The 48,984-nt window shown below is 50.8% G+C and carries 45 protein-coding genes and 1 pseudogene; 43 read left to right on the forward strand and 3 right to left on the reverse strand.

The genetic code is table 11. From position 1 onward, the window contains the following. Positions 1 to 186: 186 nt before the first annotated feature. From Q9M42_RS12815 to Q9M42_RS12860, 10 genes are all read left to right on the forward strand, one after another. Entirely contained in the window at positions 187 to 450 is a 264-nt protein-coding gene (locus Q9M42_RS12815; protein ID WP_322526862.1) for a hypothetical protein, read from the forward strand. A 420-nt stretch (positions 451 to 870) separates the two neighbouring features. Continuing rightward, the gene (locus tag Q9M42_RS12820) at positions 871 to 1,923 is read left to right on the forward strand and encodes an iron-siderophore ABC transporter substrate-binding protein (protein WP_322526863.1); all 1,053 of its coding nucleotides are present in this window, start codon (positions 871 to 873) and stop codon (positions 1,921 to 1,923) included. 1 nt (position 1,924) lies between these two features. Next, complete coding sequence (locus tag Q9M42_RS12825) at positions 1,925 to 2,953, forward strand: FecCD family ABC transporter permease (RefSeq protein ID WP_322526864.1); 1,029 nt, start codon at positions 1,925 to 1,927, stop codon at positions 2,951 to 2,953. After that, positions 2,950 to 3,978: a FecCD family ABC transporter permease gene (locus Q9M42_RS12830; RefSeq protein WP_322526865.1), complete on the forward strand. Its 1,029-nt coding sequence runs from the start codon at positions 2,950 to 2,952 to the stop codon at positions 3,976 to 3,978. Before Q9M42_RS12825 ends, Q9M42_RS12830 begins: the two co-directional genes overlap by 4 nt. Further along, a complete protein-coding gene (locus tag Q9M42_RS12835; RefSeq protein WP_322526866.1) occupies positions 3,978 to 4,787 on the forward strand; it encodes an ABC transporter ATP-binding protein in 810 nt (269 codons plus the stop codon). The genes Q9M42_RS12830 and Q9M42_RS12835 overlap by 1 nt, the downstream gene beginning before the upstream one ends. A 421-nt stretch (positions 4,788 to 5,208) precedes the next feature. Continuing rightward, complete coding sequence (locus Q9M42_RS12840; protein WP_322526867.1) at positions 5,209 to 6,306, forward strand: sensor domain-containing diguanylate cyclase; 1,098 nt, start codon at positions 5,209 to 5,211, stop codon at positions 6,304 to 6,306. A gap of 33 nt (positions 6,307 to 6,339) precedes the next feature. Next, positions 6,340 to 6,591 carry a hypothetical protein gene (locus tag Q9M42_RS12845; protein ID WP_322526868.1) on the forward strand — a complete coding sequence of 84 codons (252 nt, stop codon included), beginning with the start codon at positions 6,340 to 6,342 and terminating at the stop codon, positions 6,589 to 6,591. Positions 6,592 to 6,614: 23 nt separating this feature from the next. Beyond that, positions 6,615 to 7,463, forward strand: coding sequence for a GNAT family N-acetyltransferase (locus tag Q9M42_RS12850; protein WP_322526869.1), 849 nt, complete (start codon positions 6,615 to 6,617; stop codon positions 7,461 to 7,463). A gap of 155 nt (positions 7,464 to 7,618) precedes the next feature. After that, on the forward strand, positions 7,619 to 7,897 hold the full coding sequence (locus Q9M42_RS12855; RefSeq protein WP_322526870.1) for a hypothetical protein: 279 nt from the start codon (positions 7,619 to 7,621) through the stop codon (positions 7,895 to 7,897). 47 nt (positions 7,898 to 7,944) lie between these two features. Beyond that, positions 7,945 to 8,604: an SOS response-associated peptidase gene (locus Q9M42_RS12860; protein ID WP_322526902.1), complete on the forward strand. Its 660-nt coding sequence runs from the start codon at positions 7,945 to 7,947 to the stop codon at positions 8,602 to 8,604. A 433-nt stretch (positions 8,605 to 9,037) separates the two neighbouring features. Here the strand turns inward: Q9M42_RS12860 and Q9M42_RS12865 are convergent, their stop codons facing one another. Next, positions 9,038 to 9,892, reverse strand: a complete 855-nt coding sequence (locus Q9M42_RS12865) for a MurR/RpiR family transcriptional regulator (RefSeq protein WP_322526871.1) — start codon at positions 9,890 to 9,892, stop codon at positions 9,038 to 9,040. 186 nt (positions 9,893 to 10,078) lie between these two features. Between Q9M42_RS12865 and Q9M42_RS12870 the strand changes: the two genes are divergently transcribed. From Q9M42_RS12870 to Q9M42_RS12900, 7 genes and pseudogenes are all read left to right on the forward strand, one after another. Further along, positions 10,079 to 11,656, forward strand: a complete 1,578-nt coding sequence (locus Q9M42_RS12870; protein WP_322526872.1) for a gluconokinase — start codon at positions 10,079 to 10,081, stop codon at positions 11,654 to 11,656. Further along, positions 11,653 to 13,005, forward strand: a complete 1,353-nt coding sequence (locus Q9M42_RS12875) for a GntP family permease (RefSeq protein WP_322526873.1) — start codon at positions 11,653 to 11,655, stop codon at positions 13,003 to 13,005. The genes Q9M42_RS12870 and Q9M42_RS12875 overlap by 4 nt, the downstream gene beginning before the upstream one ends. A 22-nt stretch (positions 13,006 to 13,027) precedes the next feature. Then, positions 13,028 to 13,927 (forward strand): phosphogluconate dehydrogenase (NAD(+)-dependent, decarboxylating), encoded by a 900-nt coding sequence (gnd, locus tag Q9M42_RS12880; protein ID WP_322526874.1) that lies wholly within the window; start codon positions 13,028 to 13,030, stop codon positions 13,925 to 13,927. Between the two features lie 136 nt (positions 13,928 to 14,063). Continuing rightward, a complete protein-coding gene (fliD, locus tag Q9M42_RS12885) occupies positions 14,064 to 16,082 on the forward strand; it encodes a flagellar filament capping protein FliD (RefSeq protein ID WP_322526875.1) in 2,019 nt (672 codons plus the stop codon). 173 nt (positions 16,083 to 16,255) lie between these two features. Then, positions 16,256 to 16,630: pseudogene (gene fliS / locus Q9M42_RS12890) on the forward strand (flagellar export chaperone FliS); the annotation flags it as partial. After that, positions 16,630 to 16,986 carry a hypothetical protein gene (locus Q9M42_RS12895; protein WP_322526876.1) on the forward strand — a complete coding sequence of 119 codons (357 nt, stop codon included), beginning with the start codon at positions 16,630 to 16,632 and terminating at the stop codon, positions 16,984 to 16,986. The pseudogene fliS and the gene Q9M42_RS12895, both read left to right, overlap by 1 nt. A 96-nt stretch (positions 16,987 to 17,082) precedes the next feature. Next, on the forward strand, positions 17,083 to 17,466 hold the full coding sequence (locus Q9M42_RS12900) for a hypothetical protein (protein ID WP_322526877.1): 384 nt from the start codon (positions 17,083 to 17,085) through the stop codon (positions 17,464 to 17,466). Positions 17,467 to 17,498: 32 nt separating this feature from the next. On the opposite strand, the gene Q9M42_RS12905 is transcribed toward Q9M42_RS12900, so the two are convergent. Beyond that, positions 17,499 to 18,521 carry a DUF6612 family protein gene (locus Q9M42_RS12905; RefSeq protein WP_322526878.1) on the reverse strand — a complete coding sequence of 341 codons (1,023 nt, stop codon included), beginning with the start codon at positions 18,519 to 18,521 and terminating at the stop codon, positions 17,499 to 17,501. Between the two features lie 524 nt (positions 18,522 to 19,045). Between Q9M42_RS12905 and Q9M42_RS12910 the strand changes: the two genes are divergently transcribed. The 13 genes from Q9M42_RS12910 to Q9M42_RS12970 all read left to right on the forward strand — a co-directional run bounded on the left by Q9M42_RS12910 (position 19,046) and on the right by Q9M42_RS12970 (position 36,225). After that, the gene (locus tag Q9M42_RS12910) at positions 19,046 to 20,473 is read left to right on the forward strand and encodes an NAD-dependent succinate-semialdehyde dehydrogenase (RefSeq protein WP_322526903.1); all 1,428 of its coding nucleotides are present in this window, start codon (positions 19,046 to 19,048) and stop codon (positions 20,471 to 20,473) included. 226 nt (positions 20,474 to 20,699) lie between these two features. After that, positions 20,700 to 21,296, forward strand: a complete 597-nt coding sequence (hpf, locus tag Q9M42_RS12915) for a ribosome hibernation-promoting factor, HPF/YfiA family (protein WP_322526879.1) — start codon at positions 20,700 to 20,702, stop codon at positions 21,294 to 21,296. Between the two features lie 253 nt (positions 21,297 to 21,549). Then, positions 21,550 to 24,042, forward strand: a complete 2,493-nt coding sequence (gene secA, locus Q9M42_RS12920; RefSeq protein ID WP_322526880.1) for a preprotein translocase subunit SecA — start codon at positions 21,550 to 21,552, stop codon at positions 24,040 to 24,042. An 89-nt stretch (positions 24,043 to 24,131) separates the two neighbouring features. Further along, positions 24,132 to 25,236 (forward strand): peptide chain release factor 2 gene (gene prfB, locus Q9M42_RS12925; protein WP_322526881.1). Its coding sequence is split into 2 segments (ribosomal slippage): positions 24,132 to 24,203 and positions 24,205 to 25,236, totalling 1,104 coding nucleotides; the frame shifts between segments, so codons are not numbered across the junction. Between the two features lie 69 nt (positions 25,237 to 25,305). Next, positions 25,306 to 26,184: a YitT family protein gene (locus tag Q9M42_RS12930; protein WP_322526882.1), complete on the forward strand. Its 879-nt coding sequence runs from the start codon at positions 25,306 to 25,308 to the stop codon at positions 26,182 to 26,184. Positions 26,185 to 26,406: 222 nt separating this feature from the next. Continuing rightward, entirely contained in the window at positions 26,407 to 26,619 is a 213-nt protein-coding gene (locus Q9M42_RS12935) for a hypothetical protein (protein ID WP_322526883.1), read from the forward strand. Continuing rightward, a complete protein-coding gene (locus tag Q9M42_RS12940; RefSeq protein ID WP_322526884.1) occupies positions 26,620 to 28,080 on the forward strand; it encodes a S41 family peptidase in 1,461 nt (486 codons plus the stop codon). Positions 28,081 to 28,143: 63 nt separating this feature from the next. Next, entirely contained in the window at positions 28,144 to 29,337 is a 1,194-nt protein-coding gene (locus tag Q9M42_RS12945) for a PDZ domain-containing protein (protein ID WP_322526885.1), read from the forward strand. 194 nt (positions 29,338 to 29,531) lie between these two features. Further along, entirely contained in the window at positions 29,532 to 31,508 is a 1,977-nt protein-coding gene (gene uvrB / locus Q9M42_RS12950; RefSeq protein WP_322526886.1) for an excinuclease ABC subunit UvrB, read from the forward strand. Positions 31,509 to 31,515: 7 nt separating this feature from the next. Further along, positions 31,516 to 34,401, forward strand: coding sequence for an excinuclease ABC subunit UvrA (gene uvrA / locus Q9M42_RS12955; protein ID WP_322526887.1), 2,886 nt, complete (start codon positions 31,516 to 31,518; stop codon positions 34,399 to 34,401). A gap of 106 nt (positions 34,402 to 34,507) precedes the next feature. Continuing rightward, positions 34,508 to 35,635: a DUF4097 family beta strand repeat-containing protein gene (locus Q9M42_RS12960; RefSeq protein ID WP_322526888.1), complete on the forward strand. Its 1,128-nt coding sequence runs from the start codon at positions 34,508 to 34,510 to the stop codon at positions 35,633 to 35,635. 21 nt (positions 35,636 to 35,656) lie between these two features. Further along, positions 35,657 to 35,863 (forward strand): PspC domain-containing protein, encoded by a 207-nt coding sequence (locus Q9M42_RS12965; RefSeq protein WP_091613446.1) that lies wholly within the window; start codon positions 35,657 to 35,659, stop codon positions 35,861 to 35,863. After that, on the forward strand, positions 35,863 to 36,225 hold the full coding sequence (locus tag Q9M42_RS12970) for a phage holin family protein (RefSeq protein WP_091613443.1): 363 nt from the start codon (positions 35,863 to 35,865) through the stop codon (positions 36,223 to 36,225). Before Q9M42_RS12965 ends, Q9M42_RS12970 begins: the two co-directional genes overlap by 1 nt. A 65-nt stretch (positions 36,226 to 36,290) precedes the next feature. Here Q9M42_RS12970 and Q9M42_RS12975 read toward each other — a convergent pair whose 3' ends face one another. Continuing rightward, entirely contained in the window at positions 36,291 to 37,724 is a 1,434-nt protein-coding gene (locus Q9M42_RS12975) for an IS1182 family transposase (protein ID WP_322525156.1), read from the reverse strand. A 256-nt stretch (positions 37,725 to 37,980) separates the two neighbouring features. Between Q9M42_RS12975 and hprK the strand changes: the two genes are divergently transcribed. The 13 genes from hprK (at position 37,981) to Q9M42_RS13040 (ending at position 48,827) form a co-directional block, all read left to right on the forward strand. Next, complete coding sequence (hprK, locus tag Q9M42_RS12980; protein ID WP_322526889.1) at positions 37,981 to 38,916, forward strand: HPr(Ser) kinase/phosphatase; 936 nt, start codon at positions 37,981 to 37,983, stop codon at positions 38,914 to 38,916. 36 nt (positions 38,917 to 38,952) lie between these two features. Then, entirely contained in the window at positions 38,953 to 39,783 is an 831-nt protein-coding gene (gene lgt, locus Q9M42_RS12985; RefSeq protein ID WP_440972326.1) for a prolipoprotein diacylglyceryl transferase, read from the forward strand. 25 nt (positions 39,784 to 39,808) lie between these two features. After that, a complete protein-coding gene (gene ppaX, locus Q9M42_RS12990; RefSeq protein ID WP_322526890.1) occupies positions 39,809 to 40,465 on the forward strand; it encodes a pyrophosphatase PpaX in 657 nt (218 codons plus the stop codon). Beyond that, a complete protein-coding gene (locus Q9M42_RS12995; protein WP_322526891.1) occupies positions 40,462 to 40,941 on the forward strand; it encodes an acyltransferase in 480 nt (159 codons plus the stop codon). The genes ppaX and Q9M42_RS12995 overlap by 4 nt, the downstream gene beginning before the upstream one ends. 199 nt (positions 40,942 to 41,140) lie before the next feature. Further along, complete coding sequence (locus Q9M42_RS13000; protein WP_322526892.1) at positions 41,141 to 42,328, forward strand: ATP phosphoribosyltransferase regulatory subunit; 1,188 nt, start codon at positions 41,141 to 41,143, stop codon at positions 42,326 to 42,328. After that, positions 42,321 to 42,962, forward strand: a complete 642-nt coding sequence (gene hisG / locus Q9M42_RS13005) for an ATP phosphoribosyltransferase (protein WP_322526893.1) — start codon at positions 42,321 to 42,323, stop codon at positions 42,960 to 42,962. Before Q9M42_RS13000 ends, hisG begins: the two co-directional genes overlap by 8 nt. Further along, a complete protein-coding gene (gene hisD, locus Q9M42_RS13010) occupies positions 42,962 to 44,233 on the forward strand; it encodes a histidinol dehydrogenase (protein WP_322526905.1) in 1,272 nt (423 codons plus the stop codon). The genes hisG and hisD overlap by 1 nt, the downstream gene beginning before the upstream one ends. Position 44,234: 1 nt before the next feature. Beyond that, the gene (hisB, locus tag Q9M42_RS13015) at positions 44,235 to 44,825 is read left to right on the forward strand and encodes an imidazoleglycerol-phosphate dehydratase HisB (protein ID WP_322526894.1); all 591 of its coding nucleotides are present in this window, start codon (positions 44,235 to 44,237) and stop codon (positions 44,823 to 44,825) included. A 20-nt stretch (positions 44,826 to 44,845) separates the two neighbouring features. Beyond that, on the forward strand, positions 44,846 to 45,490 hold the full coding sequence (hisH, locus tag Q9M42_RS13020; RefSeq protein ID WP_322526895.1) for an imidazole glycerol phosphate synthase subunit HisH: 645 nt from the start codon (positions 44,846 to 44,848) through the stop codon (positions 45,488 to 45,490). Further along, entirely contained in the window at positions 45,483 to 46,214 is a 732-nt protein-coding gene (gene hisA, locus Q9M42_RS13025; RefSeq protein ID WP_322526896.1) for a 1-(5-phosphoribosyl)-5-[(5-phosphoribosylamino)methylideneamino]imidazole-4-carboxamide isomerase, read from the forward strand. The genes hisH and hisA overlap by 8 nt, the downstream gene beginning before the upstream one ends. Further along, on the forward strand, positions 46,214 to 46,972 hold the full coding sequence (gene hisF, locus Q9M42_RS13030; protein ID WP_322526897.1) for an imidazole glycerol phosphate synthase subunit HisF: 759 nt from the start codon (positions 46,214 to 46,216) through the stop codon (positions 46,970 to 46,972). Before hisA ends, hisF begins: the two co-directional genes overlap by 1 nt. Next, positions 46,969 to 47,598, forward strand: coding sequence for a bifunctional phosphoribosyl-AMP cyclohydrolase/phosphoribosyl-ATP diphosphatase HisIE (hisIE, locus tag Q9M42_RS13035; protein ID WP_322526898.1), 630 nt, complete (start codon positions 46,969 to 46,971; stop codon positions 47,596 to 47,598). Before hisF ends, hisIE begins: the two co-directional genes overlap by 4 nt. 197 nt (positions 47,599 to 47,795) lie before the next feature. After that, entirely contained in the window at positions 47,796 to 48,827 is a 1,032-nt protein-coding gene (locus Q9M42_RS13040) for a tetratricopeptide repeat protein (protein WP_322526899.1), read from the forward strand. Positions 48,828 to 48,984 lie beyond the last annotated feature (157 nt).

Below are 48,984 nucleotides of genomic sequence, written 5' to 3' on the forward strand. Positions count from 1 at the left end.
ATATCTCTGTGGTTTTTTATGTTTATACGTCCTAAAGACCGACCAGTCCGATTGCCAGCATAGAACATAATACACCGGCAGTAGTTGAAAAGAAGAACGCTTTTCCTCGCAGCCAGTACTAAGAAAGCTTCTTAGTACTGGCTTTTTATATGTCGGGTCCAATTTTACAGAAAAGAGGCTAAAAAAATGACCGCTTCTGCATTTATTTACTGCTACAGCTCAAAAGAACGCGAAGTAATTGTCGGCCGGCGCCAGGATATGAATGTGGATGGATGGAAGCAGAAAGGATATACGATCGTGGAATGCAGCGATGAAGAAGAATTGTTCGAAGGTGTAAAAGAGTTTCAGGCAAATGAATGGATTGTCACGATCATGTCGAACCTTTCGCTGTTTGAAAAATTTCTGCGTGAATCGTCCGCCGTAACAGAAAGCAGACAGAAAAACAGGTAATGATTTTATCGATAAAGACGTAAGGGGCTGCCCTCGCCACTAGGTAGCTTCTTAATGTTGGGTGGGATAATGGACAAGTGAAAAAGCGGATGCTATAGTTTGTTTAATTAAAGATAATGAGAATCTTTAATATCTTTTTTATTTTGGCTGATCAGAAAGGGGTAGAAGGATGACACATCATCACCATCACTCATTAAGATGGAGAGGATGGTCATCGAGGCCGGGATACTTGTAACCGGACGGTCTTTTCCGGCAGCAGGTTTTTATACAGTAATAGCAGAAAAAGACGTCTAGAAAATAAATTCAAGAAAGACTATATACTCGTTTGACATTTTCACAAATTTCCTCTATATTTATCGATATTGATAATCATTATCACTGTTGATAAGTAATTACATAAGCGTATATGGGGGAGAAAACATGGGGATCGTTCGAAATCAAAAACGTGTACTGGGCATTACTGCTGCTTCTGTAGGATTAATAGGAGCACTTACCGGCTGTTCCGGCCAAAATGATTCCGGCGGGGCTGAAACGTCCGGATCGGGGGAAAATAATGAGGAAGAGGAAATTGTGATCGATCACGCCTTTGGGGAAACGGTCATTGAAGGGGAACCGGAGCGGGTGGCGACGGTGCAGTGGGGGAACCAGGACACGGTGCTTGCCCTCGACGAGGTGCCTGTCGGTTTTTCGGCGGCCAATTTCGGTGTTACTAATGATGAAGGCATTCTGCCATGGACGGAGGAAAAGCTGGATGAACTTGGGGCCGAAGATCCCAACGTGTACCAGGATACGGACGGCCTCGACTTTGAAGCTGTTTCTGACAGCAATCCCGATGTCATTCTTGCCGCTTACTCCGGTATTACCCAGGAGGATTATGATTTGTTGAGCGAAATTGCCCCGGTGGTTGCCTATCCGGAATCACCGTGGACCACCTCGTGGCGTGACCAGATTCGGTTAAATTCGAAGGGCATGGCCATGGAAGACGAGGGCGAAGAGCTTATTACAGAAACGGAAAACCTGATTGAAGAAAAAGCCTCCGAGTATCCCGAGATCGAGGGCAAAACCGTCGCATGGGTAAACTTTTCCGCCAATGATCTGTCCGAGCTGCATTTTTACACGCCGGCTGATCCGCGTGTCTCCTTTTTAAATGAATTAGGGTTCGAAAATCCCGAAAGCGTAACAGAATTAGTCGAAGATGAGTCGGAGTTTTCGGTAACGATGAGTGCTGAAAATGCGGATGCGCTTAATGACGTCGATCTGATCATGGGCTACGGGGATGAGGATTTGTATGAAGCCGTCCGTGCCGATCCTCAACTCGGACAGATCTCTGCTGTTGAAGAAGGAAATGTAGCATTTGTAGAGGATGGCTCTGAACTGGGAGCATCGGGCACACCAACCGCTCTGTCGATTCCTTACACGATCGATGACTACCTGGAATTGATTGGAGAAGCGCTCGACGAATCCGATGAGTAGTATGGTGAAAAAAAGAACCGCTGCCAATGTATATGTACCGAAGCACCTGACGAAAGTGCTTGTTTTCTTCTCTGCCGCTCTAGTTGTCTGTGTGCTCGCTTCCCTTATTTTCGGGGCACGGACGCTCACGTGGGAGGAAATTACAACCGGATTATCCTACTCCGGCACAGAGTCATATGCCGTAAGCGTCGTGCAGGAACGGGTGCCGCGGACGGTGTTCAGCCTTTGCTGCGGGGCGGCTCTCGGCATATCCGGAGCGCTCATGCAGGCCGTTACCCGGAACCCGATTGCTGACCCGAGCATCCTGGGGGTGAATACCGGAGCGGCGTTGTTTGTAGTGGCAGGTCTTGCGTTCTGGAATATCAGCACGGCCGGGCAGTACATCGGGTTTGCGATTTCAGGGGCCATTATCACCGCCGTTTTCGTGTACGGAATAGGCTCGATGGGGCCGGCTGGGGCGACCCCGCTGAAGCTCGTGCTGGCCGGAGCTGCCACAAGCGCGGCTTTGTCTTCTATCATCAGCATGATTATCCTGCCGCGGTCGGACATTTTGGATCAGTTCCGGTTTTGGCAGGTGGGAAGCGTCGGGTCCGGGAACTGGAACAGCGTTTTAGCGTTTTCTCCTTTCCTAGTGGTAGGAATCATACTGGCTGTGCTTTCGGCTTCGGCGCTCAACGCGCTGGCCCTGGGAGATGAGGTGGCCACCGGGCAGGGCGTCCGTACCGGGGTGCTGAGAATCGTTGCAGCCTTTGCGGGCGTTATCCTATGCGGGGCGGCCACGGCGCTTGCCGGACCGATAGGCTTTATCGGGCTTATGGCCACTCATTTCATCCGCCTGCTGCTCGGCCCTGATTTACGCTTTATTATTCCAATATCTGCGATGGTCGGAGCCATCATACTTACCACAGCGGACGTTTTGGGCAGGATTGTAGTCAGCCCGGGTGAACTGGAGGCGGGGGTGGTGACGGCATTTATCGGTGCCCCGCTGTTAATCTTTTTAGCTATGCGAATGAAAGTGCGGTCGTTATGAATAATGTGATAAATGTAATCATTGCTGAACGCCGGCAGCGCCTACGGCGATGGATGATTGTTAATATATTGCTGGTGGTGCTCTGTCTGGCGCTTTGCTGTGCCATGCTGCTGCTTGGCAATACGATTTATTCCGTGCCGGAGGTATTTCGGGCGCTGACCGGGGATACGTCCGGCGGCGCCTCCTTTGCGGTTAACACGATCCGGCTGCCGCGCATGCTTGCCGGGCTTTTAGCCGGGTTTGCGTTTGGCATTGCCGGGAACGTCTTTCAGACGATGCTGAGAAATCCGCTGGCCAACCCCGAAATACTGGGCATTACCGCGGGATCAAGTGCGGCGGCTCTTTTTTGCATTCTCGTCCTGCATACGAGTGATGGGATCGTTTCCATCGCCGCACTGATTGCTGGACTTGCCACCGTCATCATTATTTATGGTTTTTCAAAAGCGGGATCGTTTTCCACGGGGCGTTTGATATTGATTGGTATCGGCGTTCAGGCAATGCTCACCGCGTTTATTTCTTACCTGCAGCTGATCGGCCGGCAGGAGGATTTGTCGAAGGCGCTGCAATGGTTAAGCGGCAGCCTGAACGGGGTGCAGCTTGATGCTATGCTGCCGTTAATCATCGGGGTCTTGGTTTGTGCGCCAGTGGTTATAGCGCTTGGGAGACATTTAAGTATACTCGAGCTCGGCGAAAAGTCAGCTGTGTCTCTCGGGTTAAATACGGATGTGACGCGAATACTGCTTATTATCAGTTCAGTAGGGATGCTTGCTCTGGCGACTTCGGTAACCGGTCCGATTGCGTTTGTCGCTTTTCTTTCCGGGCCCATCGCCAAACGACTGATAGGAAATAGCTTCACAAGCGTCATCCCCTCCGGCCTGATCGGCACCAATCTTGTGCTGGCTGCGGACCTGCTCGGCCAGTTCGCATTTGATACGAGGTTTCCGGTTGGCATTATTACAGGTGTGCTCGGTGCTCCGTTTCTGCTGTATCTGCTCATTCGAATGAATCGAAAGGGAAGTTTATAATGAAATCCACTCATCAGTTCCAAACAGAAAACATTGTCGCCGGATATGACCAGAAAACGGTGCTTGACCACATCAACGTGCAGATTAAGAGCAATCAGATCAATACGATTATCGGCGCGAATGCGTGCGGGAAATCCACGCTTCTGAAAGCCATGGCCCGTCTGCTTAAACCGCGGGGAGGGAAGATCACTCTCGATGGCAAAGCAATACATAAAATTCCGTCCAAGCAGCTGGCACGGACCCTGGGGCTGCTGCCGCAATCCCCTATTGTGCCGGAGGGCATAACGGTCGCAGACCTGGTCGGAAGAGGCAGATTCCCACACCAGTCGCTCCTGAAGGGGTGGAGTCTGAAGGATTATCAGGCGGTTGCAGAGGCGATGGAAACGATGAACATTACCGGGCTCGCGGAGCAGAACATCGATGAACTCTCCGGCGGCCAGCGGCAACGCGTATGGATTGCGATGGCCCTGACGCAGGAGACCGATATTTTATTTCTGGACGAGCCTACGACATTTCTGGATATCACCTATCAGCTCGAGATTTTAGACCTGTTAACCGATCTGAACCGTAAGCACGGTACGACTATTGTGATGGTGCTTCATGATGTAAATTTATCCGCCCGCTATGCTGACCATATTTTTGCCCTTCGTGAAGGACAGCTTGTGACAAGCGGGACGCCATCTGAGGTTATTACATCAGATATGATGAAGAACATTTACGATTTAGACTGCACTGTTATCGAGGATCCCGTATCGCTCTCACCTCTGATAGTGCCGAAGGGGCGCTATCATAATCAAAGCGGAGAATAGTATCAATAACCTTATTTTTATTTAAGCCTGTTAAGGTATATCTAAGGATGATTCATGCTCGAAAAGCGAATACAGCAACTTTTTAAATCGAGACTGGCCGTTAAAAGGGCAGTCTTGTTTAGTTTGTAGGCATTCTAGGAATATTCTCACGACAATGAACAGGTTTATGCGTGGAGGAAATTGGTTATGAAGGGTATTAGTAACTGTTTATTACTGAAAGTGCATATGATTCAAGCAATTCATGATAAACTACGTATCATAAAAGATAATTGCGAATAAGAGAAATTCATATTCTTTATTGATTATATATACCTAAAACTTAAGGCATGTGATAAAATGAGTCAATACTATGAATATACTTTGTATATACATAAATGTCTCGCAAAAATAGACAGCGTTCACGAGCAGAACGGGGGATAAAATGAAGCACAAGGAAATAGCGCAGATTAAAACCCAGGAAGTGGCGAAGCGGGTCACTCTGTCGATGCTTGTTTTGGTCCCGGTATTTATGCTGGTAAATTTTTATGATGTGCTTTTTTTGGGCGCGCCGCTTGAAAGAGAGGGACTGATTACAAGACTGCTTACGGGCGTAGTTATCCTCGGGCTTGTGCTTTGGATCCTATTCCGGCGCAGCGTGGAGCAGCGGGTGCAACGGAACTATTATCATGCTTTGTTTGATCAGCCGCTTTCCCCGGTGTTTCTTTTGAATGACCAGGGGAGTGTCATAGAAGTAAACGAAAAACTGCTTGAAATGCTGAACAAGGAACGCGATACAGTAATTGGCCTTTCGATGAATGAGTTAAACTTTACGGATCATGCGTTAGTCGAAAAATATATGGACCGGGTCATGAAAGGGAACTCCCAACACTTTGAAGTAAATCTGCGAAGACAGGACGGCTCGCTTATGGAGCTGGAAGTGATGGCAAGTCCCGTTTTTATGTATAAACGTATTATTGGCATGATCGGGATTATCCGGGATCGTTCCAAGCAGAATGCGAACGTCCGCAAGCTTGAACGTCTCGCAAACGTGGACGGCTTAACGGGTTTGTCCAACCGAAGGGCGTTTAACGACGCCTTTGACCGGTACTGGAGTGAAGGTATGGAACGCCAGTCTCCGCTTGCGGTGATGATGATCGATCTGGACGAATTTAAAAACTTTAATGATACGTACGGCCACCTCGAAGGTGATGAATGCCTCAAGCAGATTGCCGGGGCCATCCACGGGGTGTGCATGCGTTCCGGCGGCATGGCCTCCCGTTTTGGTGGAGAAGAGTTTGCCCTTCTGCTGCCGAAAACAAACAACAAAGAAGCGAGGGCCATCGCCCACGCGATCAGCGAGGAAGTAGACAATTTGAATATTCGCCACGAAACATCGAGAGTGAGTCCGAAGGTAACGGTCAGCATTGGCGTGAACGTTGTGGTTCCGGCTATTCACCGCCACCGGGAGGACATGATGCACAAAGCGGACCAGGCTCTGTATGATGCGAAAAGCAATGGAAAAAATATGGTGAAACTGTAACAGACACCTGTGCAGCATAAAGAGGTGACAGAAATGGATAGTATGCAGCAAAAGGCTGCGAACAAAAAATCGTTATATGCAGGGCGCTTAAAGAAGGATTTCTTCGGCAGCGCCCTGCTTCTTTTAGTGACAATAATTCATTGGCTGTCGGCTGATTTCACGGCAGGGACGTATTTGTTTTACGTAGTGGTTTATACGGTGCTCGCAGCAGAGGATATGTATATTTACCGCAAATGGAAAGCAGAACAGTCGTGGATAGAGGAAAGCATGCGGCACAAACTATAAACGCCGGGAAGGAGCAACGTCAGATGAAGCTTACGATACACCGATTAACGGAAAACGATATCCCGGCACTTGCAGAACTGTCCCGGGAGGTGGGCTGGGACTACGATGAAGCGGAAATGAAGGCGGTGCTCGCTTCGGGAGTGGTATACGGTCATAAAACTCCGGAAGGCACGGTGGTCTCAAGCTCGGCTGTAATTCTATACGGGGAAATGGCGGCTCTCGGCCTCGTTATTGTCCGGGAGGCTTACCGGCGACAGGGGCTGGCCCGGGGAGCAGTGAAGGTGTGTTTGGATTTGGTGCCGCAGAAAGCCAGTGTGATGCTGTTTGCCACTGAAGAAGGGAAACCGTTATACCGCGAGTTTGGGTTTGAAGAAGCAGGCATGGTGTACAAATATACCGCCCCTGGCCAAGCGTTAAGTAAAAACAGCACTGCTCTGCCGAACAATATAAGAATGTACGAATCATCCGACTGGAACAGCATACAGCAGCTGGACCATGAAGCGTTTGGAGAAGACCGGGAGGTTTTTTTACGCCACCGGTTTGTCCAGGCATATCAGTCTCTTGTATTAAAAAACGGAAACAATCAGCCGGTTGGCTTTGGTCTGTCGATCTGGCATGAAGGGCAGCTGCTGATTGGCCCGGTCACAGCTCCGGATGAAAGAGATGCAGCTGCGTTAGTTGAACAATTGATTGAAGCACATCCGGTAAAGGTCCGGATTGATCTTACCGCAGAAAGCAGCTTTATCACGAAAATGCTTGGAGAATACGGCTTTGAAAAACAGAGCGAACCGCATAGAATGGTGCGGCATCCCGGGAATTTAGGCTCCAGGAACGGGACCCTGTACGCTATTGCTTCACAGGTCTTCGGGTAAAGAGCAGGCCTTCCTTAAAATTAAATTTTTATGAAGGTCGCTACCTGAAACAGGATATCTGGTGGCAGATTATGTTACTTTATTAGGAGAGAAGTTCGGGGGGCATGAACTTTCATCCGGCTTTTATTAATGGTGGGAACCGTGGGAGAGATATCATGATCAGTGGACCGTTCACAACATCTATACTTCCAGGAGCTATAGCTCTCCTTTTTACGCTGCTGTTTGTGCTGAAGGGATGGGCACTCTGGGTAAAGCTGCTGCCGGGCATTGCACTTATGGCCGCGGCCATTTCGCTTTTTTATTACGGCTATATGCACATTCGGGGATTTGAGGGAGCCTCGTACGGCATCCTGGGAGGGTTTTTAAGCCTCTATGCCGTCGTATGCTTTGTAGTGGCCGGATGGGATTTACGAAATAGTAATTTTTTTAAGTAGAAAGCTCGTTTTGGGGGTACATAAGCTGTAAAAGGAGGTGCCCTGTGATGTGTGGAAGATACACGCTGGTTCATTCCAGAGAGGCGCTGGAAGAAGCCTTCGGCGCAGCATTTCCGGAAGGGGAGGAAAGCTACAACGTAGCGCCCTCACAGAAAGTGCTGGCGGTGGCCTCCTCCACTGAACAGACGAAAGCCGGCTGGCTGCAGTGGGGGCTGATTCCGTCCTGGGCAGATGATAAGAAAATCGGGCATAAAATGATTAACGCCCGGGCGGAAAGTGTTGATACCAAGCCAGCGTTCCGCCGCCTGCTTGAACGCCGGCGCTGCCTGGTTATTGCAGATGGATTCTATGAATGGGACCGGGAAGGCGGGACAAAGCAGCCATACCGGATAACGGTTGATAACGAAGAACCATTTGCGTTCGCCGGCCTGTGGGACAGGTGGGAAGGCGAAGATGAAACGATCACCTCATGCACGATCATTACAACCGAAGCAAACGATTTAATGAAGAGTATTCACCACCGGATGCCGGTAATTCTGGATGAAGCAGCACGAAAAACCTGGCTTGATCCTAATGAAACGGACAAACAAGTGTTGAAATCAATGCTGCAGCCATTCGACGCTTCTCGGATGACCATGTATCCTGTAAGCACTGAAGTAAACAGTCCAAAACATAATCATGCTGCATTAATTGAACGCTCAGGGTAAAACAAAGAGCCCGGCTTTTCCTGTGAAAAAGGAGAAGCCGGGCTCTTTTTGGTTGAAGTCTGCGTCCGTTGGTGTCGACTTTCATCGAACTTCCTTACAGCAAGGGCGGACCTCCGCTTTTTCTGCTGTCCAGCTTCGCCACCCAGCCGCCCAGTCCATTGGCTGCATTCTGACTTCACCGTCTTTCGACGCTTCCAGCCAGGATTACGCCAGCCGTCTGGAGCGGCTGTGCAGGGTGGCTCTGCTTTTCTTGCTGTCCAACTCCGAGCGTTACCGCCCGGGTCCATTCGCATTTTCAGGGGCTTTCACGAAGAAAGTCAGTTCGACGTTGTTACAGGAGGTAACGAACTTAGTCGAACTTCAAATTCAACGTCTCAAGCCGACTGAAAACGGCGAGCCGTCCCGGGTGGTGACCGAACGCTCTCCGCTTTTCCTACACCTTTTTTCTTGCGACGGCTTTGCGCATTTTGGCCACGGCTTCCTGTGCCTGGTCTTTCTTTTTGATGCAGTAATTTACATACAGGCCGTCGAGGAGCGAGAGCTCGGCAAGTCTGGAGGCGAGCGCTTCGGAGCGGTATTCGGTTTCGCGGGAAATGGTCTGCAGTGTCAGGTCGGCTTTCTGGCTGATCGGCGTTTTGGCATAGCTTGTAATCGCGATAATGCGTGCGCCCTGTTCTTTGGCCACATCCATCGCTTCGAGGACGTCTTCATTAGCCCCCGAGTGTGAAATTACAATTGCCACGTCGTCTGGCTTCAGCTGGGAGGCGGCCATTACCTGCCAGTGGGCATCGGTATAGGCATGGCTCGGAAGTCCGGTGCGCATAAACTTGTGCTGGCCGTCCTGCGCAGTGACGCCGGAGCCGCCGCTTCCATAAAAATGGAGCTCTGATGCTTCAAGCAGGTACTGGACCGCCTGGCGGACGGTATTTTCATCAAGCACCTCCTGGGTGTAGGTGAGCGCATTTTTATTACTTTGAAATACCTTGGACATAATTTCTGCTTCGGTGTCGCTTTCCTGGATCGTTTCATGAATGTCTTCGATCGGTTCGATAATGTCAGAAGCGAGCGCGATTTTCATCGCCTGGTAGCCTTTAAAGCCGAGACGCTTGCAGAAACGGAACACGGTGGCATCTGCCAGCGAAAGCTGATCGGCTACCTGATTGATGGTGGAATGGACGATGGTTTCGGGATTTTGCAGCATATAGTCGGCGATTTGCTTTTCTTTATCACTAAAACTGTTGTACAGCGACTGGATCCGCTGACGGACGTGAGTCGTTTCGGTAGCCATGAGCACCCCTCCGGAGAAAAAAGTCTTACCTTCATCATAAAGGAATAAATTTCACTTAGCTATTAAAATGTACGAAAAAAAATTTCTTAAAACGCTTGCATAGAATTTTATTTCACGTATAATAACGAATTGAGAAAAATATTTTCATCAATTGAAAGCGTTAGCGAAAGCGAGGGAGTAAATGGTATGGCTGAATCACTTACAGCCGGCGTGGACATAGGCACAACGAGCACAAAAACGCTGGCATACGATACAGACGGAAATATCTGGGCGGAACGGGAGCTTGAATATCCAATTTATTCTCCGGACCCGGCCTGGAAGGAGCAGGACCCTTACGAAATTCTTCGCGCCGTCGAACAGACGCTGAGAAACGTCGTCGAAGACGTTGCGAAAGAAGGAAAACATATTGGCACGATCGGCTTTAGTGCAGCTATGCACAGCATACTCGCTGTAGATGAAAACGGCGAGCCGCTCACACAGGCACTCACCTGGGCGGATCAGCGGTCGGTGCACGAAACCGAAAAAGTAAAAGCCGAAAACGGGCAGGATATTTTTGAACGGACCGGCACGCCGATCCATCCAATGGCGCCGCTGACTAAAGTAATGTGGTTCCAGAAGCACCGGGAAGAAATTGCCGCAAAGGCAGCGAAATGGATTTCGGTGAAGGAATTTCTTTTTCATAAATGGTTCGGGGAATACATCGTTGATTACTCCATCGCCTCCGCTTCAGGCCTATTCAATATTCATAAAAAGCAGTGGGACGACAGAGCGCTGACCCTTGCCGGTATTACGGAAAATCATTTGTCCAGACCAGTGAGCACGACTTACAAGCGCAGTGACTTGAACAAAGATGTTTGTAAGCGGCTGCATCTACAGGAAACGACAACAGTTGTCATTGGGGCAAGCGACGGAGTACTTGCAAATGTCGGATCCGGGGCGCTTGAAGAAGGTGTGGTTGCCTGCTCGATCGGTACAAGTGGAGCGATACGAACCGTCATCGACCGGCCGTACACGGATCCGAAGGGACGAATATTCTGCTACGCGCTGACCGATGACCTGTGGGTGATCGGTGGTCCGATCAACAACGGCGGGATAGCGCTTCGCTGGATGCGTGACAAAATCATGCCGGATCTGAAGGAAGAGTGCCGGAAAAACGGTAAAGATTCTTACGACGTGATGACGGAGATGGCAGAAAGCGTGATGCCGGGTTCCGACGGTCTGCTGTTTCTGCCGTATATGACGGGCGAACGCGCTCCGTTCTGGAACAGCGACACGAAGGGCGTATTTTTCGGCCTGACGCTGCACCACGGTCGTGAACAGATGGTCCGGAGCGTTATGGAAGGCGTCATGATGCAGATGTATGCCGTAGTTGTGGCGTTGATTGAAGCCGGCATTAACATTAAAGAATTCCGTGCCAATGGCGGCTTTGCCCGTTCAGAGCTGTGGAAGCAGATGATGGCCGACATATTCGAAAGCGACATTGTCGTTCCGGACAGCCACCAGAGCGCCTGCTTCGGCGCAGCGTGGCTCGCCATGACAGCCACCGGGCAAAAGGACAGTCTGGATACGATTCACGAACTGATTCCGATCGAAACACGGCAGTCCCCAATTATGGAAAACGTGACAGCGTATCGGGATCTGAAGCCGATTTTCCTTCGGCTTGCACGCAATCTTCAATCTGAATTTTCCGCGATTGCCGACGTGCAGCGTGCACACGCAGAAGGCAATCGCACACTATCAACTGAAAAAGGAGAGATACTATGACGACTTCAGCACCGTGGCTCATTATTGTAGCTGCTTTAGCAATTGTTGCACTGTTATTTTTAGTTATGAGGACCAAGCTGCAAGCTTTCATCGCTTTGCTTGTTGTCAGCTTTCTCGTCGGCCTGGCTGTGGGCATGCCGCCAAGTGAAATTATAACAACCATCGAAGAAGGGATGGGCGGCATCCTCGGGTTTATCGCCGTCGTTATCGGCCTTGGGGCCATGTTTGGGGAAATGCTTCGTGTGTCCGGGGGTGCAGAGCGCCTCGCCCTGACACTCGTTGATAAATTTGGAGAAAAAAACGTCAGCTGGGCACTTGCACTTACAGGTTTTATCGTTTCAATTCCCGTCTTTCTGGACGTAGCACTTGTAATATTAGTGCCAATTGTGTACAGTCTGGTCCGTAAAACGAAAAAATCACTCGTGTACTACGGTATCCCGCTAGTAGCTGGTCTTGCCGTTACACACAGCTTTATTCCGCCGACGCCGGGGCCGATTTCGGTTGCTTCGATCATCGGCGCTGACCTCGGCTGGGTCATTCTGTTTGGTACGCTTGCCGGCCTTCCTGCAGTAGCAATTGCCGGCCCGATGTTCGGAAAATACATGGCGAAAAAAATCGACGTTGGTGTTCCGGAATACATGATGGAGCAGATGAGAAACGTTGAGTATGACCGCGAGCTGCCAAGCTTTCGCAGCGTTCTCGCCATTATTCTGCTTCCGCTCGTGTTAATTCTGCTTAACACAGGATCCGGGGTTTTCCTCGCAGAAGATAGCACAGCATATGAAATCCTTTCCTTTATTGGGGATCCTTTCTTCGCTCTTACTGTGTCGGCGCTTTTAACCTTTTATGTATTCGGTACCCGCCGTGGCTATTCGAAGGAAGAAGTGCAGCAAATTACAACGAAAGCACTCGAACCTGCTGGGATTATTATTCTCGTTACCGGTGCCGGTGGTGTGTTCGGTGAAATGCTGATCCAGTCCGGCGTCGGCGATGTACTCGCAAACGCAATGGAAAATGCGAACATGCCGATCCTTCTCTTCGCCTTCATTACAGCGATTCTTGTCCGTATCGCCCAGGGCTCTGCGACCGTGGCCATGGTAACAGCTGCCGGCCTTGTAGCGCCGCTGCTTGAGACATACGATGTAAGTGAGCCAATGCTCGGTCTGATTGTTATTACAATTGCTTCCGGTGCCACAGCCTTTTCCCACGTGAACGACTCCGGGTTCTGGCTGGTCAGCAGGTACTTCGGCCTGAACGAAAAACAAACGCTGCAGACATGGACCGTGATGGAAACAATTATCGGTTTTGTCGGTTTTGGTGTGGCCCTGATTTTAAGTATCTTCGTATAAATAGAAAAGAGGAGTGGAGAACATGAAAGCAGGAATTATTGGGTTAGGAAAAATGGGGTATAATATCGGCCTGCAGATGCTTGATAAAAATCACGACGTTGTTGCCTATGACCTGTCCGAAGAATTTCGCGAAAGCTTTAAGGGTGACGGCGGCAGCACAGCCGCTTCCCTGCAGGAGCTGGTGGATCAGCTTCCGAAGCCGCGCATCATCTGGGTGATGGTGCCGGCCGGGGATGCGACCGATCAGGTGCTTACCGAAACGGCATCGTACCTTGACGAAGGTGACATTTTGATCGATGCTGGCAACTCCCATTACAAGCGGACGCTGGCTCATTATGAAGCACTTGAAGCAAGAGGCGTTCACTTTTTCGACGTCGGTACAAGCGGGGGGATTTCCGGTGCCAGAAACGGCGCCTGCCTGATGATCGGCGGACGCAAGGACATTTTCCCGGTACTCGAGCCGCTGATGGAAGACCTGTCGGTGGAAAACGGCTATCACTACACCGGGGAAGGCGGCAGCGCCCACTATTTGAAAATGGTGCATAACGGTATCGAGTACGGCATGATGGCCGCGATGGGAGAAGGGTTTGAACTGCTTGAAAAAGGACCGTTTGACTATGATTACGAGCAGGTTGCCCGCGTCTGGAACAACGGCTCGGTCATCCGCGGCTGGCTAATGGAGCTGATGGAGGAAGCCTTCCGCGGTGATGCGAGACTCGACGAGATCCGCGGCGTGATGCATTCCTCCGGCGAAGGTAAGTGGAGCGTGGAGTCCGCGCTCGAGTACGAGGCAACAACTCCGGTCATTGCGCTCTCGCTTATGATGCGCTACCGTTCGCAGGAGAACGACACCTTTAATGGAAAAGTGGTTGCTGCCCTCCGTAAAGGGTTCGGCGGCCATGCCGTAGAAAAAAGTGAATAGCAATTTCCCAGAGGCCCGGATGGTATCCGGGTCTTTTTTCATATTTTAGAAAAACTACGGCAAATGCTTCAACTGCCTTAAAGTATTTCCGATAGTAACAGTAACGAAGAAAACGGCAGAAGGGAGCCTATCATTCATGCGAGTATCCGGGTTTGCTTCAGGAATGGATATTGACCAGACAGTAAAGGATTTAATGCGGGCGGAACGCCAGCCAATCAACAAGCTGAACCAGCAGAAGCAGACGCTCGAGTGGCAGACGGAAATGTATCAGGACGTAAACAAACAGTTTTTTGATTTCCGGAACACGATTTTTGATTCGATTATGAAAAAGTCATCGATGACAGACCGCTCGGCGACGTCCACCAATGACAGCCGGGTGAGCGCCACGGCTTCCGCAGACGCCGGCAATGCCACCTATTCGATCAGCGAGGTCAAACAGCTGGCCAAATCAGCGTCGCAGAGCAGCTCCGAACGGGCGACTGGCACTGATTTTTCCGCCACGGAAGCGGTCGGCAGCCAGACGTTTGCAGACGGGAAAGAACCGAAATGGAGCGAAGGCGTGATTCAAAGCAAAACGGTTAATGGCGACGGCGGCACCTCCTACAGTGTGGAAGGCAGCAATCTTAAAGAAAGTACCGATGACATGATCGTAAAGGTAAGCGGCAAGCAGTATGAAGTCGTAACCGGTACAGACCCGCTTGAGTCCGGCCAGGTACGCGCCACCGTTAACGGTGACCAGATTGATCTGGAATTTGATTCGGCCGTAACGAGCGGTAAAAGCATCAATGTACAGTATGCCGCAGAAAATGAAACTAAAACCGTTGAGGCAGCTGCACCAACCTCTTCTTTTTCACTCGGCAAAGGAGCGATTAATCCGGGCAACCTGAATATCAGCGTAAACGGTGGCGGGGCGTTGACGATTGTGACAGACCCCGATCAGGAGCTCGCGGCAGGCGAAGCCTACGTGGATACGAAAACAGGAAGAGTTACGCTCGGCGAAGCGGCGACCGGAACGATTGAAGCGACATTCACCCAACAGTATTCTACGAATACCATTACGACCTTTGATAAAAACGGAAACGAACAGAAAAACAAATTTACGTTCACAAGCGCGCAGTCGATGAATAATATCATGAGCGCGATCAGCTCGTCCGGAGCGGGAGTGAGTGCATTTTATGATGAGCATTCAGGAAAAGCGGCGCTCACCCGGTCGGAGACCGGCGATTTTAACAAAGACGGGGACGAGATGCTTTTTTCGGGTGACTTTTTCAATAACACCCTGGGGCTGAACAATGTGGAAGGGGAATCCAACCAGGGCGAACAGAATGCTGTGTTTACGATGAACGGTCTTGAAACCGAACGGGCGAAAAATACGTTTGACGTGAACGGCATGAGCATCACCCTTAAAGAAACGTTCACTGAAGCAGAGGGCGCGGTAACGCTCGGATCGGACACAAATACCGACGGTGTGATGGAGACCATCCAGGGATTTGTCGAAGAGTACAATAAGATCGTGGAAGATGTAAACGGGAAGCTGAACGAAAAGGTGAACCGGGACTTTAAACCGCTCAGCGATGAACAAAAGGAAGAAATGAGCGAAAAGGAAATTGAAATGTGGGAGGAAAAAGCCCGCAGCGGCCTGCTCCGGAGTGACAGTTCGATATCGAACGTCATGAACAATATGCGCTCCCTTCTATACGAAGAGGTAGACGGCACCGATTCAGCCTACAATACGCTCTATTCGATCGGCATTACGACAAGCTCGAGCTACACGGATAACGGCAAACTTGAAATTGATGAAGATCAGCTGCGTCAGGCGATTGAAGACGACAGCGAAGGCGTTTACCAGCTGTTTGCCGCGAGTGGATCAACAACCGAGACCCAGGGGCTTGCCCGCCGGATGAGAGAAACGCTCGACAACGGGGTTTCCGCGCTTGCCGAACGGGCCGGGGGCTACAAAGGCAAGCTGCTTCCACACCAGTTTACACTCGGTCGCAATTTGGAGAACATCGACGACCGTATCGCCCAGTTTGAGGACCGGATGGTATCAGTGGAAAACCGGTATTACCGCCAGTTTACAGCGATGGAGCAGGCGATGAGCCAGGCGAATTCGCAGTCCAACTATTTAACCCAGTTTATGAACGGTGGCCAGTGACAATAGCACCTTCTTGAGGAGGAAGAGAATATATGAGTTTTAACCAGGCACAGGCAATGTACCAGCAGGCAATGAAGCAGACGACTGCCTCGGGTAAAGACAAACCGCAGAGAACATTCAGCCCAAAACAGACAGCACCTGCTCCGAAACCGGCGCCGGTCAAAGCGAATCCCTACCAGCAGCAGGCAATGCAGACCGCCTCGCCGGGAGAGCTGACGCTCCTTTTATACAACGGCTGCCTGAAATTTCTCCAAAAAGCGGAGAAGGCGATGAATGAGGGAAAGGTTGAAGAAAAAAACAAGCTGATGATTCGGGCCCAAAACATCATCGGAGAGCTGATGATTACGCTGAAAACAGACAGCGAGCTTGGCAGCAGCATGATGCAGATGTATGACTACATGTACCGCCGCCTGATTGAAGCGAATGTCAGTAATGACACAGACGCTCTGCGGGAAGTGTACGGACTTGTTGAAGAGTTCCGCGACACTTGGAAGCAGGCGATGCAAAAAGACCGGGAGAGCCGTTTCCGTGAAGGCGGCCGGGTGTAATGAGTGTAATCCGTGAACTGTATGTCACCACCCGGGAACTGTACGAGAAAGTGGCGCAGCCTATGCCGGAGAATGAACAGCCAAGGGATGAGTACATTGAGAGCGTGGATCTTTTTCTGGAGGCACGGGACAGACAGCTGAAAAACCTGCCTCCAGTAAATGGATGGTCAGAGGCTGAGCGCCAGCTCGGGGAAGAGACGGTCAAAATGAATCGTTATATTGACGACCGGCTTGCCGGCTGGAAACAGGTGATCCGCACGGAACTGCAGGGAAGCCGTCAAAAACGCCGCCATATGGGAAAATATGAGCAAACCGGCGTCACGGCTTCAGCCTATTTTTTCGACAGCAAAAACTAATACGTAAAACCTTCAGGCCTCGATCTGAAGGTTTTTTATGTATGCGTGCTTCGATTATGTTATAAACGGTTTAAAGGATAAAAAAAGGGGCAGGTAATGATGAACGAACATCTCCGCCGGGCAGAAGCGACATTTCTGGAGCAGTACAGTGACTGGCTCCAGATGGTGCAGGAAAGTATGGTGCAGGTAACAGGCTTTTACCGGGAAGGGTTTGAAGAAAACGGTGATCGGCTGCTCGACAGCACGACCAGGGAATCCTCGCTGTTTTCCTCGCAGACAGTGACGATGGCGTATTTGTTTGGACAGGAGGAAGAATGGAAGCAGGATCTTGAAGCCTTCGAGCAGGCAACGGAGGAAGTGCGGGGTCTGATAGATGCAGAAACGATGAGCAGCGCCGAGAAGATGCGATACGTCGCTTCAGTGTATATGCCGGTGCTGGAACGCTGGAAGCTGCGGGTGACAGCACTCGTGCGCAAATAAACAGGCAGGGAGCCGGCTCCCTGCCTGTTTATTTATTCGTCGCTGCCCTGTTCGGAAAGAGGCGGCAGCCCCAGCCTCTGTTCAAGCGTCGGCAGAGAGCCGTGCTCGATAATCCAATTCGCCGGCTGGCGGTCAGGATACATGAGCTCGGAAATACTCTGGCCTTCAATCTGGCTGAACCGTTCACCTTCCTCCCACTCCTGCAGGTCTTCAAAATTCAGCTCTTCCGCCGTAGCGATGACGTTGGAAGGCGCGCTGATCGTCTGATCATTGTTTACCTCCGCATAGTCAAACGTTAGGGACTGCGTAGATGAAGAGGTATGCTGGTTTTGATTATTGCTCATGGCAATTCGGAAATCTGACTGAATACTTTTTGTCTGCATCGAATCCTTATCGATAGTAATAGTGTAGACGGTGTTCTCCAGATTTCCGGCAAACAGCATGTCGTCAATTAAGTTGTCAAAATCTTCATTAGTGAAGCTGACCGTGCTTTTAACGAGTTCACGCATTTGATCGGAACGGCCGCGCGCCTCGATCACATATTCCGACTCCTGTTCATCTATTTGAAAATCTGTAGCGTAAGCTTCGATCAGCTCCAGCACAGCCGATGGTTCGCCAATGGACTGGCTTGAAGCACTCAAATCACCGGTGAATTCATCCGGATACTTAATCCATTCTTCATCTGTAGAATCATAAGTGAAAAAGCCTTCGGCCGTCAGATAGCGCTCGATTTCCTTCGGCTCCTGTTCGGTCGTCTGCAGCGTGGAAGACTCATGGTAGGCGAACGGATCGGTACCAACTTCCACGTGGGAGTTGAGTTCATTGGTGACCGGGTCTTCCCGGGCCGGTCCGATGGTCTGGTCCATGTTTATATCAATAGAATAACGATCTAATTCCTGCATATATTCAATGCTTTCAGAAAGAACCTCATCAGAAGCCGGTTCCTCATCTGAAGCTTGGTTTTCCGTTGGATCTGGTTCATTGTCAATGGATGAACATCCTATCGGAAGGACGAGACTTAAAGAAACGAGAAGTACGCCAAAAGACTTCCTCATGGAACCTCCGACCTCCATCTAAAATTCATTTTACATATTTCTTAAGAATACCACACTTTTACACAAAAAAGAATAAGACCTCGTTCATGGTTGTCTTCCACCGCTTTCCAAAGAGGGGAAGCGGATATGGACTGCGTGGAGGAAAACACCCTCAGTAGCAGGAGACCATAAGAAAGAAACCCGGCGAATGCCGGGCTTCTGGTGTCCGGGACGGCCGCTTAGACAAGGGGAGCGGCGCCCGGACGGACAGAACAGTGTGGGAGGTTGCTGCTGTCAGAGGTATAAGGGGAAATATGTAGAAGAGTAAGCAGCCGAAGTGCTGCTGCCTGGTACTATCATATGTCCCGGAGCACCGGAATACAAGGGGAGACGCGCTTTTAGGCTTTATTTTGAAATAGGGGTTCCGGCCCGTGTTCTATCCTAAAATAGGAAGCGTCTGATTTATAAATGAGCAGAATAATAATTGAAAATTGCGGGTATAGAACGAACGATGCACATTCCGCATGAAAGGGAGTAATAATGGTATGTTTGGAAAAATATATATTAACGGTGAATGGAAACAGGCAGACGAAGGAACCATTGATGTTGTGAATCCAGCAAATGGAGAAGTAGTGGGGGAGACGGCTAACGCAGGCGAAGCGGAAACGAAGGAAGCGATTAATGCCGCCCATGAGGCGTTTGATTCCTGGTCGAAAACGACGGCGTACGAACGGGCAGACATTCTCCGCAAGATTCACACCCTCATGATGGAGCGCCAGGATGAACTTGGCGAACTGCTGACAAAGGAAATGGGTAAACCACTTGCGGAGGCAAAAGGCGAAGTAGCTTATGCGGCCTCCTTTATTGAATGGTACGCAGACGAAGCGAAACGGGTATACGGCGAGACCATTCCATCCGGTTCGGAAAACAAGCGGCTGATGGTGATTCACCAGCCCGTCGGCGTTGTGGGTGCGATTACCCCTTGGAATTTTCCGCAGGCAATGATCACCCGTAAAGTAGGACCGGCTCTTGCCGCAGGCTGTACGATCGTGCTGAAGCCGGCGAAGAATACGCCGCTGTCCGCCGTTCGTTTCGTGGAAATATGTGAAGAAGCGGGCGTACCAAAAGGCGTTATTAACCTGGTTACCGGCCAGAGCTCGTCGGCGATTGGCAATGAACTGATGTCGAACGAAAAAGTCCGGAAGGTTACCTTTACCGGCTCCACCGAAGTCGGAAGCAATTTGATGGAGCAGGGTGCCCAGGATATTAAAAAGCTGTCGCTTGAACTCGGCGGCCATGCGCCTGCACTCGTCCTTGACGATGCGGACATCGAAAAAGCGGTTAACGGCGTCGTGGCCTCAAAGTTCCGTGCGTCCGGACAGACGTGCATCTGCGTCAACCGGGTGTATGCCGATGAAAAAGTATACGAAGAGTTTGTCGAAAAATTTGCGGAAGCATGCAAGGACTTGAAGGTCGGAGACGGTATGGACGAAAACGTGAAGGTCGGCCCGCTGATTGATAAAGACGCCTACGACAAAGTTGAACGCCACGTGCAGGATGCCGTCGATAAAGGCGCGAAAGTGGTAACCGGCGGCAACGGTTATGAAAAGGACGGCGGCTACTACTTTGAACCGACCGTGCTCCGCGACGTCAACCATGACATGATCATCATGCACGAAGAAACGTTCGGACCGGTGGCACCGGTACAGAAAATCACCAGTGATGACGAAGGCGTCAAGCTCGCGAACACGACGCCGTTCGGTCTTGCTTCGTACTTCTTTACCGAAAACATGTCCCGGGGTATGAAAATTGCCGAAGGACTCGAATATGGTATTGTCGGCTGGAACGACGGCGGCCCATCGGCGGCCCAGGCACCGTTTGGCGGATGGAAGCAGAGCGGTATCGGACGCGAAGGCGGACGTCAGGGCATCATGCCGTTTCTTGAAACCAAGTATATTTCGATGGGATTATAATGGAAATGCAGACTGCGCCGGAACGCTCCGGCGCAGCTTTTTTATTATGAAATTTCTGGTTAAGCCAGCGCTTACAATTAAAAGGGTTTTATCTGTTCCATAAGTCCTGAGACCCTTTTGTTACGCCACATTCTTTTCACTTTTTAAAAAAATTTTGTTGTTTGAAAAGGATTCTGCAAAAGGAATATAGAAAGTAGACACATAACGATAAGGAGGGGTTCACTTGATGAACTTTAACATTCGCGGGGAAAACTTAGAGGTGACTCCAGCTCTTCGAGGTTACGTAGAAAAGAAAGTGAGCAAGCTTGAACGTTACTTTGATACAACCCCTGTGGCGGACGTCCATGTGAATATGGAAGTTCAAAACAGTGAGAAAATTTTAGAAGTGACCATCCCTATGCCGCAGCTGCTGCTCCGCGCAGAAGAAACGCATACGGATATGTATGCGGCGATCGACCTTGCGACGGACAAGCTCGAACGGCAGATTCGGAAATATAAAACAAAAGTAAATCGCAAGTTCCGCCAGAACGGCAAAACATCGGAAGTATTTAAAACAAATATTGAAGAATTAAATGAGGAAATTGCCAACGGCGGGGTAAAAGAAGCTCCGTTAACGGATGAAGTGACAGAGGAGGACGACGGCCTTGAAATCGTCCGGACCAAACGGTTTAATTTAAAGCCGATGGATACGGAAGAAGCAATCCTTCAGATGGACATGCTCGGCCACAACTTTTTCGTCTTTGCCAACTCTGTCAGCGGTGACACCTCAGTTGTATACAGGCGTCGCGACGGTCGCTACGGCCTGATTGAGCCGGAAGAATAATTATATGAATCAACAAGCCCTGCGTGGGTAATGCGCAGGGCTTGTTTTAGTTTCACCGGGAGCACGGGTACTCGTTGTAACAATAGCGGAATACTGTTAAAATATACGGTGATGCTTAGAAATACAACGATTCATTTATATATGTAACACGACAGATAAATTAGGATTCGAGCCCTTACTAACAATTAAAACAACTATGCGCGTCAATCGTATTTCGGCTAGATGGTACGAAAGAGAGGACGATGATTAAACCATGAGAGGTTTATTGAAGAAAGTCATTGGAGACACAAACCAAAAATATGTAAAAAAACTGGAGAAAAAAGCAGAAAAAATAGAGGCTTTTTACGAAGACATCCAGGTTTTGAGTGATGAGGATCTTGCCCGGAAGACAGAAGAGTTTAAAGAACGCTATCAGCAGGGTGAAAAGCTTGAACAACTGCTTCCGGAAGCCTATGCAGTTGTCGCGGAAGCGTCGACACGTGTACTCGGAATGACCCCCTTCCGCGTACAGCTGATGGGCGCCATTGTATTAAACGACGGCGACATTGCAGAAATGAAAACCGGGGAAGGGAAAACCCTGGTCGCAACCATGCCGGTCTATTTAAACGCCATTACCGGCAAAGGCGTGCACGTTGTTACCGTCAATGACTACTTGGCCAAGCGTGACAGCGAAACGTTAGGAGAGCTCTACCAGTTTCTCGGATTGACCGTCGGTCTGAATTTAAAAGATATGAGCAAAGAAGCGAAGCGGGAAGCTTATCTGGCTGACATTACGTACGGGACCAATAATGAGTTTGGCTTTGACTACCTGCGGGATAATATGGTTCTGTACAAAGAACAAATGGTGCAGCGGCCGCTGCATTTTGCCCTCGTTGACGAGGTCGACTCAATTTTGATCGATGAAGCGAGAACGCCGCTGATCATTTCCGGCTCGGTGGAGCAGTCGACCAAGCTTTACGCAGCGGCTAACGTATTTGTGAGCCGGCTGAAGGAAGAGCGGGACTACACGATCGATGAAAAAACCAAAACGGTGCTTTTGACTGATGAAGGTGTTACCCGGGCGGAAAAAGCGTTTCAAATAGAGAATTTGTACGATCAGCAGCACGTGCAGCTGCTGCACCACATCAACCAGGGATTAAAAGCCCATGTGACGATGCACCGCGATGAGGACTATGTGGTGCAGGACGGCAAAGTGGTCATCGTGGACCAGTTTACCGGACGTTTGATGGCGGGGCGCCGGTACAGTGAAGGCCTCCATCAGGCCATTGAAGCGAAGGAAGGCATGCGGGTGCAGAAGGAAAGCATGACACTCGCTTCGATTACGTTCCAGAACTACTTCCGGATGTACCAGAAGCTTGGCGGTATGACCGGTACAGCGAAAACGGAAGAAGAAGAATTCCGCAACATTTACGGCACAGACGTTATTTCGATTCCGACGAACAAGCCAGTGGTGCGTGAAGACAAATCAGATTTGATCTTTAAGACCCGTGAAGCGAAATTCCGTGCGGCTGCCGAAAAGATTGCTGAATTGTATGAAACCGGACAGCCTGTGCTTGTCGGCACGGTTAACGTTGATACGTCCGAGCTGATCTCCCGGTACTTGAAAAAGAAAAACGTTCCTCACAACATCCTGAACGCAAAAAACCACGAAAACGAAGCGAAAATCATTGAAAATGCCGGTCAGCGCGGGGCTGTCACTATTGCGACCAACATGGCCGGCCGCGGGACCGACATCAAGCTTGGAGACGATGTTCCGGATCTCGGCGGACTATTTGTGATCGGTACCGAACGGCATGAAAGCCGCCGTATCGACAATCAACTCCGCGGCCGTGCCGGACGTCAGGGGGATCCGGGCGCTTCTCAGTTTTACCTATCGATGGAAGACGAGCTGATGCGCCGGTTCGGCTCTGATAATATGAGCAGCATGATGGAGCGCCTCGGGATGAGTGAAGACCAGCCGATCGAAAGCAAGCTGGTTACCCGCGCAGTGGAGCAGTCACAAAAGCGGGTGGAAGGTGCCAACTATGACTCCCGGAAGCAGATCCTGCAGTACGACGATGTGATGCGTGAGCAGCGTGATATCATTTACGCCCAGCGGATGGAAGTGCTCGAATCGGACAATTTGCGTGATATCGTTCTCCGTATGCTGGATTCCACAGTGAAAAATATTGTTGCAGCCTATACACCGGTGGAACAGGTGCCGGAGGACTGGGACCTGGAGGGCATGCTTCATTACCTGAACACGACGGTGCTGAATGAAGGCGATTTGACAGAGCAGGATGTTAAAGGTCTTGAACAGGAAGAAGTTATCGAAAAGGTATGGGAAACAGCAAAAGGCAACTACGAAGCAAAAGAGCAGGAATTTGACGAAGAGTCCATGCGTGAATTCGAAAAAGTGCTGCTCCTTCGGTCGGTGGACCGGAAGTGGATGAACCATATCGATCAGATGGACCAGCTCCGCCAGGGTATTCACCTGCGGGCTTACGGCCAGAACGATCCGCTTCGGGAATACAAATTCGAAGGCTTTAACATGTTTGAAGACATGATTGCCTCCATTGAAGAAGAAGTAGCTACGTACGTAATTAAATCGGAAGTGAACGAAGAGAACCTGCAGCGCCAGGAAGTCGCTAAAGGAAAAGCAGTGCGCCAGGACGAACAGGAAGCAGAAGAAGAGCAACCGAAAAACAAAAAGAAACCAGCGCCTGCAAACGGCAACCGGAAAATGCCGGTGCCGAACAAACGGTAATAAGAAACGAAAAACGGTAGGGACCAGCCCCGAAGTCTTGGCTTCGGGCTTTTTCCTTGCCACCTACATTCAGAAAGGGGATTTCTTACATGGATATGGCAGAAATTCGAAACGAACTTGAAAATATGGCTAAGCGATTAGCGGACTTTAGGGGGTCTCTTTGACTTCGATGCCAAGCGGGAGCGCATAAGCGAACTCGAAGAAAAGATGACTCATCCCGGCTTCTGGGATGACCAGGACGCCTCCAAAAAAGTTATTGATGAAAATAATGCGTTAAAGGATATTACCGAAGGCTATCGCGAACTCGAAGAAAAGCACGAAAATCTCGAAGTTTCCTATGAGCTTGTAAAAGAAGAAGATGATGAAGATTTAAAAGAAGAGCTCGAATCAGGTACAAAGCAGTTGAAAAAAGACATTAACGATTTTGAACTGCAGATGCTCCTAAGCGAGCCGTACGATAAAAACAACGCCATTCTGGAGCTGCATCCCGGTGCCGGCGGTACCGAATCCCAGGACTGGGCGTCCATGCTGCTCCGCATGTATACACGCTGGGCAGAAAAGAAAAACTATACGGTGGAAACCCTGGATTACCTTCCCGGGGACGAAGCCGGACTGAAAAGCGTCACTATGATGATTAAGGGGTACAATGCCTACGGCTTCCTGAAAGCAGAAAAGGGCGTGCACCGGCTCGTGCGGATCTCCCCGTTTGACTCCTCTGGGCGCCGGCACACCTCATTTGTTTCCTGCGAAGTCATGCCGGAAATGGAAGACTCCGTAGAAGTGGAAGTGCGGACAGAGGATTTGAGAGTCGATACGTACCGTGCGAGCGGTGCCGGCGGTCAGCACGTAAACACGACGGACTCCGCCGTTCGGATTACCCACCTGCCGACAAACATCATCGTCACCTGCCAAAACGAGCGGTCCCAGCTGAAAAACCGGGATCAGGCGATGAAAATGCTGCGCGCGAAGCTGTATCAGCGCCAGATTGAAGAACGCCAGCAGGAAATGGATGAAATCCGCGGAGAGCAGAAAGAAATTGGCTGGGGAAGCCAGATTCGTTCTTATGTGTTCCATCCGTACAACATGGTAAAAGACCACCGGACGAATGTGGAGATGGGAAACACGCAGTCAGTGATGGACGGCAATCTTGACCCGTTCATCGATGAATACCTGCGTGCAAGTATGAAAGTATAACAAAGGGCAAAATCAGCAGCCTGCGTTCGCGCAGGCTCTTTTTACGTCAAACCAAAAGGAGGAAGTGTAATGGTAAACCGAAGAAGAAAACCAATGTCAAAAACAGCGTTGAAATGGGTCAACGGGTTTCAGATTTTTGCCGGAACGGCTGTTGTGGCTGTTTCCTATAACGCTTTTTTACTGCCGAACTCGATCGCATCCGGAGGGGTAAGTGGTTTTGCGACCCTGCTGGAGGCTTCACTGAACGTAGAACCGGCTGTAACGATAGGGATCACCAACGTTCTCCTTTTCATTCTCGGTCTCCTTCTTCTTGGTGGACTCCAGTACGGAGCAAAAACAATAATTGGGACGCTGTTTTTACCGTTTATTGTTTATTTCACGAGGAACTGGGACATCGGCATCGATGACCCGCTGCTTGGCGCGTTGTTTGGCGGAATCGGAGTGGGCTTTGGTCTAGGATTGGTGTTTCGCGCCAGCGCTTCAACTGGAGGCACGGATCTTTTAGCTCAAATTATTCATAAATACGCCGGGGGTACGCTCGGTTCCTCAGTCTTTATTATGGACGGACTGATCGTTACGGGCTCGGCGTTCATCTTTGGCCTGGAGTTTGCACTGTATGCCCTTATTTCGTTGTTTGTTACCGGAAGAACTATTGATGTCGTGCAGACCGGTCTGGGCTACGCCAAGGTGGCTTTTGTGATTACAAAGCACGAAGAAACGGTGCGCAAATCTATTTTAAAAGAAGTGGACCGCGGAGTAACTAAACTTGAAGGACGCGGAGGCTTTACTAATGATGCACGCCCGGTGCTGATGTGCGTCGTCAACCGTGGTGAGGTTACCCGGCTGAAGCGCGTGATCCAGCTGCAGGATCCCGAAGCCTTTGTAGTTGTGAGCAACGCTTCAGAAGTGCTTGGCCAGGGATTTGAGAATCAAGGGAACTCTGTGTAAAAAAGCGGAAGCGCCAACATTGTGTTTCAGAACCATAGAAGTTCATGCTACACTAAAGAAAAGCGGAGCCACCCTTGTTGGAAGGAAGTTCGATGAAAGACGTCACTGTCGTGACACCATCGAACTGACCCGCTTCGCAGGCCCCAGACGGCTGGCGAAAACCTGGCTGGAAGCGTCGCGAGACGGTGAAGCCAGGGTGCAGCCAATGGACTGGACGGCTGGGTGGCGGAGCTGGACAGTGAGAAAAGCGGAGCCACCCTTGCTGGAAGGAAGTTCGATGAAAAAGTTACTTTCGTGAAACCATCGAACTCACCTGCTTCACAGACCCAGGGATGGCTCGCCGTTTTCGATTCGGAGGAACAGCTCGTGCAGCTGATTCCTCTTTCGTATAGTCTGTGGTTTGGTTATGACTTTAATAAAGCTGGAGTGAAATAGATGAAGAAAAACATCAAAGTGATGGCAGCAATTCTGGTCACAGCAGCGGCAGCCGGGACCGGAGGCGCCGCCATAGGTGCTTCTGTCTGGGGAGGAGATTCGGGGGCATCCTCACCCGCACTGTCCGAATCCGGTTCGGACAGCGGAGCGGAAAACGCGTCAGAAGAAGACTTAAATAAAATCAGTTCTGTATACGATCTGATCGACTCCGAATACATGACAGAAGTGGATAATGATGAGCTGGTGCAGGGGGCTATCGAAGGAATGATCGGAGAACTCGAGGATCCTCACTCCAGTTACATGAGCGAAAGCACAGCACAGGAATTCACGCAGTCGCTGGAGTCGTCCTTCGAAGGTATTGGAGCTGAGGTAAATAAATCCGGGGACGCAGTGACTATCGTTTCTCCAATAGAAGATTCTCCGGCAGAAGCCGCCGGACTTCAGCCAAATGATGACATTCTGGAAATTAACGGAGAAAGCACAGAAAATCTGGAGCTCAATGAAGCGGTCCTGAAAATCCGCGGAGAAAAAGGTACGAACGTGAATCTCACTGTACAGCGGGGGAGCGGGGACCCTTTTAATGTTGAGGTGGAGCGCGATGAAATTCCGATAGAAACCGTAGAAGGCGAAGTGATAGAGCAGGATGGTGAAAGCATCGGTTATCTGAATGTATCGTCATTTTCTGAAAATACAGCCAATGAATTCGAAACCCAGCTCGAGCAGGTGGAGAGTGAAAACATTGACGGACTGGTAATTGATGTCCGTGGAAATCCGGGCGGATATTTGAACGCGGTAGAGGATATCGGCGACATGATCATCCCGGGCGGAGAGCCGGTAGTCGAAATTGAAGACCGGGAGGGCACGGTTTCAGAAGTGACCTCGTCTTTAGAGGAAAACAAAGACTATCCGGTGGTCGGCGTGATTGACCAGGGAAGTGTTTCTGCTTCTGAAATTCTGGCAGCTGCAATGAAAGAGTCCGGAAACTTTGAGCTGGTAGGACAGAGCACCTATGGTAAAGGAACGGTCCAGCAGGTAATGGAACTTGATGATGGAAGCGACGTGAAGCTCTCTGTTTCCAAATGGCTGACACCGGATGGAAACTGGATCAATGAAGAAGGGGTGGAGCCTACCATTGAGCAGGAGCAGCCCGACTATTTCCAGGCACCTATTTTATCCATTGATGAAGCCCTGGAGCCGGATACGACTGGAGAAAAAATTGCGACTGCACAAACCCTCTTAAAAGGAGCCGGCTTCGATCCGGGACGTGAAGACGGATACTACAGCGAAGAAACTGAAGCGGCGGTACAGGATTTCCAGGAGGAACAGGAAGGTCTGGAAGCCACCGGGACGCTGACGCCGGAAACAGCAGATGCGCTGAATGATTTTGTGCTTGAAAATGTCCAGAACCGGGACAACGACAAGCAGCTGCAGCGCGCGCTTGATGCAGTCACAGAACAATAAATGCAAGCTGGATGATACCGGTGGCCGGGTTCTGACCGGTCCAAAGAAAAGGGGGAATAGTGGATGCAGGGAATAATTGGTGAAATTGGTCCTGCGTTAGCGTGGTTTTTTCTGAACCCGCTGACTTACATAATGATAGCAGCCATGCTTATGGTTGGTTATCTTCGGGTGAAAAGAGAACGGAAAATGTTTCAGGCAAAAATGTATCCAATGCTGATGGAATTGACGATGAGTGTTATTCCGGCGATAGTAATCGCTGCTTTTGTCTCGGTCGTCACCATTGTTACGGGCATTTCATTGCCTCTGGGAGCAGTCGTGCTTGCAATAGTGATCAGCGCCCTGCTGGCAGTATCAGGTCTGCACCGCTGGCTGACCGCCCTGCACGTGTGGGGAACGTCATTCTTAGCGGCTCTGGTGCTTGATGCTGCGGGGGTTACGGTACCGTTTTTCTCTGACGCAGCCTGGCTTGGAAACGGCTTTGATGCTTTTTCTCTGATGGTCTGGCTCGCAGTGCTCACGCTTGCGGAAGGAATACTGATGGTCTGGAACGGGACAAAGTTCTTTTCTCCGATACGGACAGTCAGCCGCCGCGGCAAACCGATTGGAGGTCAGATCACGCACCGCCTCTGGATGCTCCCGGTATTTCTGTTTATCCCGGGGAGCGCTGTTGAGGCGGGAGGCTGGTGGCCGCTGCTTCCGGGCGAGACCGCTTTTTCCCTTCTTTTGCTGCCGGCAGTGATCGGCATACGGATGAAAACCTTCGACCGTCTGGCAGCTTTGCAGGTGCGTTCGGCCGGCTGGTGGGTTGTACGAATCGCTGTCCTTACCGGCGCCGGTGCAGCACTCGCTTATTTTTACAGCGGATGGGTTATTCCGGTAATTACGGCTGTCCTGATTCTGCTGCGGGAATGGGTAACCATTGCTGCCGGCAGTTCAGCTAAAAGCAATTTTCTTTATACGCTCCGCGGAGACGGAATATCCGTACTCGCTGTTCTCCCGGAGTCTCCGGCAGACCGCATGCATATTAAAGCAGGCGAGGTTATACGGCGGGTGAACAGCGAAAAAGTATATGATGAAGCGAGCCTGTACCGGGCGGTGCAAAAAAATTCCGCCTATTGCCGGCTGGACGTGGAGGATATTAACGGAGAGCTCCGCCAGGCGCAGGCGGCACTTTACAGCAATCAGCACCATCAGCTTGGGATATTGATGATCAACAAAGAACGCGCGGCACCGGAAAGCATGCATACAGCCCAGTAAAACAGAACCCCCCTGCCGGGTTCTGTTTTTTTGCATGGTGCAGGGGAAATGTCGTTTTCTTTGCAATTACCGGGGAGTGGAGTACAATAATGATAGCGAATATACGTTCGTTTTTATGTTGTTTCTTTCCAATCTTCATGTGGTATAGTAAATAGACATATGACCGGAACGCAGACAGGAAGTGAGGGACTAATATGAACGAAACATTTGAACTGGCGAGTAAATATAACCCGGCGGGCGACCAGCCGCAGGCGATTGAAAAGCTGGTTCAAGGGTTGAGCGAAGGCAAAAGATACCAGACACTGCTCGGAGCGACAGGGACCGGCAAAACGTTCACAGTATCCAACGTGCTAACAGAAGTGAACCGGCCGACGCTGGTCATGGCGCACAATAAGACACTTGCCGGGCAGTTATATAATGAATTTAAAGAAATGTTTCCAAACAATGCGGTGGAATATTTTGTGAGCTATTACGACTACTATCAGCCGGAGGCCTACGTACCGCAGACGGACCAGTTTATTGAAAAGGATGCGAGTATTAACGACGAAATTGACAAACTAAGGCACTCGGCGACGAGCGCCTTATTTGAGCGGGAAGACGTTATTATCGTCGCCAGTGTTTCCTGCATTTACGGCCTCGGTTCTCCGGAGGAATACCGGGACCTGGTGCTTTCGCTCCGGACCGGCATGGAGATTGAACGGGACCAGATTCTACGGAAGCTCGTGGACATTCAATACGAACGTAACGACATTAATTTCGTGCGCGGGACGTTTCGCGTGCGTGGCGATGTTGTTGAGATCTTTCCGGCTTCAAGAGACGAGCACTGCATTCGTGTTGAAATGTTTGGCGATGAAATCGACCGTATCACTGAAGTGGATGCCTTGACCGGCGAAGTTATCGGTGAACGCTCGCATACTGCAATTTTCCCCGCATCCCACTTTGTGACACGAGAAGAAAAAATGGAACGGGCCATTAAAAATATTCAGCAGGAGCTTCAGGAACAGCTCGAAAAGTTTCGGGCGAACGGCCGGGAGCTTGAGGCTCAGCGGCTCGAACAGCGGACCAATTACGACCTTGAAATGATGCAGGAGATGGGTTTTTGCTCCGGCATCGAGAACTATTCGAGGCACTTGACCTTCCGGAACCCCGGGGATGCTCCTTATACATTGATTGATTATTTTCCGGATGATTTTTTACTCGTGGTGGATGAGTCCCACGTTACGCTTCCGCAGGTGCGTGGTATGTACAACGGGGACCAGGCAAGAAAGCAGGTGCTCGTGGATCACGGCTTTCGTCTTCCGTCTGCGATGGACAATCGTCCGCTGAAATTTGATGAATTTGAAGAGCGGATTAACCAGGCGATGTTCATTTCCGCGACACCGGGTCCGTATGAGATTGAACACGCACCGGAAGTTATCGAACAAATTATCCGGCCGACCGGTCTGCTTGACCCGACAGTAGAAGTGAAGCCAATTGAAGGACAGATCGATGACCTGATCGGCGAAATTCATGAACGTCGGGAGCAAAACGAGCGGGTGCTCGTAACGACGCTCACCAAGAAAATGGCGGAGGATTTAACCAACTATTTAAAAGAGCTCGGCATCCGGGTGAAGTATCTGCACTCGGACATTAAAACGCTCGAGAGGATCGATATTATCCGCCAGCTTCGCCTCGGCCAGTTTGATGTTCTGGTCGGCATTAACCTTCTCCGTGAAGGACTCGATATCCCGGAAGTGTCGCTGATCGGCATTCTGGATGCGGATAAGGAAGGCTTTCTGCGCGCGGAACGCTCCCTTATTCAGACGATGGGCCGTGCTGCCCGGAACGACCGCGGGCATGTTATTATGTACGCAGACAAAATTACGCGGTCGATGGATGTGGCGATCAGCGAAACGAATCGTCGCCGCGAGATTCAGATAGCGCATAACGAAAAATACGGCATAACACCAAAAACGATCCAAAAAGAAATTCCTGCCCTCATCCAGGCGACGGTCAGCTCAGAGGATTCATCCGATATTGATAAACCGGCTCTCGATAAAATGAGCAAGACGGAGCGGAAAAAAGTAATCGACCAAATGGAAGACGAAATGAAGCAGGCGGCCAAAGACCTGCAGTTTGAACGCGCAGCGGAACTGCGCGATATGGTATTAGAACTTAAAGCGGAAGGATGACCAACGAATGGCAGCAGATAATATTAAGATTCAGGGAGCGAGGTCCCACAATTTAAAAGATATTGACGTGACAATTCCGAGGGACCAGCTGGTCGTCATGACTGGGTTATCCGGCTCCGGGAAATCTTCGCTTGCCTTCGATACAATTTATGCTGAAGGACAGCGCCGGTACGTCGAATCATTGTCCGCGTACGCCCGCCAGTTTTTAGGGCAGATGGAAAAGCCGGACGTTGATTCCATTGAAGGGCTGTCCCCGGCGATATCGATTGATCAGAAAACGACGAGCAAGAACCCGCGCTCCACGGTCGGCACCGTGACGGAAATTTATGACTACCTGCGGCTTTTATTTGCGCGGGTTGGTACGCCTTACTGCCCGTACCACCATGTGCCGATCACCTCCCAGACCATTTCTCAGATGGTTGACCAGATGATGGCTTATGCCGAACGGACGAAAATGCAGATTCTCGCTCCGGTTATTGCCGGCAGAAAGGGAGAGCATGTTAAGGTGATGGACCAGCTGAAGCAAAAAGGGCTGGTGCGCATTCGTGTGGACGGAGAAATGCGCGACGTCGGAGAAGAAATCAAGCTCGAAAAAAATAAAAAGCACGATATTGAAGCAGTCGTGGACCGCGTTGTTATTAAAGACGGGGTGGAGTCCCGGCTCGCGGATTCATTGGAAACGGCCCTCGAACTCGGGGAAGGGAAGGTACTGATTGATGTTGTCGGTGAAAAGGAAATGCGGTTCAACCAGCATCACTCCTGCCCGGAATGCGGATTTTCGATCGGGGAGCTTGAGCCGAGAATGTTTTCCTTTAACAGTCCGTACGGTGCCTGCCCGACCTGTGACGGGCTTGGCAGCAAGCTCGAAGTGGACAGCGACCTTGTAGTTCCGGATCCGGACCGGACGCTCCGGGAGCATGCCATCGCTGTATGGGAGCCGATCAGCTCCCAGTATTATCCGCAGCTGCTCCGCTCGGCCTGCGATCACTTTAATATTGATATGGATATGCCATTTAAAGATCTTCCGAAAGAGCATAAGGAAATACTGCTCGAAGGCAACGGCCAGCAGAAAATAACCTTCCGTCATAAAAATGAACGCGGCCAGGTTCGGGAGCGCCAGATTTACTTTGAAGGCGTGCTCAACAACGTTTCCCGCCGCTATCGTGAGAGCGGATCGGATTTTACCCGTGAACAGATGCAGCAGTATATGAGCAACAAGCAGTGCCCGACGTGTAAAGGCCACCGCCTGAGCCTCGAGGCGCGTTCTGTGCTGGTTGGAAATATTCACGTCGGGGAGCTGACGGACCTTTCAATACAGCAGGCGTATACGTATGTTGAAAACATCGATTTAACGGAAAAAGAAATGGAGATCGCCCGTTTGATTCTGCGTGAAATCAATGAACGGCTCGGCTTTCTCATTAATGTTGGTCTCGATTATTTAACCCTGAGCCGTTCTGCCGGCACGCTGTCAGGCGGGGAAGCGCAGCGCATCCGGCTGGCTACTCAGATCGGTTCGGCACTGATGGGTGTCCTTTACGTTCTCGATGAGCCGTCGATCGGCCTTCACCAGCGGGACAACAACCGGCTGATACAGACGCTGCAAAACATGCGTGATCTTGGAAACACGCTGATTGTCGTTGAACATGATGAGGACACCATGCTTGCTGCCGACCATATCATTGACATCGGCCCCGGGGCCGGCCGTCACGGCGGTCACATTATCGCAGAAGGCACACCGGAGGAATTGAAGGAAAACGATGCCTCCCTGACTGGCCAGTATTTAGCGGGAAAACGATTTATTCCGCTCCCGGGGGAACGGCGTAAGCCTTCCGACCGCTGGCTGAAAGTAAAAGGCGCAGTGGAAAATAATTTGAAGCGTACGAATGCGGATATCCCGCTCGGCCTGCTGAGTGCGATCACCGGTGTCTCAGGATCCGGGAAAAGTACGCTGATCAACGATATTTTATACAAGGTGCTTTCGCAGAAGCTTCACCGCGGTAAACAGAAGCCAGGTGCACACAAAAGCGTGGAAGGTATTGATCAGCTTGAAAAAGTGATTGATATCGATCAGTCGCCGATCGGCCGGACGCCTCGTTCAAACCCTGCGACGTACACCGGGGTATTTGATAATATCCGTGAGGTATTTGCGATGACCAACGAAGCGAAAATCCGCGGCTACCAGAAGGGACGCTTTAGCTTCAACGTCCGGGGCGGACGCTGTGAAGCGTGTAAAGGCGACGGTATTATCAAAATAGAAATGCATTTTCTTCCGGATATTTATGTCACATGTGAAGAGTGCGGCGGTCAGCGCTACAATCGTGAAACGCTCGAAATCAAATACAAAGGCAAAAACATTGCCGATGTACTTGAAATGACCGTGGAAGAGGCGGTAGACTTCTTTGAAAATATTCCAAAAATCCGGCGCAAAATCCAAACGTTATATGACGTTGGTTTAGGGTATATAAAACTAGGACAGCAGGCAACGACACTTTCAGGCGGGGAAGCCCAACGTGTAAAGCTTGCTTCCCAGCTACACCGCCGTTCCACGGGCAAATCCCTTTATATCCTCGACGAGCCGACGACTGGTCTCCATGTGGATGATATCGACCGGCTCCTGAAGGTGCTCCAGCGGCTTGTGGATAATGGCGATACTGTTTTAATCATCGAGCACAATCTCGACGTTATTAAAACAGTGGATCACATCATTGATCTCGGTCCGGAAGGCGGAGCAGGCGGAGGAAAAATTGTGGCTACCGGTACGCCGGAAAAAGTAGCGGAGTCGAAAACTTCCTATACAGGTTATTATTTAAAACCCGTACTTGAAAGAGAACGGGAGCGCATGGCCAGTCAATGGGAAGCATCGGAGCAGGCCGCCCATACCCCTTCATCATAGAAGAATCGACTGAAACGGATACCACTGTTCTTCGTATGTAATAGGAAGCAGAAGGCTAAAAAGTCCATGTACCGGTTCTGATATATTACCTAAGGGGGAACATGAAATGGATGAAGAACGTCAGCGAATACTGAAAATGATGGAAGACGGTATTATTTCTCTTGAAGAAGGAGAACGACTGCTCCGGGCCAAAGGATCAGGCGCATCGTCCGGTCCCCAGGCAGACAGCAAGGAACAAGGGGAAGGCGGCTCCTCCGAATCCCGGAGAAGCGGCGCCTACCGGACAGATAAGAAAGCAGCCGGCAGCCAGAAGAGAAAAAGCAAGGAAGATCCGTTTGCGATGCTCTCCGGCTTTTTTGATCATGCGCTTGACCGCGTTAAACGGTTTGACCTCGACTTTAATTTCGGCCCAGCCGTAGACTTCCAGCATACGTTTGAACATGATGAGAGTGACATTCGCTCGCTCGACATGTTTATTCAAAACGGAAGCCTTATCTGTCAGAAGTGGGAGGGCAGCACCATTCGTGTTGCCTGCCAGGTAAAAGCCTATACCGAGGAAAGTGAAGATGCAGCCCGCCGTGAGTTCATCGAAGGAACTGATTTTGACTCCCGGAGCGGGAAGCTCCGCTTTGCTTCAAGGTCTGGCAACTATAAAGTCCAGGCGGTCGTTTATGTGCCGGAAAAATCGATGGACAAAATGGATGTATCCACGTTTAACGGAGACATCCGGATCGACGGAGTTCAGACAGATAATCTGTATGTCAAAGCAAGCAACGGAGCAATTACAGTGCTGCATGCTTCTGCCGGCTATCTGGCAGTGGAGACAGCCAATGGGGCAGTAGAACTGAAAGAAGGTAAAATCGGCAGCGCCGACGTCAAAACATGGAACGGTTCGATTCATTATGACGGATCGCTTTCAGATATTGAAGCAGAGGCGCTGAACGGGGCGATTACGGCCCGGTACACGTCGCTGAGTGAGAGGAGCCGGGCGCTTCTTTCCACTACCACAGGGAGCATCAAGGTGATTACGCCGCGGGACATCCGAACGGAGGGCGTACTCCGCACAAACGTCGGGAACTACAAGTGTCTGCTCGACAACATCGAAGTGAAAGAAGAAAAAAGCGAATTCATGCAAAAGTATTATCAGTTTGTATCCAATCCGGATTCGACTCCAACGCTTAGACTGGAGGCTTCGGCAAAAACTGGTGCCATAACTGTGCAGGATCATGAATAAAAAATTGAAAGGGTGATCAGGTTGGCAAAAAAGAAGTTGTACAAATCCCGTGAAGACCGGAAATTGACAGGCGTATGCGGCGGATTGGCAGATTACCTCGGCTGGGATTCTTCCTTAATACGGATTATCAGTGTGGTGCTGGTTATTCTCCCGGTTACCTCCTGGGTGCTTCTGATTTATCTCGTATTAGCCGTACTGCTCCCTGATGAAGAGGATGCCGTCTCCTAATGGGCTGTTTAGTACCTTTTATTGTTAACACTATTGCATTAATGGTAGTAGCCGGGTTTTTCCCCGGCTTTACTATTGACGGATTTGGGGCAGCTATTGCGGCCGGTTTGGTGTTGACGCTGATCAATCTCGTGATTCGCCCGCTTTTAATTTTTTTCACTCTCCCGCTTTCAGTCGTTACATTCGGCTTGTTTATTTTTGTGATCAATGCGTTGATGCTGATGCTTACATCAGCGGTGATGGGAGAAGCCTTTAATATGTCCGGCTTCGGCATGGCTTTTCTTGCTGCTGTAGTGATCGCTGTTTTAAATATGCTGATGTACAATCTTTTCGTGAACCCGCTGAGCGGAAGAAAAACGTAACGGTCTTCCGGAAACCGGGAAAGAATTATAATAAATGAAAAAAGGCCCGCCTGCAGGCGGGCCTTTCAGATTGTAGACAAAGGCCTCCGAAATTCATTTTCGGAGGCCTTTGTCTGTGCCATTGAGGGAAAAAGAAGCATCCAACGGCCGGCGCACGTCTGTCGCCACCGCCAGGTGGCGAGTTTTTTGAGGTTCATCACCGCATAAACAAGCATCGCCTGCGCGGTGTTTCGTGCCCCTCCGGCGAGGAGCGTCCAGCGCAAGCCATGCTTTTGTTTGAGATCCGCAAAAATCCGTTCGATGGTTTCTTTTCGTTCCGCATAGGTCCTCCGGTTCCACGGGGTGTGCCGAAGGTGTTCGGCTTCGTCCAGATCGTCCTGCCAGACGTGGCGGAGGATCACCTTCCGGTGATCCCGGCTTTGGGTACAGGTCTCGAGCAGCGGGCAGGACTGACAAAGGACGGGATCCGAGACATACTCCTGATAACCGTCCCGATTCGTGGTGCGGTAGCGCAGGGCCTGATGCTCGGGACAGAGATACGCGTCCAGGTAGGCATCATACACAAAGTCCTGTTTGCGCAAGCGTCCCGGCGGGCCCTTGGGACGGGTATAAGGCATAACCGGGCGAATGGCCTGCTCGCGAAGCAGATGAGCAATGGCCGGGGTTTTATAGCCGGCATCCACCGCGACGGCGTACGGACGGCCCGCCCGGGCCATCACCTGCGCCAACAGCTCATGAAAGATCCGGCTGTCATGAACATTGGCTCCGGTCACGATCGCTCCGAGGACAAACCCGTGCCGGTCGCAGGCGGTATGCCAGCTGTAGGCAAACATTTTCTCCCGTTCATCTTTGACGTAATAGCCGCTGTCAGGATCCGTCGTGCTTTGTTTGACCTCCCGTCCGCCCGGTTCGCGGCGGGCGGGAGGCAGGGGCTTTTTTCCGTGGACCTCGCGGTCCCGGTGAATTTCGGCGTCCAGTTGATCCTGGTAGGCCCGGGCTTCGGCTGCCAACTGAACCCGATCAAATTTTTTCTTGTTGGCGTTCGCTTTCACGTGGGTAGCATCGATGTAAAAGACGGACGGATCCACAAAGCCGGCGGCCACGGCTTCTCCCAGCACCCGTTCAAATATCGCTTCGAACAACCCGCTGTCCCGAAACCGGCGGGTGTAGTTCTTGCCGAAGGTGGAGAAATGCGGCACGGGCTCCAGGAGGTCCAACCCGAGGAACCATCGGTAGGCCACATTCGTTTCGATCTCCCGAACGGTCTGACGCATGGAGCGAATGCCGAACAAATACTGGAGCAGCACCATTTTCACCAGCCGGACCGGGTCAATACTCGGCCGGCCGATGGGGGCATAGAGGGACGCAACTTCGTCGTAAATAAAGGAAAAATCCAGCGCGGCCTCGATCTGGCGGACCAGGTGGTCCGCAGGCACTAACTGATCCAACGGCATGGTGGCTTCCCGGTAACGAGCTTCTTCCGTATCCCGCCTCATCATGCGCCACAACCCCTTTCCAGGCTATTTCTTTTTATCATAGCACAAAAAAACTGCCGACACGCTCTAAAATGAGAGCCATTGTCGACAGTCTGAAAGGCCCGCCTGCAGGCGGGCCTTTTTCGTGCAGCAGTGAAACTGAAATCCTCCGGAGCAGGTTCCATCTTCTTTTGAAAACGTGCTACAATAGCAACGTACGAAGTAGAGAAAGCAAACGCATTCACGATATAACAGAGCGATTTTTGAGGGAGGCAGCACGATGGCAAAAGTGACAGCAACGGATTTAAAGGAGCGGTTTCAATTAGAGCTTCTTGCCGGGGAAGAAGGGCTGTACCGGGCGATAACCACGAGCGATATTTCCCGTCCGGGAATAGAGATGGCTGGTTTTTTTACATATTATCCCGCCCGGCGGCTGCAGCTGCTCGGGCGCACAGAGCTTTCTTTTTTTCAACAGCTTCAGGACGAAGAAAAGCAGGAACGTATGGAAAAGCTTTGTACATATGACACTCCGGGAATTGTTATCTCGCGGGGGCTGGTGGCCCCGCCGGAGCTGATTGAAAATGCGGAAAAGACCGGGGTGCCGATTATGCGCTCGCATCTGCCAAGCACACAGCTGATCAGCCAGCTGACGAACTATCTCGATACCAAACTGGCCAAATCGACGGCAATGCATGGCGTTCTGGTGGACATTTATGGCATCGGCGTGCTGATTACCGGGGCAAGTGGTGTCGGAAAAAGCGAAACGGCACTCGATATCGTACGCCGGGGCCACCGGCTTGTAGCAGATGATTCTGTCGAAATCCGTCAGCAAAACGGCGATACCCTTGTGGGCACGGCTCCCGAGCTTATCCAGAATCTGCTTGAAATCCGCGGACTCGGCATCATCGATGTGATGACGCTGTTCGGGGCAGGGGCCGTCCGGCCGTATAAACGCATCTCGCTGACCATTCATCTTGAGCTTTGGGACGAGCAAAAAGCGTACGATCGCCTCGGTCTTGATGAAGAAACGCTTCAGGTGCTCGACACAGAGATTCAGAAGCTGACTGTTCCGGTGCGGCCGGGACGGAACCTTGCCGTTATTATTGAAGTAGCGGCCATGAATTTCCGGCTGAAACGAATGGGCGTGAACACAGCCCAGCAGTTTTCGGATCGGTTGAAACAGATGATTGATGACGGTGATAAAGAACAATTTTAAATATTACACATTTAGCAGTCAGGAGTGGCAGGAGATATGATTTATTCATCGATTCAGCCGATCGACCGGGTCGCCTTTGAAGTCGGGTCTGTGCCTATTTACTGGTACGGGATTCTCATTGGCCTGGGCGCTCTGCTTGGGTATATTCTAGCTTCCTATGAAGCAAAAAAACGTGGACTCCCGGAAGATATTTTCGCGGATCTGCTCATTTTTGCCATACCGATTTCGATTATCTGCGCCCGGTTGTATTACGTGATTTTTGAGTGGGAGTACTATGTTCAGAATCCGGGCAGTATTCTGGCCGTATGGGAAGGCGGTCTTGCGATACACGGCGGATTGATCGGGGCCGTGCTTACGGGCATCATTTTTTCGAAAATCAAACGAGTCTCTTTCTGGAAGCTGGCTGATATTGCCGCGCCGAGTATTATTTTAGGACAGGCGATCGGCCGCTGGGGCAACTTTATCAACCAGGAAGCCCACGGCGGTGAAGTGAGCCGTTCGTTTTTGGAGGGGCTGCAGCTGCCGGAATTTATTATTAACCAAATGTATATTGAGGGAGCTTACTATAATCCCACGTTCTTGTACGAATCGCTTTGGAATATCGCGGGATTTTTACTGCTTTTAGGGCTGCGCCGGGTTAACCTCCGCCGCGGGGAGCTGTTTTTAACATATGTTATCTGGTATTCCTTCGGACGCTTTTTTATCGAAGGAATGAGGACCGACAGCTTAATGCTGTTTGATACGATCCGGGTGGCACAGTTAATCTCGGTGCTCTTGATCGTAGCAGCCGTGAGTCTGATTTTATACCGCAGGCAGGCCGGTCTTGCAAAAGCAAGATACTTAAGTAAAGATGGTCCCGGCATATAAGGATGAAAGCGAAAGGGGAAGCATCATGACCAGATGGAATACACTGCTGTTTGATTTAGACGGCACGCTGATTGATACAAATGATTTAATCATTTCTTCATATGAACATGTGCTGACGTACTACGCTCCTGATCAATACAGCAGAGATGACATCATCAGCTGGATCGGAGTGCCGCTGGCGGATAATTTTTCAAGCATCAGCAGCAACCCGAGCCAGGTGGAACAGATGATTGATACGTATCAATCCCATAACCTGGCGAACCATGAAACGCTCGTCCGGGAATACGACGGAGTATACGACACTATCAAAACGTTGTACGAGCGCGGCTATTCCCTCGGTATTGTGACGACAAAGCGGAAGGAAGCGGCGGTCAAGGGGGCTAATATGCTTGGGCTGCTCCCTTTTTTCTCCACGTTCGTTACGGTGGATGATGTCGAAAACCCGAAGCCGCATCCGGAACCGCTGCAAACAGCCATAAAACAGCTGAATGCCCGTCCGGAGGAAACCATTATGATCGGGGACAGCCAGTTTGATATTCTGGCAGGGAAAAATGCCGGGGTACACACAGCTGGAGTGGAATGGACCATCAAAGGGGCCTCGTTTCTGAAAAATTATGAACCGGACTGGATGCTCACCCGGATGAGCGATCTGCTCGAGATTGTTGGAGAAATAGAAGAATGAGAAAAACAGATCGTTATTTCCCGGGCAATAATACTAATGCTCTATGGCAGATGTACCGGACGGTTCCATTTTTGAAGGCGTTCAGAAATACAGCTGTTATTGAAGCTTCCCGGGTCGTACCTTTTGTATCTGTGAAAAGATGGATCTACCGGCAGCTGCTTGGAATGGAAATAGGTGAAAAAACGGCGCTTGCGTACAAGGTCATGCCGGATCTTATGTTTCCCGAGAAAATCCATATTGGCAGCAATTCCATTATCGGCTATCAGTCGACGCTTTTGACACACGAGCATTTAATTGATGAATACCGTCTTGGCGACATTGTAATCGGAAATGAGGTCATGATCGGTGCCAATGTGACTATTCTGCCCGGGGTGACGATTGGAGACCGGGCTGTGGTGGCAGCGGGCACGGTCGTGCATAAAGACGTGCCGGCAAGGGCCTTTGCCGGCGGCAGCCCGATGCGGATAAGAACGTAGGCTTCAAGCCGGCTTTCAAAGGAGCCGGCTTTTCGCTTTTCTGGAGGCGCAAAAGGCTGATAGGGCAGCAAATATTGTTACAATAAAAGCAGAGATGGAAAATTGACGGTGTAAAAAAAGATGTGTAAACTATGGTTATTCTTTATTTTGTTAGTACATTAGCGAACTAAAGCACCGTGAAAAGAAAAGGAGAGAGAGTATGAGTAAGCTTTTTATGTTTGAAAAGCCGCTGGGGATGCGCGATGCGCTTCCAGGATATTTTCAGACAAAACGGAACGTACAACGGGTCATTAACGATGAATGGGAAAGCTGGGGGTATCTGCCCGTCGAAACGCCCACCCTGGAATATTACGATACGGTCGGGAGCGCTTCGGCGATTCTTGATCACCAGCTTTTTAAACTGCTCGACCAGCAGGGGCGGACGCTCGTGCTGCGTCCGGATATGACTGCGCCTATCGCCCGGGTGACGGCGTCCGGTCTGCAGAACCAGCACTTTCCGATCCGTTTGGCTTATCATACTAACGTTTTTCGCGCGCAGCAGCTTGAGGCCGGGCGGCCGGCAGAATTTGAACAGCTTGGTGTGGAATTGATTGGAGAAGGCACTTCGAGCGCGAACGGAGAAGTTGTTTCTCTTATGATCGAAGCTCTGCGAAAAACTGGACTGACCACGTTTCAAATTACCGTCGGGCACGTCGGGTACGTGAATGCGCTGCTTGAAGAGGTGCTCGGAAATGATGAACGTGCTGATGACCTGCGCCGGTTTTTATACGAAAAAAATTATGTCGGCTACCGCCAGCATGTGGAAAGTCTCCCGCTTTCGTCTCTGGATAAGAAAAAGCTGAACAGCCTGCTGCGCCTGAGGGGCGACTGGCGGACGCTGGACGAAGCTTTGAATCTAGTTCAGACGCCGGCGGCAAAGGAAGCAGTCGAAGAGCTGCAGGAGCTGAAAACGGTGCTTGAACACTACGAGCTGTCCGATTACATTAAGCTCGACTTTAACTTATTTATGCATATGAGCTATTACACCGGGATTGTATTCGAAAGCTACGGCAACAACCTGGGCGTGCCGCTTGGAAGCGGTGGTCGCTATGATGAACTGCTGCAGCAGTTCAACCGTCCGGCCCAGGCTGTCGGATTCGGTCTCCGGCTTGATTTGCTGGTTGAAGCCCTTGGGCTTACCGGAGCAGTTCCTTCCCAGACGTGTATCTTGTTCAGTCCGGAGCGCCGCCCGGAAGCGGTGGATCACGCGCGCAAACTCCGCGAAACCGGAAAACGGGTCGTGCTTCAGGATATCCGCGGCGTAGAGGACGTAGATCAGCTGAGTGATTCCTATGAAGATGTTGTATCCATGATCGGAAAAAAGAAGGAGGGAGCTTCGCATGAATGAATGGCTGACAATCGCGATGCCAAAGGGACGGATTTTCGAAGAAGCGGTGCAGCTTCTTCGTAAAGCCGAGTTTCCTATTCCTCCGGAGTTTGAAGAATCCAGAAAGCTGATCGTCGACGCTCCGGAAGCAAATATGCGCTTTATCCTGGCGAAGCCAATGGATGTGCCCACCTATGTTGAACACGGAGTGGCAGACATCGGGGTCGCCGGCAAGGATACGATGATCGAAGAAGAGCGTGACGTGTATGAAGTGCTGGATCTGAAAATCAGTGCGTGCTACCTGGCCGTAGCCGGGCTTCCGGAATATGAGAAGTCCGATGTAAATCCCAAAGTGGCGTCCAAGTACCCAAACCTGGCGACACAGTACTTTAAGCAGCAGGGTGAACAGGTGGAAATTATTAAATTAAACGGCTCGATTGAACTGGCCCCGCTTGTCGGTCTGGCAGACCGTATTGTAGACATTGTTTCCACCGGCCAGACGCTGAAGGAGAATGGTTTAATAGAGCTTGAAACAATTGTGCCGATCACGTCCCGGCTGATCGTCAATCCGGTAAGCTATCGCTTGAAGGATACTGTTATTGATGATCTTGTGGAGCGTGTTGCCCAGGTGATAGGAGTGGAAGAGCAGGTATGATGAACGTGACCCCTTTGGACAAATCAGTAACGCTTGAGCGCACCATTGAAGGAGGAACCGAAAAGCAGCGGGAATCGGTAGCCTCCATTATTGAAAAGGTGCGGGAAAACGGAGATAAAGGACTCATTGAGCTGACCGAGATATTCGACCGCGTGACGCTCGATGAGATGTTTGTAAAACAGGAAGAAATAGATGAAGCGTATAATCAGGTGAACGATAAAGAACTCGAAGCGATCCGCAAAGCGATTGAAAACATCCGTGATTTTCATCAGCGCCAGCTCCGGCAGTCCTGGATGGTGACAAAAGAAGATGGGACGATGCTCGGCCAGCGGATTATCCCGTTCGATCGCGTCGGTATTTATGTGCCGGGTGGTAAAGCAGCATATCCCTCGACCATTATGATGGATGCCATCCCGGCAATTGCTGCGGGCGTGAAAAGTATTACAATGTGCTCGCCGCCCGGAGAGGACCAGCGCCTTCATCCGATGGTGCTCGTCACGGCCAGTGAGCTTGGCATTAAAAATATCGTGAAAATTGGAGGAGCGCAGGCGGTAGCAGCGCTTGCCTACGGCACGGAAAGCATCCGGAAGGTGGATAAAATCGTCGGCCCGGGTAACATCTATGTAGCTCTGGCTAAACGCGAAGTGTTCGGTCAGGTGGCGATCGACAGTATCGCCGGACCAAGCGAAATTGTCGTGCTTGCTGATGAAACAGCCCGGGCGGATTATATTGCAGCCGACATGCTTTCCCAGGCGGAACACGATGAGCTCGCCTCGGCTGTGCTTGTAACCACTTCGGAGGAGCTCGGGCAAAAAGTGGCCGAAGAGCTTGAGCGTCAGCTTGAAGATCTCCCTCGCAAAAAGATTGCGCAAGAGTCGCTTGATAAACACGGAGCCATCTACTTAACGGAAACGCTGGCGGATGCAGTAGAAGCTGTGAACCGGCTGGCACCGGAGCACCTCGAAATCATGACTGCCCAGCCGGATAACCTGCTCGGCTCCATTCGTCATGCAGGGGCTGTCTTTTTAGGGCCGTACAGTGCCGAAGCGGTCGGCGATTACTTTGCCGGCCCGAATCATGTGCTCCCGACGAGCGGGACGGCCCGCTTTTCGAGCCCGCTCGGTGTCGATGATTTTGTGAAACGCTCCAGCGTGATTTCCTACAGTAAAGAAGCACTCGAGGAAAATGGTGAGTATATCTCTGCGATCGCACGGATTGAGGGCCTTGAAGCACACGCACGCGCAGTGGATATCCGGAAGGGGGAGAAGTAGAATGGCAGAACGTACAGGAAGCGTCGAACGCAAAACGGGAGAAACATCCATCCGTCTGCAGTTTGGCATTGACGGCGAAGGGGACGGGGTCATACAGACGAACGTGCCGTTTATGAGCCATATGCTCGACCTGTTTAAAAAGCATGGCCATTTCTCCCTTGATGTGCAGGCCGAGGGTGATGTGGAGGTGGATGATCACCATACAACAGAGGACATCGGCATCTGTCTCGGAGAAGCCTTCGGACAGGCGCTCGGCGATAAAAAGGGCATCCGTCGCTACGGTCAGGCTAAAATTCCGATGGACGACGCGCTCGCAGAAGTCATTGTGGATTTAAGCAATCGTCCGCACCTGGAGTTCCGGGCGGAGCTGCCGGCAGCTAAAGTAGGAACATTTGATACCGAGCTCGTCCATGAGTTTTTGTGGAAATTCGCGGTGGAAGCCCGGATGAACCTTCACGTAGTCGTCCATTACGGACACAATACGCATCATATTATTGAAGCGGTATTTAAAGCGATGGCACGGGCTCTTGATGAAGCGACCCAGCTGGACCCAAGAGTGAAAGGCATTCCTTCAACCAAAGGTATGCTGTAAAGAAAAGGAGTGGAGCGCTTGTGATAGGAATAATCGATTACGGCATGGGCAACCTGTACAGTGTAAAAAAAGCACTGGAACGACTGGATATTCCTTATTTTGTATCCGAGCACCCAGAGGAGCTTGCGGAAGCGGACGGCTTGATTCTTCCGGGTGTTGGTGCTTTTCGGGACGCCATGAATTTAATCCGGGAAAACGGGCAGTTTGAGTTTATTGAACACTGGGCGGCTGATGGTAAACCGCTGCTTGGTATCTGCCTTGGAATGCAGCTGTTGTTTGAAGGCAGCGACGAACACGGGGAAACAGAAGGATTCGGGTTTCTTCCGGGGTATGCCCGCCGTTTTTCTGGAAAAGACAGCCAGGGAAGAAGACTGAAAGTGCCGCACATGGGCTGGAACTCGCTCAAGTTTCATCAGCCGGACCATCCGCTTTTGAAAAATGTGGAGGAAGGCCATGCATATTTTGTGCATTCCTACGTGATAGAAACCGCCGATCCCGACGTTTTGATTGCAACAAGCGATTATGGTGAAACAGTCCCGGCGGTGGTTGGCCGCGGCGAAGTCATGGGCACACAGTTCCATCCGGAAAAAAGCAGCACAGTCGGCATCGGCATGCTTAAAAATTTCGGGGCGATTGTCCGTGAAAGGAGCGGAGCTCATGAGTGATTTTATTGTATACCCGGCCATCGATATCCGGGACGGCAACTGTGTCCGTCTTTTTCAGGGCGATTATAATCAGGAGACTGTTTACGGGGATTCACCGTTTGAAATGGCTGCTTCGTTTGCACAGGCGGGAGCTTCCTGGATTCATATGGTCGACCTTGACGGGGCAAAAGAAAAACAGCGCATCAATCATACCCACGTCGTTCGTGCCGCACAGGAGCTTGATGTCCGTATCCAGGTCGGCGGAGGCATCCGAACCGAAGAGGATGTGGAGTATTACTTATCCCACGGCGTAGACCGGGTGATACTCGGCAGTGTTGCCCTGCAGTATCCGGAATTTGCCCGGGATATGCTCGGAAAGCACGGCAGCCGTATCGCTATCGGCCTTGATGCGAGAGACGGATATGTAGCCGTCAACGGATGGCTCGACACCTCGGAGGTAACAGCTGTTGAGCTTGGCCGGGAAATGGCTGCCCACGGGGCAGAGACGTTTATATTCACCGATATTTCCACCGATGGGACGATGACCGGGCCGAACGTCGAGGCGACAAAGCAGCTCGCAGAAGCGACTGGCGTAAATGTTATTGCTTCCGGCGGAATCGGCACCATGGAGGACGTCCGGAATCTTGCGGAGAAGCGGGATAAAGGGATAGCAGGCGTCATTGTCGGAAAAGCGATATATACCGGCAAAGTGGATGTGGCAGAAGCCGTGAAGGAGGTACAGTAATGCTTACGAAACGGATTATTCCATGTCTGGATGTGAAAGAAGGCCGGGTCGTGAAGGGCACACAGTTTGTGGAACTGCGGGATGCCGGCGATCCGGTGGAACTCGCTGCGTTTTATGATGAGCAGTGGGCGGACGAACTTGTCTTTCTCGATATTTCCGCCTCACATGAAGGACGGAAAACGATGATAGATGTCGTGGAGCAGGTGGCAGCAAGCATCGCGATTCCTTTTACGGTCGGCGGCGGCATCAGCTCGGTCGATGATATGCGCAACATGCTCCGTGCCGGGGCAGATAAGGTTTCGCTCAACACAGCTGCGGTGAAAAACCCTGATTTGATTACTCAGGGATCCACCTACTTTGGCTCCCAATGTATTGTTGTAGCGGTTGATGCCAAGTACGATGAGACACTCGGCTCCTGGAGAATCTATACCCACGGCGGCCGCACGCCGACCGAGTGGGAAGTCGTCGACTGGGCGAGGGAAATCACTGCCCGCGGAGCCGGCGAAATTCTTCTGACAAGTATGGATCAGGACGGAGCTAAGACTGGCTTTGATGAGGCTTTGACACGAACGGTCAGCGAAGCAGTGGACGTACCTGTTATCGCCTCCGGCGGCGCTGGCGCGAAAGAGCATTTTGTGGATGTGTTTGAAAAATCAGGGGCGGATGCGGCACTCGCTGCTTCAATCTTTCATTATAAAGAGACATCGATTGAAGAAGTGAAGGCTTTTATCCGGGAGAGAGGAGTCTTAGTACGATGAACGTCGACGAACTAACATTTGATGAAGCAGGCCTGATTCCGGCCATAGTACAGGACGCCGTCAGTAAAGAGGTACTGACGCTTGCCTATATGAACAAAGAATCGCTGCAGAAAACAATCGATACGAAAGAAACCTGGTTTTACAGCCGCTCCCGCCAGGAGCTCTGGCATAAAGGGGAAACATCGGGAAACAAACAGCAGGTGACAGACATCCGGTATGACTGCGACAGTGACGCGTTAAATGTGCTTGTGGAGCCGGAAGGCCCTGCGTGCCATAAAGGGGACTACAGCTGTTTTTCCCGTTCGCTGCTGTCGGAAGAAAAGCAGTCAGCCGACGGCCGGCGGTTTGCGATTATTAATGAACTCGAGCAGGTTATAGCCACCCGCGAGGCAGAAATGCCGGAGGGCGCCTATACGACGTACTTGTTTACCGAGGGTGTGGATAAAATTTTGAAAAAAGTCGGTGAAGAAGCAGGAGAAGTTATTATTGCTTCCAAAAACCGGGATCATGAAGAGCTGAGCTGGGAAACAGCTGATCTTCTTTATCATCTGCTGGTGCTGCTGCGGGAACAGAAGCTTCCGCTTGATGATGTGCTGAGGGTGCTCGAAGAAAGACATCGTTCGTAATAAGGCTGACCGCAGAAAAGACCGTCCTCTCCGGGCGGTCTTTTCTTTGCGCATCCTCCTCCTTCGTCGTCTTTGGCTGCTGAGAAAAAATGCGGGCTCCTAAGAGTTTTCATGAAGCAGGGGGCGTGTTATAATGTCACAATTGATGTAGAACGTGAAGAAACAAAGAAAAACAAACGAAGGAAGGATGAAAGGAATTGGGCTCAAAACAAAAAAACGAAGACGCAATTATTCCTTTCTTGCAGTCAGGTGAATACTTCTTTCAGCGGGGCGTGGTGGCTTATCAGAAAAATCACCTGAAGCGTGCCGTTCTCTTTTTGGAAAGAGCTGTCGAACTCGAACCTTCCAAGGGATTGTTTCAATGCCAGCTTGCTGCCATATATACAGACATGGAATGGTTTGACCGCTCCAACGAAATCCTCCACAGGGTGCTTAAAGAAATTGAGCCGGAACGCTCCGAATGCTACTTCTTTCTGGCCAACAATTATGCCTTCCAGGGCAATTTTGAAAAAGCAGCGGAAACGGCCGGCTATTATATGAAAATCGCGCCGGAAGGCGACTTTGCAGAAGAAACGAAGGAACTGCTCGAAATGATTAAAGAAAATGAGCCTGGTCTTCTCGAGCATCCAGGGGACATGACCATTTATGAACAGGCAGTGGAAAAGGCTGATAAAGGCCGGGTGCAGGAAGCCCGGGAACTATTTGAAGAGCTTTTGGAGCAGGAGCCTGATTACTGGGCCGCTTACCATCAGCTGGCAAAGCTGCACCAGCACCGCGGAGACACGGAGCAGGCTTTAAAGCTGCTGGAAACAGTGCACCAAAAGGGGGCTTACGTGCCAGCCAGCTGTCAGCTCGCCGCATTATATGAAAGCGAAGGGGAGCATGAGCGTTCGAAGGAAGTGATGAACGTGCTTACAGCGATCCTTCCGCTCGACCGGGAGTCCCTTCACTGGATCAGCGCGGTCTGCACGTATCTTGGCTATTACGAAGATGCCTGCCGTTACGCCCGTCTTTATCATAAACGGTTCGTGATTGAACGCGGATCAGTTGCGTTTTATCACGGAGCGGCGTTATATTTGCTCGGCGAAACGGCACAGGCGGCAAAATGGTGGAAACAGAATCGTCAGCTCGATCATCCGGAAGTAAAAGAGCTTTACCGGGAATACGAAGAGAATATACTGACCGGCCAGAGGGTAAAAGAAATGGTACAGGACGATTTTCAGCAGTAAGCAGAGTACTGGACGCCAAAAAGCGGCTGCCATACAATAAGTATAAATGCCATAAGAGAGCGATATTTAAAATAAGGGGAGTGGCCTTTTATGACGGAAGAACGGATTTATGATGTAATTATCGCAGGCGCGGGCCCGGCGGGCATGACTGCGGCGG

Origin of the sequence: Marinococcus luteus, from assembly GCF_034497705.1 — a bacterium.
GTDB classification, from domain to species: domain Bacteria; phylum Bacillota; class Bacilli; order Bacillales; family Marinococcaceae; genus Marinococcus; species Marinococcus luteus_A.

Coding starts and splice junctions, on each gene's coding strand:
- Q9M42_RS12815 (WP_322526862.1), top strand. CDS start 187: ATGACCGCTTCTGCATTTATTTACTGCTACAGCTCAAAAGAACGCGAA.
- Q9M42_RS12820 (WP_322526863.1), top strand. CDS start 871: ATGGGGATCGTTCGAAATCAAAAACGTGTACTGGGCATTACTGCTGCT.
- Q9M42_RS12825 (WP_322526864.1), top strand. CDS start 1,925: ATGGTGAAAAAAAGAACCGCTGCCAATGTATATGTACCGAAGCACCTG.
- Q9M42_RS12830 (WP_322526865.1), top strand. CDS start 2,950: ATGAATAATGTGATAAATGTAATCATTGCTGAACGCCGGCAGCGCCTA.
- Q9M42_RS12835 (WP_322526866.1), top strand. CDS start 3,978: ATGAAATCCACTCATCAGTTCCAAACAGAAAACATTGTCGCCGGATAT.
- Q9M42_RS12840 (WP_322526867.1), top strand. CDS start 5,209: ATGAAGCACAAGGAAATAGCGCAGATTAAAACCCAGGAAGTGGCGAAG.
- Q9M42_RS12845 (WP_322526868.1), top strand. CDS start 6,340: ATGGATAGTATGCAGCAAAAGGCTGCGAACAAAAAATCGTTATATGCA.
- Q9M42_RS12850 (WP_322526869.1), top strand. CDS start 6,615: ATGAAGCTTACGATACACCGATTAACGGAAAACGATATCCCGGCACTT.
- Q9M42_RS12855 (WP_322526870.1), top strand. CDS start 7,619: ATGATCAGTGGACCGTTCACAACATCTATACTTCCAGGAGCTATAGCT.
- Q9M42_RS12860 (WP_322526902.1), top strand. CDS start 7,945: ATGTGTGGAAGATACACGCTGGTTCATTCCAGAGAGGCGCTGGAAGAA.
- Q9M42_RS12865 (WP_322526871.1), bottom strand. CDS start 9,892: ATGGCTACCGAAACGACTCACGTCCGTCAGCGGATCCAGTCGCTGTAC.
- Q9M42_RS12870 (WP_322526872.1), top strand. CDS start 10,079: ATGGCTGAATCACTTACAGCCGGCGTGGACATAGGCACAACGAGCACA.
- Q9M42_RS12875 (WP_322526873.1), top strand. CDS start 11,653: ATGACGACTTCAGCACCGTGGCTCATTATTGTAGCTGCTTTAGCAATT.
- gnd (WP_322526874.1), top strand. CDS start 13,028: ATGAAAGCAGGAATTATTGGGTTAGGAAAAATGGGGTATAATATCGGC.
- fliD (WP_322526875.1), top strand. CDS start 14,064: ATGCGAGTATCCGGGTTTGCTTCAGGAATGGATATTGACCAGACAGTA.
- Q9M42_RS12895 (WP_322526876.1), top strand. CDS start 16,630: ATGAGTGTAATCCGTGAACTGTATGTCACCACCCGGGAACTGTACGAG.
- Q9M42_RS12900 (WP_322526877.1), top strand. CDS start 17,083: ATGATGAACGAACATCTCCGCCGGGCAGAAGCGACATTTCTGGAGCAG.
- Q9M42_RS12905 (WP_322526878.1), bottom strand. CDS start 18,521: ATGAGGAAGTCTTTTGGCGTACTTCTCGTTTCTTTAAGTCTCGTCCTT.
- Q9M42_RS12910 (WP_322526903.1), top strand. CDS start 19,046: ATGTTTGGAAAAATATATATTAACGGTGAATGGAAACAGGCAGACGAA.
- hpf (WP_322526879.1), top strand. CDS start 20,700: ATGAACTTTAACATTCGCGGGGAAAACTTAGAGGTGACTCCAGCTCTT.
- secA (WP_322526880.1), top strand. CDS start 21,550: ATGAGAGGTTTATTGAAGAAAGTCATTGGAGACACAAACCAAAAATAT.
- Q9M42_RS12930 (WP_322526882.1), top strand. CDS start 25,306: ATGGTAAACCGAAGAAGAAAACCAATGTCAAAAACAGCGTTGAAATGG.
- Q9M42_RS12940 (WP_322526884.1), top strand. CDS start 26,620: ATGAAGAAAAACATCAAAGTGATGGCAGCAATTCTGGTCACAGCAGCG.
- Q9M42_RS12945 (WP_322526885.1), top strand. CDS start 28,144: ATGCAGGGAATAATTGGTGAAATTGGTCCTGCGTTAGCGTGGTTTTTT.
- uvrB (WP_322526886.1), top strand. CDS start 29,532: ATGAACGAAACATTTGAACTGGCGAGTAAATATAACCCGGCGGGCGAC.
- uvrA (WP_322526887.1), top strand. CDS start 31,516: ATGGCAGCAGATAATATTAAGATTCAGGGAGCGAGGTCCCACAATTTA.
- Q9M42_RS12960 (WP_322526888.1), top strand. CDS start 34,508: ATGGATGAAGAACGTCAGCGAATACTGAAAATGATGGAAGACGGTATT.
- Q9M42_RS12970 (WP_091613443.1), top strand. CDS start 35,863: ATGGGCTGTTTAGTACCTTTTATTGTTAACACTATTGCATTAATGGTA.
- Q9M42_RS12975 (WP_322525156.1), bottom strand. CDS start 37,724: ATGATGAGGCGGGATACGGAAGAAGCTCGTTACCGGGAAGCCACCATG.
- hprK (WP_322526889.1), top strand. CDS start 37,981: ATGGCAAAAGTGACAGCAACGGATTTAAAGGAGCGGTTTCAATTAGAG.
- lgt (WP_440972326.1), top strand. CDS start 38,953: ATGATTTATTCATCGATTCAGCCGATCGACCGGGTCGCCTTTGAAGTC.
- ppaX (WP_322526890.1), top strand. CDS start 39,809: ATGACCAGATGGAATACACTGCTGTTTGATTTAGACGGCACGCTGATT.
- Q9M42_RS12995 (WP_322526891.1), top strand. CDS start 40,462: ATGAGAAAAACAGATCGTTATTTCCCGGGCAATAATACTAATGCTCTA.
- Q9M42_RS13000 (WP_322526892.1), top strand. CDS start 41,141: ATGAGTAAGCTTTTTATGTTTGAAAAGCCGCTGGGGATGCGCGATGCG.
- hisG (WP_322526893.1), top strand. CDS start 42,321: ATGAATGAATGGCTGACAATCGCGATGCCAAAGGGACGGATTTTCGAA.
- hisD (WP_322526905.1), top strand. CDS start 42,962: ATGAACGTGACCCCTTTGGACAAATCAGTAACGCTTGAGCGCACCATT.
- hisB (WP_322526894.1), top strand. CDS start 44,235: ATGGCAGAACGTACAGGAAGCGTCGAACGCAAAACGGGAGAAACATCC.
- hisA (WP_322526896.1), top strand. CDS start 45,483: ATGAGTGATTTTATTGTATACCCGGCCATCGATATCCGGGACGGCAAC.
- hisF (WP_322526897.1), top strand. CDS start 46,214: ATGCTTACGAAACGGATTATTCCATGTCTGGATGTGAAAGAAGGCCGG.
- hisIE (WP_322526898.1), top strand. CDS start 46,969: ATGAACGTCGACGAACTAACATTTGATGAAGCAGGCCTGATTCCGGCC.